General features: G+C 57.0%; 48 protein-coding genes and 1 pseudogene (2 of these 49 running past the window's edge). 10 read left to right on the forward strand and 39 right to left on the reverse strand.

The window, feature by feature from the left end; all coding sequences use genetic code 11:
- From alr to J3U87_RS12445, 9 genes and pseudogenes are all read right to left on the reverse strand, one after another.
- Positions 1-1957, reverse strand: partial view of an alanine racemase gene (gene alr / locus J3U87_RS12405; RefSeq protein ID WP_237383356.1) — the 5' portion only. Its footprint begins 551 nt before the window's first position; 1957 of the gene's 2508 nt are visible here — the first part of the coding sequence; it begins with the start codon at positions 1955-1957; the stop codon falls past the left edge of the window.
- Positions 1958-2076: 119 nt separating this feature from the next.
- Complete coding sequence (locus tag J3U87_RS12410) at positions 2077-3342, reverse strand: hypothetical protein (RefSeq protein ID WP_237383357.1); 1266 nt, start codon at positions 3340-3342, stop codon at positions 2077-2079.
- 63 nt (positions 3343-3405) lie between these two features.
- Positions 3406-3882 (reverse strand): 23S rRNA (pseudouridine(1915)-N(3))-methyltransferase RlmH, encoded by a 477-nt coding sequence (locus J3U87_RS12415; RefSeq protein WP_237383358.1) that lies wholly within the window; start codon positions 3880-3882, stop codon positions 3406-3408.
- Complete coding sequence (gene rsfS, locus J3U87_RS12420) at positions 3882-4259, reverse strand: ribosome silencing factor (RefSeq protein ID WP_237383359.1); 378 nt, start codon at positions 4257-4259, stop codon at positions 3882-3884. The genes J3U87_RS12415 and rsfS overlap by 1 nt, the downstream gene beginning before the upstream one ends.
- Positions 4260-4621: 362 nt before the next feature.
- Positions 4622-5638: pseudogene (obgE, locus tag J3U87_RS12425) on the reverse strand (GTPase ObgE); the annotation flags it as partial.
- A gap of 261 nt (positions 5639-5899) precedes the next feature.
- Positions 5900-6154: a 50S ribosomal protein L27 gene (gene rpmA / locus J3U87_RS12430; protein ID WP_237383361.1), complete on the reverse strand. Its 255-nt coding sequence runs from the start codon at positions 6152-6154 to the stop codon at positions 5900-5902.
- Between the two features lie 92 nt (positions 6155-6246).
- Positions 6247-6564 (reverse strand): 50S ribosomal protein L21, encoded by a 318-nt coding sequence (rplU, locus tag J3U87_RS12435; protein ID WP_237383362.1) that lies wholly within the window; start codon positions 6562-6564, stop codon positions 6247-6249.
- A gap of 127 nt (positions 6565-6691) precedes the next feature.
- Positions 6692-7588: a VWA domain-containing protein gene (locus tag J3U87_RS12440; RefSeq protein ID WP_237383363.1), complete on the reverse strand. Its 897-nt coding sequence runs from the start codon at positions 7586-7588 to the stop codon at positions 6692-6694.
- A gap of 265 nt (positions 7589-7853) precedes the next feature.
- A complete protein-coding gene (locus J3U87_RS12445) occupies positions 7854-8636 on the reverse strand; it encodes an enoyl-CoA hydratase-related protein (RefSeq protein ID WP_237383364.1) in 783 nt (260 codons plus the stop codon).
- 467 nt (positions 8637-9103) lie between these two features.
- On the opposite strand from J3U87_RS12445, the gene J3U87_RS12450 reads away from it, so the two are divergent.
- Complete coding sequence (locus tag J3U87_RS12450) at positions 9104-12109, forward strand: TonB-dependent receptor (RefSeq protein ID WP_237383365.1); 3006 nt, start codon at positions 9104-9106, stop codon at positions 12107-12109.
- Between the two features lie 156 nt (positions 12110-12265).
- Here J3U87_RS12450 and J3U87_RS12455 read toward each other — a convergent pair whose 3' ends face one another.
- The 3 genes from J3U87_RS12455 to J3U87_RS12465 all read right to left on the reverse strand — a co-directional run bounded on the left by J3U87_RS12455 (position 12266) and on the right by J3U87_RS12465 (position 15566).
- A complete protein-coding gene (locus J3U87_RS12455; protein ID WP_237383366.1) occupies positions 12266-13366 on the reverse strand; it encodes an AAA family ATPase in 1101 nt (366 codons plus the stop codon).
- 123 nt (positions 13367-13489) lie between these two features.
- A complete protein-coding gene (locus J3U87_RS12460) occupies positions 13490-14596 on the reverse strand; it encodes a zinc ribbon domain-containing protein (protein WP_237383367.1) in 1107 nt (368 codons plus the stop codon).
- Entirely contained in the window at positions 14580-15566 is a 987-nt protein-coding gene (locus J3U87_RS12465; RefSeq protein ID WP_237383368.1) for a hypothetical protein, read from the reverse strand. Before J3U87_RS12465 ends, J3U87_RS12460 begins: the two co-directional genes overlap by 17 nt.
- A 251-nt stretch (positions 15567-15817) precedes the next feature.
- Here J3U87_RS12465 and J3U87_RS12470 point away from each other — a divergent pair, with 251 nt between their 5' ends.
- The 8 genes from J3U87_RS12470 to J3U87_RS12505 all read left to right on the forward strand — a co-directional run bounded on the left by J3U87_RS12470 (position 15818) and on the right by J3U87_RS12505 (position 25397).
- Positions 15818-16183, forward strand: coding sequence for a hypothetical protein (locus J3U87_RS12470; protein ID WP_237383369.1), 366 nt, complete (start codon positions 15818-15820; stop codon positions 16181-16183).
- A 149-nt stretch (positions 16184-16332) separates the two neighbouring features.
- Positions 16333-17142, forward strand: coding sequence for a flagellin (locus J3U87_RS12475; RefSeq protein ID WP_237383370.1), 810 nt, complete (start codon positions 16333-16335; stop codon positions 17140-17142).
- Between the two features lie 36 nt (positions 17143-17178).
- Positions 17179-17700, forward strand: a complete 522-nt coding sequence (locus J3U87_RS12480) for a flagellar protein FlaG (RefSeq protein ID WP_237383371.1) — start codon at positions 17179-17181, stop codon at positions 17698-17700.
- A gap of 33 nt (positions 17701-17733) precedes the next feature.
- Positions 17734-19347: a flagellar filament capping protein FliD gene (gene fliD / locus J3U87_RS12485; RefSeq protein ID WP_237383372.1), complete on the forward strand. Its 1614-nt coding sequence runs from the start codon at positions 17734-17736 to the stop codon at positions 19345-19347.
- A 275-nt stretch (positions 19348-19622) separates the two neighbouring features.
- Positions 19623-21089 carry an AAA family ATPase gene (locus J3U87_RS12490; RefSeq protein ID WP_237383373.1) on the forward strand — a complete coding sequence of 489 codons (1467 nt, stop codon included), beginning with the start codon at positions 19623-19625 and terminating at the stop codon, positions 21087-21089.
- Between the two features lie 171 nt (positions 21090-21260).
- Positions 21261-23240 (forward strand): DegT/DnrJ/EryC1/StrS family aminotransferase, encoded by a 1980-nt coding sequence (locus tag J3U87_RS12495; RefSeq protein ID WP_237383374.1) that lies wholly within the window; start codon positions 21261-21263, stop codon positions 23238-23240.
- A gap of 187 nt (positions 23241-23427) precedes the next feature.
- Positions 23428-24957, forward strand: a complete 1530-nt coding sequence (locus tag J3U87_RS12500; protein WP_237383375.1) for a TolC family protein — start codon at positions 23428-23430, stop codon at positions 24955-24957.
- 122 nt (positions 24958-25079) lie between these two features.
- Positions 25080-25397 (forward strand): hypothetical protein, encoded by a 318-nt coding sequence (locus J3U87_RS12505; RefSeq protein WP_237383376.1) that lies wholly within the window; start codon positions 25080-25082, stop codon positions 25395-25397.
- A gap of 145 nt (positions 25398-25542) precedes the next feature.
- Here J3U87_RS12505 and J3U87_RS12510 read toward each other — a convergent pair whose 3' ends face one another.
- The 22 genes from J3U87_RS12510 to J3U87_RS12615 all read right to left on the reverse strand — a co-directional run bounded on the left by J3U87_RS12510 (position 25543) and on the right by J3U87_RS12615 (position 53739).
- Positions 25543-26952: a tetratricopeptide repeat protein gene (locus J3U87_RS12510; RefSeq protein ID WP_237383377.1), complete on the reverse strand. Its 1410-nt coding sequence runs from the start codon at positions 26950-26952 to the stop codon at positions 25543-25545.
- A 150-nt stretch (positions 26953-27102) separates the two neighbouring features.
- The gene (locus J3U87_RS12515) at positions 27103-27957 is read right to left on the reverse strand and encodes a DUF4388 domain-containing protein (protein ID WP_237383378.1); all 855 of its coding nucleotides are present in this window, start codon (positions 27955-27957) and stop codon (positions 27103-27105) included.
- Positions 27958-28026: 69 nt separating this feature from the next.
- Positions 28027-28755 (reverse strand): energy transducer TonB, encoded by a 729-nt coding sequence (locus J3U87_RS12520; RefSeq protein WP_237383379.1) that lies wholly within the window; start codon positions 28753-28755, stop codon positions 28027-28029.
- Positions 28756-28912: 157 nt separating this feature from the next.
- Entirely contained in the window at positions 28913-29365 is a 453-nt protein-coding gene (locus J3U87_RS12525) for an ExbD/TolR family protein (RefSeq protein WP_237383380.1), read from the reverse strand.
- Positions 29366-29376: 11 nt separating this feature from the next.
- Positions 29377-29802 (reverse strand): ExbD/TolR family protein, encoded by a 426-nt coding sequence (locus tag J3U87_RS12530; RefSeq protein ID WP_237383381.1) that lies wholly within the window; start codon positions 29800-29802, stop codon positions 29377-29379.
- 34 nt (positions 29803-29836) lie between these two features.
- Complete coding sequence (locus J3U87_RS12535) at positions 29837-30457, reverse strand: MotA/TolQ/ExbB proton channel family protein (RefSeq protein ID WP_237383382.1); 621 nt, start codon at positions 30455-30457, stop codon at positions 29837-29839.
- 509 nt (positions 30458-30966) lie between these two features.
- Positions 30967-34221, reverse strand: coding sequence for an efflux RND transporter permease subunit (locus J3U87_RS12540; RefSeq protein ID WP_237383383.1), 3255 nt, complete (start codon positions 34219-34221; stop codon positions 30967-30969).
- A complete protein-coding gene (locus J3U87_RS12545) occupies positions 34218-37727 on the reverse strand; it encodes an efflux RND transporter permease subunit (RefSeq protein WP_237383384.1) in 3510 nt (1169 codons plus the stop codon). The genes J3U87_RS12540 and J3U87_RS12545 overlap by 4 nt, the downstream gene beginning before the upstream one ends.
- A 116-nt stretch (positions 37728-37843) precedes the next feature.
- Complete coding sequence (locus tag J3U87_RS12550; RefSeq protein WP_237383385.1) at positions 37844-39133, reverse strand: efflux RND transporter periplasmic adaptor subunit; 1290 nt, start codon at positions 39131-39133, stop codon at positions 37844-37846.
- A gap of 587 nt (positions 39134-39720) precedes the next feature.
- Positions 39721-40818 carry a VWA domain-containing protein gene (locus tag J3U87_RS12555; RefSeq protein WP_237383386.1) on the reverse strand — a complete coding sequence of 366 codons (1098 nt, stop codon included), beginning with the start codon at positions 40816-40818 and terminating at the stop codon, positions 39721-39723.
- A 205-nt stretch (positions 40819-41023) separates the two neighbouring features.
- Positions 41024-42385, reverse strand: a complete 1362-nt coding sequence (locus tag J3U87_RS12560; RefSeq protein ID WP_237383387.1) for a sigma-54-dependent transcriptional regulator — start codon at positions 42383-42385, stop codon at positions 41024-41026.
- A 39-nt stretch (positions 42386-42424) separates the two neighbouring features.
- Positions 42425-44179, reverse strand: coding sequence for a GAF domain-containing SpoIIE family protein phosphatase (locus J3U87_RS12565; protein ID WP_237383388.1), 1755 nt, complete (start codon positions 44177-44179; stop codon positions 42425-42427).
- A gap of 16 nt (positions 44180-44195) precedes the next feature.
- Positions 44196-44648, reverse strand: coding sequence for an ATP-binding protein (locus tag J3U87_RS12570; RefSeq protein ID WP_237383389.1), 453 nt, complete (start codon positions 44646-44648; stop codon positions 44196-44198).
- Positions 44649-44665: 17 nt separating this feature from the next.
- The gene (locus J3U87_RS12575; protein ID WP_237383390.1) at positions 44666-45013 is read right to left on the reverse strand and encodes an STAS domain-containing protein; all 348 of its coding nucleotides are present in this window, start codon (positions 45011-45013) and stop codon (positions 44666-44668) included.
- Between the two features lie 241 nt (positions 45014-45254).
- Entirely contained in the window at positions 45255-45845 is a 591-nt protein-coding gene (gene rdgB / locus J3U87_RS12580) for an RdgB/HAM1 family non-canonical purine NTP pyrophosphatase (protein WP_237383391.1), read from the reverse strand.
- A complete protein-coding gene (rph, locus tag J3U87_RS12585) occupies positions 45833-46576 on the reverse strand; it encodes a ribonuclease PH (protein WP_237383392.1) in 744 nt (247 codons plus the stop codon). The genes rdgB and rph overlap by 13 nt, the downstream gene beginning before the upstream one ends.
- A 90-nt stretch (positions 46577-46666) precedes the next feature.
- Positions 46667-47479 (reverse strand): glutamate racemase, encoded by an 813-nt coding sequence (gene murI / locus J3U87_RS12590; protein ID WP_272932483.1) that lies wholly within the window; start codon positions 47477-47479, stop codon positions 46667-46669.
- Between the two features lie 60 nt (positions 47480-47539).
- On the reverse strand, positions 47540-47794 hold the full coding sequence (locus tag J3U87_RS12595; protein ID WP_237383394.1) for an acyl-CoA-binding protein: 255 nt from the start codon (positions 47792-47794) through the stop codon (positions 47540-47542).
- Between the two features lie 446 nt (positions 47795-48240).
- Entirely contained in the window at positions 48241-48816 is a 576-nt protein-coding gene (locus J3U87_RS12600) for a superoxide dismutase (RefSeq protein WP_237383395.1), read from the reverse strand.
- A gap of 208 nt (positions 48817-49024) precedes the next feature.
- Entirely contained in the window at positions 49025-49636 is a 612-nt protein-coding gene (locus J3U87_RS12605) for a peroxiredoxin (RefSeq protein ID WP_237383396.1), read from the reverse strand.
- Positions 49637-49820: 184 nt separating this feature from the next.
- Positions 49821-50711 (reverse strand): SWIM zinc finger family protein, encoded by an 891-nt coding sequence (locus J3U87_RS12610; protein ID WP_237383397.1) that lies wholly within the window; start codon positions 50709-50711, stop codon positions 49821-49823.
- Positions 50712-50715: 4 nt separating this feature from the next.
- Positions 50716-53739 (reverse strand): DEAD/DEAH box helicase, encoded by a 3024-nt coding sequence (locus tag J3U87_RS12615; protein ID WP_237383398.1) that lies wholly within the window; start codon positions 53737-53739, stop codon positions 50716-50718.
- 147 nt (positions 53740-53886) lie between these two features.
- Here J3U87_RS12615 and J3U87_RS12620 point away from each other — a divergent pair, with 147 nt between their 5' ends.
- Entirely contained in the window at positions 53887-54135 is a 249-nt protein-coding gene (locus tag J3U87_RS12620) for a hypothetical protein (protein ID WP_237383399.1), read from the forward strand.
- Between the two features lie 2 nt (positions 54136-54137).
- Here the strand turns inward: J3U87_RS12620 and J3U87_RS12625 are convergent, their stop codons facing one another.
- From J3U87_RS12625 to hflX, 5 genes are all read right to left on the reverse strand, one after another.
- Positions 54138-55364: a glycosyltransferase family 2 protein gene (locus tag J3U87_RS12625; protein ID WP_237383400.1), complete on the reverse strand. Its 1227-nt coding sequence runs from the start codon at positions 55362-55364 to the stop codon at positions 54138-54140.
- Positions 55365-55440: 76 nt separating this feature from the next.
- Positions 55441-56007, reverse strand: coding sequence for a tRNA-(ms[2]io[6]A)-hydroxylase (gene miaE, locus J3U87_RS12630; protein WP_237383401.1), 567 nt, complete (start codon positions 56005-56007; stop codon positions 55441-55443).
- 85 nt (positions 56008-56092) lie between these two features.
- A complete protein-coding gene (locus tag J3U87_RS12635) occupies positions 56093-57115 on the reverse strand; it encodes a branched-chain amino acid aminotransferase (RefSeq protein ID WP_237383402.1) in 1023 nt (340 codons plus the stop codon).
- Positions 57112-57510, reverse strand: a complete 399-nt coding sequence (locus J3U87_RS12640) for an NFACT RNA binding domain-containing protein (protein ID WP_237383403.1) — start codon at positions 57508-57510, stop codon at positions 57112-57114. Before J3U87_RS12640 ends, J3U87_RS12635 begins: the two co-directional genes overlap by 4 nt.
- On the reverse strand, positions 57507-57671 hold the 3' end of the coding sequence (gene hflX / locus J3U87_RS12645) for a GTPase HflX (RefSeq protein WP_237383404.1). The gene runs 1125 nt beyond the window's last position; 165 of the gene's 1290 nt are visible here — the last part of the coding sequence; the start codon falls outside the window, past its right edge; the stop codon is at positions 57507-57509. Before hflX ends, J3U87_RS12640 begins: the two co-directional genes overlap by 4 nt.

The raw sequence follows: 57671 nt of genomic DNA on the forward strand, positions 1-57671 counted from the left end.
GGGCGCCCAACTCGTCCAACGCCCGATGGAACAGGGCCAATTGGCGATGCGAGAAATCGTCGGCGGCGGGATCGTCGGCGGAGGAAAAGTGAGTCATGATGCCTTCGATCCGCAGGTGGGGCATTTCCAGAATCGCGGCGGCCAATGCTCCGATTTCGTGGGGAAACACGCCGAATCGTCCCATGCCGGTATCCACTTTCAGGTGGACCTTGACCTTCTTGTTCAGGCGGGCCGCCGCTTTTTCCAACGCCCGCGCCACGTCGAGATCGAACAGAACCGGTTGCAGCGAAAGCCTGACGACCTCCTCCACGTCGTCGATCATCACCAATTGAACCAGGATGTCGTTGCTGACGCCGCCCCGCCGCAACGCCAGCGCCTCCTTGGTGTAGGCCACCCCGAAAAAGTCCACGTGATTTTGAAGGAAGCGGGCGATATAGGTGGCATCGGTGCCGTAGGCGAAGGCTTTCAGCATGACCAACAGTTTGCCGTTCGGTGGCAACAGGTTGCGAAAGGTCAGGGCGTTGTCGCGAATTTTCGACAGGTTGATGTAGTACACGGTTTGCGTCAGCTTGCCCTTGAAGCGGGCGACGATCTGCTCCAACCGGGCTTCGCGAGGACCTTTCACCAAGATCAAATCGTTTTCTTCGGCGAAAGATTCGGTGAAATCGAGCAGTTCCCGCGTGTCATCGAACCGAAAGACTCGTCCACCAGGTCGGCTTTTTTCGAAAGCCTTCGCCGTCTCCCGGCCCAAATCGCTCAACATCAACAGGACATCGACACCCTTGCGGGCCAGTTCTTCTCCCACGATGCGGTGCTCGTAGGACGATCGCTCGCCCAGTTCCTTCATGCCACCGAAGACGAACACCTTGCGCTTCCCGGGATAGGTATCGAACAGTTCCAGACAGGAGCGGGTCGAAATCGGGTCGGCGCTGTAGGTGTCGTTGGCGAGAATGGCGCCCGAAGAGGATTTCCACATTTCCAAACGATTGAGCGGTGGGCCGAAGTGGGTGGCTGCACGGGCGATCTCAACGGGCGTCATGCCGAATAGCCAGGCGGCGCATACGCCCGCCAGCATGGTATTGAAGACCTCGCGCCAGGATACGTCGATCGCCAGGCGCAATTCGTGATAGCTGCCGTCCGGAAACCGGATCGACAGACCGCTTCGACCCTCTCCCAGAGAAACGGCGTCCACCAGGCGCGGCAATTCGGGGTTCTCGCCGAAACGGTGGATCGGGCACCGAATGTGGCTCAGCAGTTCCGGAGTCAGCAACGGCTCCTCGGGCAGGAGCAACCAACCGTTTTCGGGAAGATGGCGAAAGAGTTCGAGTTTCTCCGAGGCGATCTTGGTACGCGAACCGAATCCTTCGAAATGGGCCAGCCCGATATTGGTCAGAATGCCGTAGCGCGGGGCGATCATCGTCTCGAGGTGCTGCATCTCGCCGACCGCGGAAATGCCGGCCTCGATCAAGGCAAGATCGGCCCCAGGCCTCAATCCCAACAACGACAGAGCCACACCGACCTGACTGTTGAAACTTCCGGGGCTGGCCTGTACCAGAAAACGCTTGGTTAACAGACCCGCGAGAAAATCCTTGAGAATCGTTTTCCCATTGCTACCGGTGATCGCGACCGCATCCAATCCCAGCAGGGCTTTGTGGTGTTGGGCGAGCTTTTGCAATGCCCGTAGGGGGCTTTCCACGGCAATCGTGGGAAGTGGCGCCTCTTCGACCGAGGCAATGCGGTTTCGATCCACCACCGCGGCGACGGCACCCCGCCTGGCCGCTTCCGGCAAGAAGGTTTCACCGCGATAATTGGGACCACTCAAAGCCACGAACAGGGAGTGGTGCCGAAATGGGAGGCGCGTATCGGTCTCCACCTGCTCGATCGGTTGATCACCGCAACCACCGGAAAGGTGGCCGTCCAGCAACGCCGTGGTTTGCTGCAGCGTCAGATCGAGCATCGATTCGAACCACCTTTACATCGATTGGGCACAGGCGACGCCATCCGCCTTCCTTAAGTTACCGAGCGTCGCGGGCCCGGATTTCTGACAGTCCGAAATCTTTCGGATGCCGATCAACTTCAGGGTCCGTAGTAGATCGGCGATGAAGCCACCGTGGTTTCGGTGGTGACGGTTTCGGTTTCGAGCGTCACCGTGTTCCAGCGACCGCATGAATCGCAACGGCCTTGATAGGACTCGTAGCGAGAACCACAGTGGGTGCAAATGAAATCGGCACCGGAAAATCCCAACTCGCGCGCGAGCGATTTGAAGGCATCCAACGCCTCGTCGTGATGGGCGCGACGAGCCTTGATGTCACCGAGGATGAAGAGATAACCCGGGAGATGCCCCAATCGACCACGCAGACCTTCCAACAATTCCAGACTTTCGTCCAGCATCTGGAGCTTGTAGTAGAGTTTGGCCAATTGAAACCGAACGGTCTGTCCCCCGTGTTTGACGAGCAACTGCCGGTAGACCTGAATCGCGTCTTCGGGGTATCCCTGTTCCAGATAGTAGCGTTCCAATCGCTCCAGAAACGCGGGGTTCTCGGTCTTGGCGAATCCCTTTTCGTAAATGGCGAAGGCCTTTTCTTCGGCCTCGGTTTCGAGTAGGAAATCGCCCAGGCTCAGATAGGCCGGCACGAACAGGGGATCGTCCTTGAGAAGCTGTTGGTATTGATCGATGATCTTGCGAGGCGCACGAGAGGTCTCGGATTGACGAATCAAGCCGTAGCGGAAGGCGGTGGGATTGACACCCGGCCGCGGATCGATGCCGACCTTGCTCATGCGATCCAGGGTATCCAGGCAATCCTGCCAGGCCTGCTGGCTCTCGTAATAACCCAGCAGCAGGTGATAGGCGCGACCCGCCTCCTTGGCATGGGCACTGGTAATGGCCTGCAAGGTATCGACGGGACTCCGGTCGACGGACAAATAGGCTTCGGCCAACAGGTAACCCGCACGCAAATCGCCGGTCTCGAAAAAGGGGCGCTTCAGGAGGGTGATCGCCTCGTCACCGCGTTCGAGTGCGAGCATCGCCTGACCACGCAGCACGAGCGCCTCGAGATGATCGTGAGGTTCGAGCAGGGCCAAAGCCTTTTCGGGCATGTGGTGGGTCAGGAGTTCGGCGGCCTGCCGAATCGCTTTTTCGTCCTCGCCATGGGCCTGTCGCTCCTGCTCCAACCGACGTGCATGCTTCAAAAGCTGCATGTACTTGTAGGTGAAATAGGTGGAGGGAACCGCCGCCGCGGCGACGAGAGCGATGAAGATCCCTTTCAGGAGCGGGATCGGAAAGCTCCAGAGTTGAAAGTGGCTTTGGAAGACGGTTTGATTGTGCGGGTCCAAGAGAAACACGGAAAACACGAACAAAAATAAGAGGAGGCTTCCCCAAGTAAGGACGGTCTTCAGCTTCATCCGCTAACCTTCATGGTGGTATGGATGCCCACTTTGTATGCAAAGGGCCCGGTAAACCTGTTCCAACAGCATCACGCGCGCAAGGGCATGAGGCAACGTCATTTGGCTAAAAGATAGCACAAAATCAGCGCGTTGTCGCAGGCTGTCGGTGACCCCCATGGCCCCGCCGATACAGAACACGACGCGCCGCACGGCCTGGTTTTGGCGCTGGGTCAGAAAGTCGGCGAAACCGGGCGAGGACAGTTGTTTTCCGCGCTCGTCACACAAAACCAGATAATCGCCAGGCTGGAGCTCTGCCGCGATTCGCTCGCTTTCGCGTTGGCGTATCTCGGCATCGCTCAGCGATGCGGTTTGGATCGGCTTGAGCACTTTTTCGTCGAAACGGGTGGTGGCCGCGATCCGTTTGGCGTAGCGCGCGCAGAGATCGGCCTCGGGCTCGCGCCTGGCGGCCTTTCCCACCCAAATCAACTGTAACCGCATCAGCGCTCGGCAACCTGCTGTCCGACGGCCAGCTCTCGATCCAGATCCGGGGCCTCGATTTGCTTCCAGATCTCCTCGAGGTTGTAAAACTCGCGCTTTTCGGCGCTGAAAATATGGACCACGACGTCGCCGAAATCGATCAGGGTCCATTCACCCTTGCTCATGCCCTCGACATCGGTGGGGCGGTGACCGGCCTTCTTGCAACGAAGGGTGATTTCCTCGGCGATCGATTGGATATGGGTCGTCGAGGTACCCGTCATGATGACGAAATAATCGGTGAAACTGCACTTCTCGGTGATGTGAAGCGTCTTGAGATCGACGGCCTTGAACTCCTCGGCGATCGAAATGACGAACTGTAATAACTCTTCTGTATGCAAATGGAACTCCTCAAAGATTTCGGCTTGGAAGCCTCGATACAGTTTTCCGCCGGATGAGGGGCGGGAGGGAGAAACGGTACAGGGTTGGTGTAACAGAACATGGGGCCAAACCGCCGCAAATGCCAGTGCGGTAGATCGCCTTTTCGAATCCTAAAACCGCGAACGGGTCCCGCAACACGCCCCTTCGGGAGGGCCGATCCATCGGCAAAGCGGTCACCACCTCGGAAATCGAGTCAGAAATCCAACTCGTCCAAGGGATCGATCTCTTCATGGTCGGGCGCCGAGGTTTGGGCCTCCTCTTCGCAGGCCGATTCCCCCACCTTTTCGGGAGCGGGACCTTCCTCATCCGATACCGCGGGCATCTCCGCCGCTCTCGCCGCCTTGGCTTCCTTGACGCGATCGTTCAACTCGTAGACCATGGCCTGAATGCCTTCACCGGTCACGGAGCTGAGGGTCGCCCAATGGATCCCAGCCTGACGTAACGTCTCGGTCAGGCGTGCGATCGCCTCCTGCCGCTCGTGCGGTACGTCAGCCTTGGTGAAGGCGACCAGGTGCGGCTTCCGGCTCAACTTGGTGCTGAACGAGTTCAGCTCGTTGCGAAGCACGCGATAACAGACGTCGGGCTCGCGCTCGGGATCGGCGGGATCGATCATCACCAGCAAAATACTGGTGCGCTCGATGTGCTTCAGAAAGCGCAAACCCAGGCCGGCTCCCTCGTGGGCCCCTTCGATGATGCCCGGTATGTCCGCCACGACGAAGTTCTCGACGGGTGTCGCCCTGACGACCCCCAGATTGGGCTTCAGGGTGGTGAAGGGATAGTCGGCCACTTTGGGTTTTGCCGCGGAGATGCGGCTGATGAAGGTGGACTTGCCCGCGTTGGGAAAACCGACGAGGCCCACGTCCGCCAAGACCTTGAGCTCCAACCGTAGCCAAAGGGTTTCGCCTTCCTCGCCCGGTTGCGCGAACTTGGGCGCCTGATGGGTGCTGGAGACGAAGTGGCGGTTCCCTTTGCCGCCACGTCCACCCTTGGCCACGATGACCGAGCTGTCCGCCAGGGTCAAATCTCCCAGAATGGTGCCGCTTTCGCGATCGCGTACGATGGTCCCGGCTGGAACTTCCAGGATCAGGTTCTCGCCGGTGGCACCGGTCATGTTGTCGCCGCGCCCGTTCCTGCCGTGCCCGGCCTTGTACTTGCGCCGGTTGCGCAAAGGCAACAGCGTGTTGAATTCTGGCCGCACCTTGACGATGACACTGCCGCCGTTACCGCCGTCTCCCCCGTCGGGGCCGCCGAACTCCACATATTTCTCGCGTCGAAAGCTGAGCGCGCCGTTACCGCCGTTGCCGGCTTCCACGTGAATTTCCAACTCGTCTATGAACATAGGGGTCGTCTCAATCTCTTGTCGAAAACCCGCAAACCGCGGGAGTACTGGCTCACGGTGGGGATGAGGCAGCACCCCCGCACCGAGCCGGCAGTCCATGTTGAAACCCGTTCGGGTCGACGATCCTTCGCGATCGCTTCCCCCGGGAGACCGCTTCCGCGAAAAAATCGAATACGGGGTCTCCAAAACGAAAGAAGCCGCGGCTGGACTGCCTGGCCGCGGCTTTCTTCTCGGTAATTTGTCGGATTGTTCCGGCTGGGATTACTCGGGATGAATTTCCACGAATTTACCCATCCGTCCGCGATCACGGAACGAGACCTTGCCGTCAATTACCGCGAACAAGGTGTCGTCACCACCGCGACGAACGCCCGTACCGGGTTTGAATCGCGTACCGCGTTGGCGAACAATGATGGAGCCGGCAGAAACCAGCTGACCGCCGTAGCGTTTGACACCCAAGCGCTTGGATTCACTGTCACGTCCGTTTCTGGAACTACCGACGCCTTTCTTGTGAGCCATGGCTGATAACCTCTAATTCGTTTTTCCGGAAAATTGTCTTGAACACTAGCTACAGATTGCAGGTGCAATCTGGAAAACAAAGAACCTTGCGATTAGTTTTCCGGAATCGAGTCGATGCGAATCGCAAAATAGTTCTGACGATGGCCGCGGGTGCGGCGGTAAGTCGTGGTTTTCTTTTTCTTGAAGACGGTCACTTTGTCGCCGCGCTCCGCTCTCAGGACGGTGGCTTTGACTTTCGTGCTCAATTCGGGGGTGCCGACAGACATGTCGGTGCCGTTGCTGGCCGCGAGGGCGGTCAACTCGACGGTGTCCCCTTCGGAAATGCCGGGGATGATTTCGATGCGAAGTTCATCACCTTCCGAAACGGTGTACTGCTTGCCACCGGTTTTGATAACTGCATATGGCTGCATGGATGGAATCCTCCCATTAGAGACAGGGCTCAAACGGCCGAAGCCGCAGTCTACCCAACAACAAAAGGGATGTCAACGGCGAAAACGCCCGCCCCAGTTTTTTTTGATCGGCATTGCCGGGGCCCCTTCAATTGGTCCGCGACAGCTCGTATCCGCGGCGATACTCCAGATAACAGTCGTCACACGACTTGTGCGTCGCCATGATACTCCGCCAGGTCTGCCCGTTCGACGTATTCGGCGATGTGTAGTTGATCAGGAAACGGGTTCGCGTCTGGCGCATGGCTTGGGTAAGATCGTTTTGGAACTGGGTATTGCCGAGGAACAGGTGTCCCCCACTGTCGCGCACCAAATCACTCATGAACTGCCGCTGTTCGGCCAACAGCGGCGGCAGCTCCTTGCCCGAAGCCTTGAAACTGACCATGAAGATCGGGATTCGGTAGTTCTTGACCTTGGTGGCCAATTCCTCCTCGGTGGTACCGCTCATCAGATCGTGACCGTCACTGAACAGAAAAAGGACCCGCGAACCACTCACTTCACTCAATTGATCCAAAGCCGCGGACAATCCGTCGTACAGCGCCGTGGACCCGATCGGCGTGACGCGACTGAGCTTTTTCAACAGGAAATCTTGGTCGTCGGTATAGTCCGACAACTCTTGATAGGTGTTGGAGAAGTAACTCACTTTCGCCTTGTCGCCCTTCTTCAATTGCTTGATGAGATGACGGCTGGCGGCCTTGGTCTGGAAAATGTGTTCCGCATTGCTGGTACTGAGATCCAGCAGGAGGTGTACGGTCAATTCGGTTTGAACCTGGGTCAACTTTCTTATCTCGGCCTCGATCCCGTTTTCTTTGATGACGAGATCGCCTCGCTCCAACTCGGTGACGGGCCGTCCGAAACGCGTCACCTTCAAGGGAAGATCCACCAGGACCACCCGTTCCTCGTAGTCCACCTTGAACTCGGGTTCGACCAGGACGACGTCTTCGCCGGGCTCCTGAAATAAAGTGTGTAACAACAAAAACAATAGCATGACAGTTGCAAACTCCCAAATTTAGGGTAGTGAGAGACGACGATTCCCTGGCGAGAAAACACCGCGATCATCGAGCGAGAACACCATGCGCCCCAACGCATCCGCGGCTACCGAGGCGATCCTCGCCAAAGGTAATTCGAAGGGCGACGTGACCCATCGGTTCCTGCCGATACCCGCACCGGGAACGTCCATTCGGATGGATCCGGCGACACTGGGAAACTTAACGTCGCTGCGCGAGCGAAGCACGCCCCAGCCAAGCACTGGCTCAGCGGCCCCGATAGGAAGGCTTGCGCTTTTCCTTGAAGGCCCGCAGTCCTTCCAACCGGTCTTCGGTGGGAATGACGCCCGCATAACACAGTTGTTCGATCTGAAGGCCCTGATCCAGGCTGGTCTGAAGGCCCTGGTTGATGGCCCGTTTGGCCTGCTCCAGCGCGATCGGTCCGTTGGCCGCGATGACATCGGCGATCGCCTTGACGCGATCGTCCAATTCCTCCGCGGTGAAGACGTCGTTGACCAGACCCAACGTGACGGCTTCCTCGGCAGAAACGGGCTGAGCCTTGAAAATCAATTCTTTCGCCTTCGCCGGACCGATAACCCGCGGCAACAACTGGGTCCCCCCGGCTCCGGGAATGATGGCCAACCGGGTCTCGGTGAGGCCGAGCTTGATCCCGGACTTGGCATAACGCAGATCACAGGCCAGAGCCAATTCCAATCCGCCACCCAGAGCGGAACCCGCCATACAGGCGATGGTAATTTTGGGATGATTGAAGAGCAGATGAAAGGTGGTTCGCAGCTCCGTAACGAAGACGTTCACTTCGTCTTCGTTCATCTCGGCCCGCTCCTTGAGATCCGCGCCGGCGCAAAAGGCACGACCCCCCGAACCGCGCAGCACGAGAATCCGCGTCTGTTTGTCGAACCGGGCGGCTTCCAGTTCCTCGCGCAAAGCACGCACCAAATCGCGACCGAGCGCATTCATGCGATCGGGCCGATTCAACGTGATTTCGCGAACAAAACCATCTTGGGAAACCAACAAATCGCGATCGGCCAACCTATCCCTCCTCGATGCGCGGTGGACGGACGAGCCGCGCGTGGATTACCCCATCTCAATTAGAGCACAAGTCGCGAGGGCGCGACAGCAAGGGCAAAGGGGACAAGGACTCTTTTGTGAGCCTTGTCGCAGAGGAGAGAGATGGGGGGGACGGCGAAGCCGCGAAAGGGAAAGAGAAAGAGGAAGTAAAGGAAAGGCAAAAAATATCCTTTCAGCACGAATAAGATATCAGTAAGATATCAAAAAGGCATCTTGTGTGACCCGAACGATCATTCCTCCGCTCTACCGCGATCGTTCCGGTCCTCTGTGATGGACATCCTTTCCCGTTCCCCCTGCGATTCCACATCTCTGGTTCTTTTCTTCCTGTATCCATACCGAGACATGCGGGGGAACCGCTCGTTCCCCGAAACTTTGGTTTCCATCCATGCACGGTGCCTTCTCGCCATGGAGGAAGGATACATATGAAGATGAAGATCAGATCCGTCTTTGCACTCAGTTGGTTTCTCGCTTCGGGATTCCTCTGCTCACCGCTTCTCGCACAACAAACCGGCACCATCCACGGAACCATCACCGATCGCGATGGGCTGCCGCTACCCGGCGTCGTCGTCACCCTGGTATCGCCCTCGCTCCAGGGAACGCGCAACGCGGTCTCCTCGGAGACCGGTCAATTCCTGGTACGCCTCCTGCCACCGGGACACTACAGGCTCACCGCCTCGTTGCCGGGCTTGACCACCAAGAAACTCGAGACCCGGGTCGCGGTGGCCTCCACCAATCGGGTTCGCATTCAAATGGAGCCCGAAGGCACCGTCGAGGTCTTGACGGTGACCGCCGATCGCGTCGCCGAACTGGACTCGACCCAGGTCGCCACCAACTTCGACGATGACTTTCTCGAGAAACTGCCGCGCAATCGCAGCAATCTCGAGGGCGTGGCCAAACTCGCCCCCGGCGTCAATAGCGGGGCCTTCGGCGGCGTCTCCATCAACGGAGCCGTGGCCACGGAAAACCTGTTTCTGCTCAACGGCACGCTCATCAACAGCGACAACATCCGCGGCCGGGCGGACGACCTGTTCATCGAAGACGATATCGAAGAAACCCAGATCATTTCGGGCAACGCTTCGGCCGAGTTCGGTTTCTTCTCCGGCGGTGTCGTCAACACGATCACCAAATCCGGTAGCAACGAATTCCACGGTACCTTCCGTACCGAAGTCACCAACAACAGTTGGACCGCGCGCAACCCCATTCAGTTGCGCAACGATTTCGACCCGACGGATACGGTCAACAAGGAATACACGCTGGTCTTCAACGGACCCATCATCAAGGATCGCCTGTGGTTCGCCTTTTCCGGGCGCAATTTCGACACGGATTCGACCTTTTCCCTGTACCAACCCTCGCCCATGAGCGACGAAGCCGCGATCTCCCTGGGCTTGGAACCGGGCCAGACGGCACCCCAAGCCGAAGACTACAACTACATTCGCGAACGCGATCGTTTCCAATTGAAACTCACGGGCACCCTGGCTCCGGGGCATACCCTGATCGCTTCCTACCTCAAAGATGAAGACACCGTTTTCAACCGAGCGGTCTTCTCCTCGATCTCGCGATCGGCGCTCAGCGAGCGCGACGCCTGGCCAACGGAAATGTGGACCCTGAACTACCGCGGGATCATCACCCCGGAATTCACCATCGACGCCAACTTCGGCGATCGCTCCCTGACCAACGAATCGGGGATCATCACCGATGATCGCGTTCTGGGCACCACCGTCGTCCACCGCGACCAGGGCTGGACTCAGTCCAACGCGCCCTTCGGCAATGGCGAGGTCATCAACGAGCGCGCCAGTCGGAACTGGAACGTCAAGTTCTCCTACTTCCTCAACGGCGGCTTCGGCACGCACGACATGACCTTCGGCGTTCAGGAAGTCACCGACATGCGCAACGAAGACAACCACCAGTCGGCCACCGGTTGGTCGCTGTATCCCCGCTGGACCCGCTTCGAGGACAACGAGGTCATCGGCATCTACACCGGCACCGGCACCTCCGGTGGCTCGGCCTGGCTGGTCTACTGGCCCGTGGTCAATCCTTCCAAGGGCAGCGACTTCAACACCCGCGCCGTGTATTTCAACGACGTGTGGACCATCAATCCCCATTGGTACATGAATCTGGGTCTCCGCTACGACCGCAACGACACCAGCGCGGAGGACGGACAAGAACTGTCGAAAACCGACAACATCAGCCCGCGCTTCACGCTCAACTACGATGTCCACGGCGACGGAGTCCATCAATTCAGCGCCGGTTACAACAAATACACCGGCAAGATCAACGATGCGGCCCAATCGGGCTCCACCGCGGGTTCGCCGGCGGCGTTCTACTGGCGCTACGACGGGCCCCAGACCGAAAGCATCGCGGACGTCTTCGCGTGGATCGACGCCAACTTCCCGGGTGGGCTCGCCGGAGTCGAGTCCCTTAACCGCGACTCTCTCCAGAACGAGTACCTTTTCTACCAAAACTACTCGCCCGACACCTCCTACGAGGCACTTGCGGTGGTCCCTCAAGAAGGCGGCCTCGACGCGACGAGCGTGACGGAAATCTCGCTGGGCTACAAACACAAACTGGGCAATCGCGGCTACCTGAAGGCCGATCTGATTCGCCGCGATTACGACGACTTCCTGGTTGAATTCATCGATCGCGGAACGGGCCAGACCAGCTTCGGGGTGGATCGTTCCATCCTGTCCAACGACTCCGACCACTACGACCGCGACTACCTGGGGATTTCACTGGCAGGCCAGTACAGTTGGGCCAATCAGATCACGCTCGGCGGCAACTACACCTGGAGCGAAGCCGAAGGCAACATCAACGGTGAGACCTCCGGTGCCGGCGGCATCGCAACCTCGCGCACGACCGCCTATCCCGAGTTCAACCACCCGCGACTCAATCCGACTCGACGCCTTCCCGAATCCTCCGAACACGATTTGAACCTCTGGGCCTCCTACGATCTCAACACCGGGTTCGGAGACTTCAACTTCACCCTGCTGCACACCTGGACCACCGGATTGCCCTACGGCATCGGCATCGACCTGGATATCGAAAGCGATCCCACCGCCTTCGGATTCCCCAGCTACGACGACGTGTCCTATTACAATTCGCCGCCGACCAGTGTCTGGTACTGGGCGACCGCCCCGGACGCCTTCAAGTGGGAGGACACCCACGCCACCGATATCGCGGTGAACTACGCTTTGAAGCTACGCTCCCGGCTCGAGTTCTTCCTGCAAATGGAAGTATTGAACGTCATGAACAACGACGCTCAAATCGATGGCAACAGCAGCGCCTATGCAGATGGGTTCGAGGCGTTCGACGTGTTCTCGGATACGCCCCAGGAAGGGGTTCACTACCAAACCGCCACCAACTTCGGCGAAGCCCAGTACAGCAGCGACTACCAATATCCGCGAACCTTCCGATTCGATATCGGGATCAAGTTCTAAACGCCGATTCGAGAACCTGAATCGCGAAACCAACGGGGCGAGTCGCTCACGCGAGCGACTCGCCTTTTCTTTTCGGTTCCTGACCGCGGAAGAAAAGGTCCACATGGTGTACGGATAGGACGATTTTTCCGATCGCCCAACGAGTTTCCCACCGGATCAGGAGTAGCGCTGAACCATTTCGCGGGTGATGGTCAGAACCTTCTTGGCGCCCTGATCCTTGACGAGGTAATTGGTGTGAGGGTCGAACTCGATGCCGCGCATGACGCGTTTGAACACCATGCGCAGTGCGCGAGCGCCCAGGCGATGGTTGTCGTAGGCGGTCTCCGCGATTTCACGCACGCCCTCCTTGGATACCTGCAACTCGATACCCAAACTGCGGAAGTACCGACGCGCCTCTCGAAACAAAGAATTGTGCGGCTCGATAAAGATGCGCATGAGGCCTTTGATCGTCAGGTCGTTGAGAACGATGACCTCGTCGAAACGTCCCAGGAATTGAGGGGTCATGCCGTAATCGAACATATCCTCGTAGCGCACGTAATCGTGCAGACTGAAATGTTCCTTTTGCTCCATGTCCTCCTGAGTTTCGGCCACGACGTATTCCTGGATGAGCTTGTCTTTGGTCTCTCCGCTGGCCACCCGCCGATACACCATGTCGTAGAGCCCCTCGAAGGCGCCACCACAGATGAAGAGAATGCGCCCGGTATCGATGTGGACCTTGTGCTGGACCAGGGTGCCGTCGGCATTTTTCACGGTCAGGGGCCGGCTGATGCCCTCCCCTTCGATGAGGGTCAAAAGTGCTTCCTGAGCCAGGATCCCGCGAGGGTTGGCCTTGTCGCCGACGTAAGCCCGAATCTTATCCACCTCGTCCAAAAAAACGACCGAATGCTCCATCAATTGCCTGAACCGTTCAGGATCCGGATGATCGCCCATGATTTTCAACGCGTTTTGGTGAAGACGCTCCACGATCACACTGCTTTCCGTTTCCGTGGATTCGTCATTCGAGACGATGTTCGCGTTGAGGCGAATGGTGTTGAGAAAGCTGCCCAACCCGATGTTGCTCTCGAACATTCGTTCGATGGCCCGCATGATGGTCGTTTTCCCCGTGCCACTGTTCCCGATGAGCATGATGTTGCCGACTTTGATGTCGCTGAGATGCTTGTACAGGGCAACGGAAATCTGCTCGAGGGCAACGCGCTGATCGACGACATCCGCTTCGAGCCGTTGGAAGATCTCTTTTGGGGCTTGAATCTCTGACATCACATTCTCCCATGGGTCGATGAAGTAGGGTCGTATTCGATAGTTTCCGCCAAACCGGGGAATAAAACACTTCGAGCCGCTGACGGTCAGTGACCCATATATTAAATGGTATTTCTCGATGCGTTACTTCAGGGATCGATAGACACTGGGCACCTTCTCGCGGAGCTCCCTGAGGGAGAGCACCACGTCTTCGCCGCCCACCTGCAGGTAAATGCCCGTCAAATCACCGTAACGATTGAAAACCGGGGCTCCCAGGTTCGATGAATCAACGCCCTCGTTGAGGGTCCAAAAGGTGATTCCCTTGTCGTTTTTGACGGTGTTGCGAATGCGCAGGGCCTCCAGGGCGACATCGCCGCCGCGCTCCTCCGAAACCGCAATCCAAACCGGTTCACCGAGATCCAGATTGCGATCGAACTCCCGGGAAAATGCCGGATCCCCGACGGAGTTGGCCTGGAGAAGGGTCAGGTGAATGCCTTCGACCTGCTGGATGAGCTGCGCATCTTCGCTCCCCCCGGAATTCAACTCGACCTCGGGAGCGATATAGCGGAACTCCTGAACGTAACGACCTTCGGTAGTGACATTCTGCTTTTCCGTCTGAAACGCGCCGGTGAGGAAATCGGAAACCACGAAGAATCGGCCTTCCGATCCAATCAGGGTCCCCTTTTGGTAGGCATCCCGGACCTTGACGCTGAGCACGGCTTGTCGGGCAACCGCGAGTACCTGGTCTTCGGTCGCATCGGCGCGTTCCACCGTGTTGACCGATTCGTTCTTCCAGGCTTCGGTCAGACGCCGTTGCTCTTCCGTGGTCCGAAAGGCGCTGAGTAACGCTTCGGCTTCCTCGGAGATGTTCTCGGAATTGGTGCCCCCATCGGCGAGTTCCCCGTTCTTTCGATTCAGATCGACCATCACCGGGGTGATTTGGGGCCGCTCCCAAATCATATCGACCCAGTGGCTTCCAAAAGCCAGGCTCAAAATGAAAACGAGCAGGCCCACGAAGGGCAGGGACCACCAGAGCTGCCGCACCGTTTCCGAATCGGTCTGATCGACACTGACGTTGATCCCGTTGCGCCGCAACAGGTTGGAGATACGACTCCAATTCCCCGCCTGCTGGGAGGTGATGCGAAAACCCCTCCCTTCGGCCAGGATTTGAAGCTGAAGGGGAAAGCGACAATCGGGACACGAAGTCGCATCCGGTCCCACATCGGCCCCACACTCAGGGCAAAACCGCATCCTCAACCCCCTCGATGGCGGTCGTTTTTTCGACCTGCTGGTTCCAAAGCTGGTTGCGATGATAGCAAAGCGTCAGATAGGAAAGCGTCAAGAAAAAAATAAAGATGAACAACATCACCGGGCGAAAGAAGACGCGCTGATCCAGGCTGGGCAAAGGCGGAGCCACCGTTTTCCGTGCGACAGGGGCGACCGATCCGGACACCTCTCGCTCCTGTTCGGCCTGGAACAGTGCCTCCTTCATGGGTGAGCGCTCTGAAGGTTTGTACGCATCCGCCCCATCACTTTCCGCGACGGATTCCCGAACCGCGTCGGGCTGGACGATGGGCATCGGTTTCGTGTCCCATTCGTCATCGGATTTGGCGGGCTCTTCATCGACGATCATTCGCTCCGAATCATCGCGATCACCGGTTGCTCGATGCGCGATCCGCAAATCCCCGGTCCGAAGGGATTCGCGCGAGTCGGGTTCCGCCGTCTTGCCGTCGACCGGATCGTCGTCGTCCGAATCGTAGAGACTGTCCTCGTCGACGAAATAGACCCCACTGCGATCGCCCGGCTGTTGATCTGTCGCGTGATCGGCCGGTTGTCGATTTGCGGTGTGATCGGCCTCGGACACGACGGCATCGGTCAGGGACTGTTCCGATTCGTCGGTTTTAACGGCGCCGTTCGAAACCACGTGTTGATGGGGTTCGATACTGGCGATCCAATCGTAAGGCCGCAGCAGGGCCCCCTCCGGATCGGTTCGCCAAAACTGGTCCGGCAGCCAAATGTGACCTCCGTGGGTCAAAAACTCGGGAGACACATCGTGTCCCACGGCACGCAGGAGAGCGATGACGAACTGGGCCTCTTCCGATTTCGAGGGCTTGCGCTTGGGAACGACCCGCCAAAAAAAATGTTCGCCGCAGGCGGGACAGGCATCGACAGGATCGAATATCGCGGATCCACAACCTTTGCAGTCAAAAGAACTTATCATGATTGCTTCCTCGTGATACCCATGGTACCCCTTTTTTGTTGGCCTTTCCACCGACCAAGCCGCCAAAAAGCCACCTAGGATCAATGATATGGGATAGGATGATGTTCGATTCACGCATTCAAGGTGTTTGTGAGCGATCGCAAAGCACCCCGTGATTCGGGCCATCCCGTATCGGTGCGCAGTTGTCCCCTCTCATGGCAGGGCCGATCATCCCAACGCCCCATCCCCATCTCCGTGGAGAGACCATTCCCGTGAAATCGCTACCGGAACAAATCACCGACTTCGAAACCAGATACATTCCTCTGTTAAAACAATGGACCCTGTCGATTCTTCCCCAAGACCTGGAGCGTGTGGCCACGACTCTGGAGGACATTCGCAAGAGTTCCGAAGCGATTACGGCCCAATTCACGCCCGATCAGGCCACCCTCTACCGGCAACGATGGCAACCCCTCCTGAAGCAAGCGCTCACCTTGACCGAGCCGATCATGACGCAGTTGAGAAGGGTCTTGCAGGAGAGTCAAGTTTCCAAGACCTTACTGCAACGCGGCCAAATGGGATTGCGAGGCTACCGCCGCAATCTACCGCGTCACGAAGGGAATTTCGATTCCGAAGCCTGAGCATAAGCCCCTGAATTCCAACCTTCTTTATCTTTTCTGCGACATCGCTCATGTTTTTCGACAAAGCAGTCGTTAAGTGAAATGCCGGTCAAGGATGGCCGACATACAAGCCACGAAGGATTGTGGCTTTACATATCAGGGAGGATATCATGGCTTCTATTTTGAACAATGTTTCTGCGCTTTCAGCACAGAGAAATCTGGCGAATTCCCAATCGGGTCTGAACAGCACGATCAACCGGCTGTCTACGGGTTTGCGCATCAACCAAGCATCGGACGATGCAGCGGGCCTCCAGATTTCCAACAACTTGCGAGCTGACATTCGCATCCTGGCACAAGCAGAGCGCAACGCAAACGACGCAATCGGGCGGTTGCGCGTCATAGACGCGACGTCCGAGGAAGCGACGAACCTGTTAACCCGTGCTGCCGAACTGGCAGAACAAGCGGCTTCCGGCACCACGAGTTCCGCCGGTCGTGCCGCACTGAACGCAGAATTCACCGAAATCAAGAGCGCCCTGGACGCCCTGGATTCCGACACCCGTTTCGACGGTACTTCGGTCTTCGGCACCGCCTTCACGGCGCGCGTCGGTGAACTCTCCACCCAAACCGTCACCCTCAGCAGTATCGATGTTGATTCGGCGAACTTGGGTCTGGCTACGACGTCAAACCTCTTGACCTCGGCAGCGGCCAGTACGGCACTCGCCTCCATCACCACCGCCATCGAAACAGTGTCCGCAGATCGCGGTACGGTTGGTGCCAAGTCCCAACGTCTGAATACCATCATCAACAGCCTCGGCATCTCTCGTGAAAACATCACTGCTGCAGAAAGTCAGATCCGTGACGCTGATGTAGCCTCGGAAGTGGTCAACCTCACGAAGTTCCAAATCTTGAGTCAGTCCGGTGTGTCTGCTTTGGCACAGGCTAACCAGTCTGCTCAGTCCGTCTTGTCACTGCTCGGCTAAGCCGTTTAGTTAAAGACAGTCTGAGAAAGGGAGGTGATGACTTTGTTAACCGGAGCAACTGGTACGCTGGACCAAATTCAAGTGCCTGGCGCCAACACCGCTCGGAAGCCGGGTTCATCACCTTCCTCCTTGACGTCATCCAACCTCAACCCCGAAGGAGGTGGCTCCTTTAAGGAGGAAGGCATCGCACCCACGGCTTCTCAGCCTGGTGAGGTTACTGCCATTCAAGACACGACCGACAACCAAGCCCCCTCAACGACCATCCAAGAAGAGCCCCAACAACTCGCCGCCAATGCGGAACTCATCGAGTCCCTGCAGGAAGAACTTCGCACGAAGGATTTGGAACGGCGCCAGGAAATCTCGCAAGATATTTCCAATCAACTCAACCGCAATATCAAACTCAAATTCAGTGTGGATGAAGAGACCGGCACCAACGTCTTTCAGGTGATCGACCGCGAGACCGGTGATATCATCAAACGCTATCCGCCCGAAGAGTTCCTCAATTTCGTCAAAAATTTCAAGGCAGTGTCCGGAATACTTTTCAGCGAACAGGTCTAGGACCGGTTCGTACCGTGAATTAAAAGGTGTGACATGGCTGGGACAATCGCATTTCAAGGCTTGGCAACCGGATTGGACTATGAAGCGCTGAAAGACGCGCTTCTGGTTCGGCATGAAAATCGTGTGGCACGGATCAGCCAGTCCATTTCCGATCAAGACAGAACCAAAGCCGGACTGTCCGATCTCAAGCGCACCTTGGACGCATTCGGAAGTATCGCATCTGATTTGGAAAGCAAGGTATTCGAAAAACGCAAGACCGAATCATCCGATACGAGTGTCTTTACGGCTACCTCCACCAACAGCGAAGCGGCCACCGGCAATTACGAGATCTTTGTCAACCAGTTGGCTTCCAACAGTGTGGCAACTTTCGGTAGCAAGGTCGGTTCCCTGACCGAGGTCATCGGTGCCGGAACCTTGAACGTGGAACTGTCCGGAGGCGAAACCTTTTCGGTAAACCTCACGGATGCAAATTCCACGATTACGGACCTACGTCAAGCAATCAACGATCAACACGGTGACAAGCTTAACGCCAACATCGTCGAGGTTGAGTCCGGTCAATTCCAACTTGTCGTATCCACCATTGAAACGGGCTCAGCCTCGAATATCGTGGTGGGCGCGGGACAGTCCGAAATTTCGGGATTCAACGCATCCTTCCTGACCGACGGCGTCTCCCAGACACGCGCCGGTCTCGATGCCATCATCGAAGTCGACGGTCTCCAGAACATCACGCGGTCCAGCAACACCATCAGCGATGTGATCGAAGGCATCACGCTCACCCTGAAAAACGAATCGGAAGTGGGCTCTCGCCAAACCTTGTCGGTCGAGACCGATTTCGACGAAATGATTTCGGGGCTGAACGAATTCGTATCGGGTTACAACGACTTGCTGAGCCAGGTCGATCGATTGACCGATTCGGAGGAGAATGGTGTCCTGGCCGGAGATTCGAGCACCTTGGCCCTTGCACGAGAGGTCCGCAGCCTCATCACCCGCGCCGTACCCAATATCGACCAAATCAACGTACGGGACGACGGATCGACCGGCTTTACCGCCCTCTCCCAGATCGGTTTCAAGAGCGACCGCACTACCGGTGAGTTGAGTATCGACAGCGATACGCTCAAAGAAGCCCTCACCGATCATTTCGACGAAGTGAAGAATCTTTTTCTCGGCGCGACCACTTCCTCGAACAACAATGTGTCCGTCAGTTCCAACCTGACCGACCCGCCGTTTTCGGGTTCCATTACGCTCGATTCCCAAAACGACACCGCCACCATCGACGGTCAGGTCTACAACCTGGAACGCAGCGGAAGCATTTTGAGCTTCGCCTCCGGCAGTTCCTTCAGCGGCTTGACCTTTGTCGCCGGAGCCAGTGCCACCAACATCAGTATCGAAGTTGCGGCCGGACTCGGAAGTCTCGTCGAAAGCATCGCCGACCAATACGCTGGATTCAGCGGCATCATCGACGACCGGAGCGCTTCAATCGACGAACGAACCCGGCAACTGAACCGCGACCTGGACGCCGCGAGAAACCGCGTCGAAGACGAACGGTCTCGCCTCGATTTCATCTTCGCCAGAGCGGAGCAGGCGGTCAGCCAATTACAAGGTCTCCAGTCCAGTTTGGGCACCCAGGCCAATCTGAATTTCGGTTAGGAACAGGCGCCAATTGCCGGCCTCGATTCGGCCCTGAAAGGGCCACAGTATTTTTGAGATTTCCTTTTTTGGGGCCGAGCTTTCTGTTGTATACTTGCCGGAATGGTTGTGGTATCCCCATCGGAACGCTTGCACCCAAACCTCAATTTCCACAGCACGGCGGGTTCCTCTTTCGTTTTTTCGAACTTCTGCTCATCACACCGAGAAGTCTTGAGGTTTCCAGGGTTTTGGGATAAAAGATACGCATCCAAATTCTTTGTTTTGTTTCACGGTGAATGAATATTAACAGGCTAGTCTCCATCCATGTCGGCATTGGTCAGGCCATGTTGTCAGGTCGCCCTCTCATAGCGGTTCGTTCGTTTGAAGAGGATCGACTCGAGGACATTTTCACTCGCATCGCTGACCATCTTCAGAAACAACTTTGGGTCTGGCAGACCAACAGAGGTTTGATTTCACCGCAGGGAAATGTGCCGAACACCCAAACTGCCGATCAAGCTTTGGGGCACCTATTACAGCTCTCGGAGCCGCCACTGGTTTGGATGAAGGACATCGACCAGTGTTTCTCGGCTTCGGTGATTCGCGGCCTACGCGATATCTACTATCGCTGGCAGGGAACCGGCAGCGCTCTTTTCCTGAGTTCTCCCAACCTCATCGTTCGTCCTGAACTGGAACGGGAGATGGCGCTCATCAACCTCTCGATGCCCAATCAAGCGGAAATTCTCGACATCCTCGCGGCTTGGCAAGAAGACCATCCGGAAGCCAAAAAGCTTCCCGCGAAGTTGATTGCCGCGACCCTCAAAGGCCTCACGAGATCCGAGATCCGCCACGCTCTCACGCGCATGGCTCATCACCCGGATGAAGAAAACCCGATTCGCCAATTGCAGGAAGAGAAACGTTACCTAATCGCCAAATCGGGAACCCTGGAATACATTCCCAAAGTGCCGGAACTGCACGAATTGGGCGGCCTTGAAAACCTCAAAGATTGGCTCAAGAAACGTCGAGAACTTCTTCTCATGGGGGAAGAGGCCAAGGAAATCACCCCCAAGGGTATTCTCTTGATGGGGGTTTCCGGATGCGGTAAATCCCTGTGTATCAAGGCCATTTCTTCAGCTTGGCAATTGCCGCTCTATCGCATGGAAATGGTCAAGATTTTCTCCGGAGCACATGGCAGTCCGGAACAAGCATTTGCCGACGCCTGTCGCTTGATGGAAGAAATGGCTCCCGCAATTCTGTGGATCGATGAAATCGAGATGGGCCTCTCCGCTGGCGGAAGCACGGCGGTCGATCCGGTCATGTCGCGTATATTCGCCTTTTTCCTGACGTGGATGCAGGAAAAGCCATCGGGCTTGTTTGTCGCGGCCACCGCCAACAGGATCGATCTGCTCCCGGCCGAAATGATTCGCAAAGGTCGTTTCGACCAGGTCTTCTTCGTCGACCTGCCTGGTGTGGGAGAACGACGACACATTTTTGACATTCACCTCAAAAAACGGGGTTACGACTCCGACCGCTTCAATCTGGACGTCTTCGCGGACGGTACCGAGGGTTGGAACGGCGCTGAAATCGAACAATGCGTCATTGCCGCCATAACGAGTGCGGCAATGGAACAACGAGATCTTGAACTCAAAGACATGTACGCCGCGCGGAAACAAATTGTGCCCATTTCCACGACTATGGAAGAGCAAGTTCGCCATATCCGAAATTGGGCCTACGAACGCGCGGTAAAAGCCTCAGCAGATGAGTGAAAAATTTAGGACAAGGGTTCATCGATGAATACATATCGAAAAAAGAATTATCGCGGAAAACGGAGCTACAGTGGTCGGCCACACAGACGACCGGTCGACAACTACCACCAGCCTCTTCCGCCAGATGCCGAGTCAATTCCCTACGCGCGTCACACGTTGACGAAGCCGGACGTGGAAGCCGTCGTGGAAGCGCTTCTCTCCGGAACGCTGACACAAGGCAAGGAGTTGGAGCGCTTCGAGGCACTCCTCTCCAAGTTGACGCACAGCGATCACGCCATCGCCTTGAACTCGGGGACCGCGGCAGTCCACGCCGCCTTGGCATGTCTCAAACTCGAACCGGAAGACGAAGTCATCACCTCCACGATGAATTTCTCCAGCATTACCAACATGGTTCGCCTGGTTGGTGCGAAGCCGGTTCTGGTGGACTGCGATCCCAACACCCTGACGATGAACGTGGAAGCGGCGAAAGCGGCCATCACGGATCACACCAAGGCGATCTTCACCAACAACTTCGGTGGGCACCCTTCGGATCTTCAAGCGCTGCGGGAAATATGTGACGAACACAACCTGGTGCTCATCGAAGATGCCTGTCACGGTCTTGGCGGGAAATACCGCGGCCATTACGTAGGCAATCAGGCGGACATCACCTGCTTTTCGTTTCATCCCTCAAAGGCGATCACGACGTGCGAGGGTGGCGCCATCACCACCAACAACCGCGCAATCGCGGATTGGATTCGCCTGTTTCGCCAGCAGGGCATTCAAAAGGACCGCCGTTTCTTCACTTCAAACGAACAGTACCCTGGTTTCTACCAGGAACTCCAGTTCCTCGGCATGAACTACCGCATGAGCGAAGTGCACGCAGCCCTGGGACGAAGTCAATTGACCCGGTTGGATCGCCACATCGAACGACGGCGCTCGATCGCCCAGGTCTACTACCAGAAGTTGGGCACCATCGAGGAATTGAAGCTGCCGTTCGTGGCGGATTGGGCAGACAACGCATTCCACCTGTTTCCAATTCAATTCGTCGGCGTTCTCGAAAACAGCCGAAACGATTTCTACAACGAACTTCAAAGCAACAACATCAATTGCCAGGTTCACTACGTTCCCGTGCACCGGATGCCCCTGTATGCGGGAAGCCTCGGTTCACCCACCGATTTCCCGAATGCGGAAACCTATTTTTCACGCTGCCTGAGCATGCCCCTGTTCCCCGACCTCTCCTATAAAGAGATCGAACGGATCACCGATCTGCTGATCAAGCAAATCAACGGCAAGCTCCAGGACATGAAGGTCCGGGTCCCCGGCGAGAGCGAGGACATCGAACCCGTCGAGAATCTACCCGTGGCCGCCGAGGATGGATCGGACGATCAGTCCTCCGCCAGCGACATCGATATGGAAGATAGCTTCGAGGGCATGTCCGACGACGAGGCCGAAGATTCCCTGTTCCAGGAGACGTTTGACGACGAGGACGAGGACTTCGACCAGGGGGACGAAATGGAGGACAGCTTGACCGGAGAGGACGAAGGTCTCGACGGTGAAGAAGGCGAGGATGTGGCCGGTTTGGATTCGAGCGGAACCGACACGGCCGCCCAAGGTTCTCCAGAAGTCGCCGAGGCCCCCGTGGGATCTCCCAAGGAAGCGCCCGTAACTCCGGAAAGCACTCTTGATCGGGTGGAACCGACGGAAGAGGCTCAACCCGAACCGACGAAAACGGACAACAAAAACGAGAGTTTCTCCCAGAAAGCTGTGGAGGAAACCAAGGCGAACCGTGATGCGGTCGCGGGAGCCCAGAAAGCGGAAGAGAAATCCGAAGGCGATTCTTCGGACGATTCGGAATCGGCACCGCCGGCAAAGAAAAGCCGGAGCGCCGGCCGATTGCGCAAAGTCCCCAAGAAATCGGACGAGGAAGAAGGTGAAGAAGCACCTCCTCCGAAGCCGAAGCGGGCAACACGTAGTCGCACGCGAAAAGCGCCCGCCAAGGATGCGGAAAAGGGCTCGGAAGCCTCCGAATCGGAAGGCAAGCCAGTAGCCAAGAAGACGCGCAGCACACGAGCTCGCAAGCCGGCCAAACCCAAGGAATCGTCCTCCGGCGATGCTGCCAAGGCAGAGAAGCCCAGCCGCAAGTCAAAAAAGGAAGATTCTTCCGAATCCTGATCAATCGGAAGGCCGGGACCCTCCCGGCCTTTTTCATTTCTGGGTCTTGATGGTCAATCTTTCACCAATGAAGCGGCTGCAGTCACGCGTCAGGTGGCGAATGTGTAAACCCATGCAGCGCAAAGATCGTAACAACCAAGGTATTGCAGGCGGCATATATCGAGTTAGGAAGAATGGAGGGAACCAGATGCACCAGAGATGGTTGCTAGGACTATTAATTCTAATTTCGGCCCAAGCCTTGGCTCAGGATGCCAAGCCCCTGAGCCTCACCGAAGCGCTGAAGACGGCGGTAGAACGAAACCTGGATATTGAGCTCCAACGTGTCACGATCGAGTCACAGCGCATCTCTCTGGACCTCACCAGGGCCAAATACGAGCCGACCGTCACTGCAGATTCCTCGATCGCCAGTCAAGACAACCGAGTCGAAAACACGAACCAAGGTCAAGTAGGCGCCAACTTCAACCGGGAAACCAAAAGACTGAACTCCGCCTACAGCAAGACACACGATTTCGGTCTGACGTACCGAGTTGATTTCAACAACTCGGTGAGAAAAAGTGGTGCCGCCAACGAAGCCCTATTCGGCACCACCTATACGTCGTCCATCAATTTCTCCATCGAGCAGCAGCTCTTGAGAGGGTTTGGATTCGACGAAAGCGTGTATCGCAAAGACCAGTTCGTGGCCAAAGGGAACTATCAATCGAGTCTCGAGGATCTAAAGATCCAAGTCGAAACCGTCCTCCTGAACACGGAAGACGCCTATTGGAACCTGGTCGCCTCCATCGAGGAACTCAAAGTCGCCCAGCAAAGCCTCGACCTCGCCAAGCAGCTCTACGAACAAAACAAGGTGAAAATCGAGGTGGGAACCCTGGCTCCCATCGAATTGGTCAACACCGAAGCAACGGTGGCGAGCCGTGAAAACGACATCGTCACCAAGGAAAACAGCGTTCGCGCGGCGGAAGACGCCCTGAAAAAGGTGATGAACCTGCCGGTCGAGCAATGGCGACACTCACTCAAGCCCAGTGACGAGTTGAAGATCATCGAAACGACCCCCAACCTCGAAGCGGACTATCAGAAAGCGCTGGATGCCCGTCCCGAGTCCATCAAGAATCGAATCGCCATGGACAACGCCAAGGCCGAACTGAAGTTCCAAAAGAACCAGCTCCTGCCCGAACTGAAGCTGACGGGCGGCTACGGTTCGAGCGCCAACAGCTCGAACGACGTGGAATTCCCCGAAGACGCACCTCCCCAAATCATCGGCACCGGTTCCTTCACCGACGCGCTCTCGGATACGGCAGCTTTCGACCTTCCCGGTTGGAGTGTCGGTCTCGAACTCAGTTGGACCCCGTTCAACCGACAGGCCAAGCTCAACCAAACCCAGGCCGAGGTCACCCTGCGCCAACGCGAGTTGGAAACGGAACAGAGCCAAATCGTAATTCTCGAAGAGGTTCGTGCGGCAATTCGCGACCTGGAAACGAACCAAAAATCGATCAAAGCCAATGAAAAGACGCTCAAGTTTCGCGAGGAGAACCTGAAAGCCGAAGAGCAGAAGTTCCAAAACGGTCTCTCGACCAACTACCGCGTTTCGGAAGTTCAGGAAGAGCTGGCCCAAGCGCGCAACTCGCTGATTCAAAGCAGGGTCAACTACAAGAAAGCGGTCACCAAATACCACAAGGCGCTGGGGCAGCTCAACCAGATGCACAACATCTCCGTCCAGTAGTTTTCCCCGCAAGGTTCTCGATTAAAAAAGCCTCCCTACCGATGGGGAGGCTTTTTTTATGCTGTCCCGACCGCCTCGATCGCGATAAAGTGAAAGAGACAGCAAACGAGGAAAGGCAGAAGATGGAACCCAACGATTTTGTCATCCTACACCTATTGGAACCCAAGGAACTGTTTTGGGGCCGGCTCATCCGGCTCGACGCCGCCGGCGCCGTCATCCGCGGTATCGATTTGAAACAGGTAGACAGTTACAAATACGAACTGAAGGCGACGTCACGCAGCATTTTCCCCCAAACCGTGTTCTACCCCATGCGGCGCATCATGCAAATCGCAAAGGACGAGTGGGTCGACGACATCCCCTCGATCGCGGACGGCATGCTCCAATACGCGGAAATCTCCCGCGACGAACTGTTGTGCGAAGACGAGGCCCACTTCGCCTGACCCCCCTCCTTTTGACACCTTGCACGGGCGCCCACATTCCGGCATCAGCGAAGGCAATCCCAGAATGGCCGGTTGCCTTTGTCCAAATAAAAAAGCGGAGCCGGTTGGCTCCGCTTTTTTATTTGTTCCTTGTGAAATCGGTTGACTAGCTGCCGGATCCGTGGCGCTTGATCACCTCACGCATTTTGTCGTAGTTGTCGAAGGTGCCCTGACCACCGCACTTGCCGGACTCGCGAACGTAACGACGCAGCACTTCCAGTTCGTTCTGCATGCTGCCCTCGTCTTCACGAATGGCCTTTTTGCCCTCTTCGATCGCCAAACGCAATTCTTCAGTCGGCTGACGAATGTAGAGCTCCTGGTTGCGCTGCAGCTTGTCGCGGTTGGCGTCAATGGATCGCTCCAATTTGGTCACGTTGGTGATCGCGGCCATGTGGTTGGAGTTGTCGGTGGACTTGTTTTCCTCGAGGATGTTCAGGTTGTCCTTCTTGCGCTGGAGGTCGCCTTGGATCTTGCCCTTACCTTGGCCACTGACGTTCTTCACACCCTGTTCCAAGATCTTGACGGCATTGGTGTAGAGCGGAATGTCGGTGTTGTAGCAGCCCTGCTTCTGCTCCTGGTAGCAGTAGGCGATGAAGGAGTAGATGTTGTGGTTGCCCTTTTCGCCATTGGCGATCGCCTTCTGGAAACTGCCGATGGCTTCGGCGAACTGCTTGGCGGCCATTTGGCAACTTCCCAGGGAGAAGTACACCGTACCGTCTTTGGGCAGCAGTTTGGTGACCAGCTTGAACACTTCGACCGCTTCGCGATACTTCTTGGCGCCCTGGAGCGCGGCACCCTTTTTGTTCATCATCTCGGGCTTGTTGGGCCAAATGCTCAGGTAACGGTCGATGTAGCTGACCGTTTCCTGGTAGCGCGTCGGCTGACGACTCTTGGCAGAACTCTGGGCGACGCGGAAGGAAAGATCGATCAGGAACTTGTGGGCGCGCTCTTCACGCTTGTTGCGCTCGATGACGTCTTCGAAAGCCTTGATGCTCTTTTCGAGAGACTGGATACCGCCCTTGGCGTTGCCGATCTTGTATTGCGCGTAAGCCTTCTGGAAGGCAGCTTCGATCTCGTGGTTCTTTTTGCCGACGGGCGCCTTCAGCGCTTCGGTGAAGCTCACGATCGCCTTGCTGTAGAATGTTTGCGCCTTCTTGTTGTTGCCGGAACCCTCGGAGCTCTTGGCGATCTGCATTTCGCTCTGGCCGCGGTTCAAGAGCAGGTCGAACTTGCGACTGGCGGGAACCAGGGGCATCAGGTCGTCGATGGCGTGAATGGCCTTGTTGTAGTCCTTGAGGGACATGTAACACTGAACGATGCTGTACTTGACCCCGGGAATGTCCTTGGTTGGAATTTCCAAAGTCAGCGCATCGTTGAAGTTGCGAAGTGCCACATCGAACTTCTTCAACTTCATGTTCGCTTGACCCTTCAGCAGAATGGGGAAATACCAGTCGGGGTAGCTGGCGATGGATTCGTCCAGCAAAACGATGGCTTCCTGAAACTTACCTTGTTTCATCAGGCCCATCGCCTTTTTGTATTCATCCTGTGCGGTTGCCGAAAAGGAGGCAAGGACAAGCGCACCGATAACTATGAGTCTAGAGCTTCTCATTATCACTTCTCCTCGAGATATTTACCCAGCTCGAACATGGAGGACCAATAAGGGACATCAGGGCTCTTTGATAATTTTCTTGAGGCCTACGGTCAGCTCTTTCGTTTTCTCGGGTCCTTCGAGTATTTGAGCTGCCTTGACGATTTGCGTGGCAGTATCGATAACCGCGGCCAAACCCTTGCCCTGATTGACATTTTTAACGCCATTGGCGCAATGGCGCTGAATCACTGGATGCGCGATCTCTCCCAACATGCTTTTACTGTATTGATAGACTTTTTCAATCTTCCCGGAAAGCCATTCTTTCTCTTCTTCCGGGGAGCGTTGGGAGCTTGCACTTTTTTTAGCATTGTTTTCAAGTGGGTTGGTGTCGGGCTGGGCTTTCGGAGAATCCCGTAATTTGACCAATCCACTTGCCACAAGGCCATAAATGAGTTTCGCTACGTCGATAGCGGCCATTTGGGTAATGTTGGCAATTTGGTTGATGGAGTTCACGCCATTGATACGGGAGAGAACGTGCCATTCCTGCGTATTGAAACTGACCTTTTTGTGACCCAGAGACTCCAGCTCGGGGATCAGGTCCAAAGAAGGGATTTTCTTTTTGAGTACCCGCCATTCGTCCAGCTTGCGCGCCACTTCCATCAAAATGTTGGTGTTGCGTTTGGTAACAGTCTTGACGGGGGGTTCGTCCCCCAAAAGAAATCGGAAATTACCCTTGTCCCAAATCGCGAGGGAGTAGATGGCGTCCTCACCAACCACTTCCCCGCAAAAAGCGTGGACGATCTGCCCGCTTTCCAGATAGATACGTCCAGTAGCCTTATCGTTTTGGATGACAAAACACCCGGTTTTCGATGAGACACTCATCAACTGGATGATGTCGGGTAATTTGACTTCTTCTAGGGAACCTTGAAACATGGATTACGACACCTGAGTGAGGATGTAAGCGAATTGCTGAACGGTCGTAGTATCCCAAAAACGGCCCTATTACTGAAGAACAAAATCGATTTTGAGTGTCATGCGCACGTCGGCGGCCTTGCCGTTCACTTTACCGGGAAGGAATTCCCAGCGCTCGAGCGCCTTCTTGGCTTCTTCCTCAAATCCGAACTTGCCCTTACCCAAGCCGCGCAGGACCTTGATGTCTTCGACAGAGCCATCGCGTCTCAGGATAGCTTCCAGGATTACGTAACCCTGCAGTTTGATCTTAACGGCCCGCTCCGGGTACTTGGGAGGAACCTTACGGGTGAATACGGGCGGTTCAACACCGACCTGACCCACGCGCGCGATCGTGTCGCCCTGAGGCTCCGGTGGACCGTCGGGAATACCGATCTCCCAGTCGTCGGTGGGCAACACCTCGGGCTCGGGCGGCGGATCGGGTTCGACGATCGGTTCCGGCTCATCCGGCGTCATGTCCGGCATGGGCATTTTTTTCGCTTTTTTCTCTTGGGTTTTGACCCGCTCCAAGGGTTTCTCGGGGGGGGGCTTCAAAACTTTGCGTTTCTGAGGTTTGACTTCTTCCTGATTGACGTGAGGAATGCTGGCGGAGAGGCTCCAGCCAGGCATCCAGATCACGCCGAGCACCAAATACAGCGCGATACAGATCGACAACCTCATGTATTTACCACTGTTGGCATCGTTGAAGGCCATGTCCATCATGGCCGAGTGGTCTTTACCGTCTCCAAAATCCAGTTGAAGGCCGGGATTTTCGCTAGCCATTTGCAATGCTCCTATGAGGTCCTTGCCAAACTCCGACGCCCGCTAAGCGTCGGAGCCAATCCCAAACAAGCCCAGCCTCACGATGATGTCGGGGACAACACGCCAGACCGGACTCCTCCGTGGACACAACCCGCTCGCGAAGAGCGAGTGTGCCGCATTACTGCCGCATCTGCTGATACAGCTCGCGTTCTTCGGGTGTCGGAATCGTGATTGCCAAGTCTTGCTTCAGTTCTGCAGATAGGAGTTTCAGTTGATCGAGGATCGCAACCATATCCCCATAGCGAGCTTCGGGGTTTGCGTCGACAATGATGGGTTTCTTCGCGTTAACTTGAACCTTGGAGTTCACGTATTCGTAGACTTTTTCCACATCGTCGATGTAGTAACTGGTTTGATCCATGGTGAATTGGCCGCTGGGAAAGATCTGAATGTAGACCGCCTCTTGGGGATCTACCACATCGTCGTTTTCCTCTTTCGGCGGCAAGATATGCTCCATCCCTTTGTTCGCAGAGAAGACAGTGGTCAACATGAAAAACACGATAAGAAGGAATGCAATATCCGCCATGGATGCGGTGGGAATTTCAGGTTCTTCCTTTTTTTGCTGTAGACTCATGTTGCCCCCGCCTAATCGGACTTCGCTTGCTCGGTCAGGAACTTCAGGTTCACTACCCCCGCATCGCGAAGATGCTTGAGCACCTTGTCCACATGACTAAAGCGTGCATCGCCATCGGCCTTGATCACAACGGGCTGACTGGGACGCTTTTGCATCCAGGAAGCAGCCAGGATCTGAATATCCTCGATATTGACCAACTGGGAATCCTCAACACCGTCAGAGGCCTTGATCGTGCCGTCTTTGGTAATGATGACGAAAGCCGATTCCTTGACGACCTCGTGCCGGGTATCCGCGTGACTGGTCGGCAAGGCGACGCTGGTCTTGTCGACCTGGAAAACCGTGGAGATCATGAAGAAAACGATGAGCAAGAACGCAATGTCCGCCATAGACGCGGTAGGTATGTTTGCCTCAAGTGATTTGGTTTTTTTGACTTTCATGGGAAATGCCTCTCTTAAAACTCAAGAGCCGGGCTTAAAATTCCCGGTCCATTTGTGAGAAGGCTTCCATCAAAACGGCAGAGGCGGACTCGATTTCACGAATGAAGCTGTTCACGCGAGTGGTGAAGTAGCTGTAAGCCAGCAATGCGGGGACGGATACGATCAAACCACCGGCGGTGGTGATCAAAGCCTGTGAAATACCCTGGGCAACCGCACCCGGATCGTTCAACTGGGCCAAAGCGTCGAAGGACGCGATCATCCCGGTAACGGTTCCGAGGAAGCCGAGGATCGGTGCAAGGTTGGAAATGGTGGAGAGAACCGGAAGTCCGCGCTCGAGGCGAGCAATTTCGTGCATCGCGGCGTTCTCCATGGTTTTCTCGATTTCTTCTTGGGGGCTTCCGTATTTCATCAAGCCCGTTTTCAGAATAGAGGCGATGGGACCTTTGAAGGTCTCACAAATTTTCACGGCCTCTTTCACATTTTTATTTCTCAGAGCATGGCGGACCTTCGTCAAAAATTCCGCCGTATTAATCTTCGCCTTTGTCAAATGAAAAAAACGTTCAAACGTATAGGCAATCGCGATGAGAAATAGAAGCAGCAGTGGAACCATGATCTCCACGCCACCTTTTATGATGTACTCCAGTATCGCTCCCACGGATCATTACCTCCCTAAAACGGTCTCTTAAAAATGGAAATACTGAGGTGTGCATGTTACCTAAGCGATTTGGCAATCGTCAAGCCACTTTGTAAATACAGAGGGAGCTAGTCTCCCCAGCCCAACGGGCAGAAAACACGAAAAATCAGAAAGAATCTTGGTCCCGGTAAGGCCTAGCCTATTTATATTTCGACAACCGTAAACAAAGCAAGAGATTTATCCGAAATTCTCACTTGTTTTACAGAAAACTTACAGACCCTATCTCTCGAAAACCGTTGTGCCCCAACGGTTTCAAGATTTTGCTCGATTCGAGAGAGGCAGCCCGAACGGCCTTCTCCAGGGCCCGGAGCACAAAAGCAAAACCAACAAATACAGATATTTACAACTTGGCCACAAGACAGAACGAGCGACATGGCCTCCACTCCTAAATCGGAGGGCCATTTTCCTCACTTTTCGGGCCTCCGCCCCCCAGCCGGGGCCATCTCGGCGAGGCATCCGCCCTGCCGGGCTCAGGCTTCCTCACCATCGGCCCGCAAAACCCGAAACACTTCATTAATTCTCACGTGAAGCCATTGTTTCCCTCTAAAGAAAATCGCATAGACCACAGGAATCACGAACAAGGTGGAAAGAGTTGCGCTGATCATACCGCCCACGGTGGAACGCGACAGGCTGGAGAACATCTTCAGGGTGGCCTGCAGCCCGGCGTTTTCCGCCCCCTCGTTGGCGGCCACGCTCCCTCCGCCCATCTCGATCAGCCAGACGATCAACGGGAAATCCATCAGCCAGACGACAAATTCATCCAGCAGCGGCAACAGGCCGACGATGGTGGTGATGGCGGTCAGCAAAATGGGTCTGAGGCGGTCCTGACAGGCCTTGGTGATCGCCTGATTGAAGGTCAGCCCGGTTTCATCCATGCGGCGCACTTCCAACCCCAATTGCGACACCAACAGGATGGAGTTGTTCACCACGATGCCGGCCAGGATGACCAGGCCGATGTAGGCGGTACTGTCGAAACTGTTTCCGGTATACCAATAGATCCAGCTCACCCCGATGAACGACAGCGGGATGGTCGAAAAGATGATGAGCGGATCGATGAAGGATTCATAGAGGGTCGCGATGATCATGAATACGATGGCCGCGGCGACGATGAGCACCCACTTCAGGTTTTCGGTCTCCTCTTGGGAGAGATCGCGATCGTAATCCAGCTCCGCACTGAAGCCCGAGGGCAGCTCGAGGCTCGAAAAGACACTTTCGTTGTAACGCCGTGCCTTTTTGTAGGAAGCCTTGTAATCCCATTGGATCGTGACCGCGTATTGCTGATCCTTGCGGTCGATGCCACCGGGAACCTTGCGCTCGCGAAGCACCACCAGATCCTGCAATCGGATCCGCTCGCCCTCCTCGGTGGTGATCACCAGGTTTTCGAGGGCCTTGATATCGAAGACGTCGGCATCCTCGAATTTCAATTCCAGAATGATTTCCTCGCCCTGGTACTTGGTTCGGGTCAATGACTCGAGGCGAAGGTTTCTGCTGATGAAGCCCATCAGATAACTGACATCGATTGCATGATGTTTCAGGGCCTTTCGATCGACTTCAATCACCGACTCGGTCTGGTCGCGCCGCCCAAAAGACCGTCTCGATGTCTGAATGTTTGTATTTTTCACTCTTCGATTGCGCCGCACGGTTCGGAGCACTTTCTCCGAGTAGTCCATCAGACGCTTGTAGTTGTAACCGAGCAGGCGAATACTGCTGTTGTAGGTCTCGTACCCCGTCGACCCGGAGTAATAATTGTCATCCGCATTGATGCCGCCCACGAACACGTTGATTCCTGCGAACCCCTGGGCGATGCCGATCAGCCGTGACTTCAAGGCCAAGGGATAGGGAGAGGCCAACATTTCGGACGAAAATCTCACTTCCATGACCGCCCGGACCCCGTCGACGCGTACCGAAAGGTCCTTGTAACCGCCGACCTCCAACTCCAACAGCGGCTCCTCGAATTGGCGGATGACGTCATCGGCCGTTTCCAGTTCGGCACCTTCAGGCATCCGAATACTGACGATCACACTGTCGTCGCGGAGGAAACCGAAGGAGAATCCACCGCGATCGATCTCGGTGAAGAAGATGCGCGTGAAAAGGAACATCAGGCAGCCAGTCACGACGAGTACGGTCAATTTGTGGTGAAGGACCAGATCGACGACCTTCCCGTAGGAGGAAAGCAGCCAGAGCAGGGGCTTGGACAGCATCGCCTGCAAACGGCCACCGCCTTCGGACCGCTTTTCCCTTCGAAGGTTGCTGCCGCGAATCAGCAGGCTCAACAACGGGGTGAAGGAAAAGGAAACCAACAGGGAGGCCGAAAGCGAGAAAATGACCGCCAGGGCCAAGGGGAGATAGGTCACGGCCAGGCGATCCTTGAGCCCTAGCATACAGCCGAAAGCCGCCACGGTGGTAAGGGTGGCCGCCAGCAGCGCCCAACCCACTTCCTTGACGCCCTCGACGGCCGCATCGAGTTTGTTCTTGCCCAACTCGCGATGCCGGAAAATATTTTCGAGGACCACGATGGCGTTGTCCACCAACATGCCGAACCCGATGGCGAGCCCGCTCAAGGTGACGACATTGAAGGATACCTGGAAGTAGTACATGAAGTTGATGGTGATCAGCACGCTGAACAGGATGTTGAAGGTGATGACCATGGCCGCGCTGACGCTGCGAAGGAAAATCAACAGCAGGATCACGATCAGCCCGATACACCAGAGCGCCCGTTGATACACGGAGTCGAGCTGCTCTTTCATCATCTGGCCTTCATCGACGACCCAGTCGAGCCGGAATCCTTCCGGCAAGGTCGGCAACACCTCGGCGACCTTTTGCTTCACCCGATCGGATGTTTCGATCACGTTGGCCCCGGTCTCCTTGAAGATCGTGACCGCCAGCGTCGGGTTCCCGTTGAGCCGGGATAGGCTGCGCGGACGGGCCTGGCCGATGGACAGTTTGGCCACATCCGAGAGCAACACTTTTCGCTCTTCGCTTTGGGCCACCACCAAGTTGTTCAGCTCGTCGAGGCTTCGAATCGAGTTCTCGATGGTGATCGAGTACTCCTGATTGCCGAGATGGGAACGGGAGGTTTCGTAGTTGTCGGTCAGCGCCGCGATTTTCTGGTTGATGATCGACGGCACCAGGTTGTACAGGTCCATCGCCTCGCGATCCAAACTGACGCGAATATTCTTTTCCCGGTCTCCCCAGACGAGGAGCTCCGCGACCCCTTCGACACTGGACAACTCGGGCCGCAACTGGTCCTTCAGAATTTCCGAAAGTCGTTGGAAATCATAGGGACCCGAAATGCTGCACAGCATGAACATGCGGCCGCTGCCGCGGTCCTCGGTATCCACCATGCTGATGACCGGCTGCTGGGCTCCTGGCGGCAGGTTGCCCCGCAATTGGGAGAGCCGCTCGTTGAGGTCCAGGCGCGCGAACTCCATGTCGGTATCCCGGTTGAATTTCAGGGTGACCGTCGACTCTCCGCGGGTGGAGCTGCTGTAGAGTTCCTCCAGGCCTTCCACCTGGGCGGCCGCTTCCTCGATGGGCGACGTGAGAAAGACCTGAACGACTTCCGGCGAGCTGGCGCCCCAAACGGTCGAAACCACCAACTGCGGCATTTCGGTGTCGGGTTGGCCCTCGACGGACAGGTTGCGAAACGAGAGAAAACCCAGAATGACGACGGCCAGATAGAACATGGAGACCGCGACGGGTCGCCGAAGCAGGAAATCGATCAAGCCACCACCTCCGCTTCGGGGGCTTCCGCGACCGGTTCGGTCTTGGATGCGGCCAGACTCTCATACAGAACGGGAATCAAGACCAAGGTCAACAAGGTCGCCAACGACAATCCGCCGATCACGACCAGCGCCAGAGGTCTCTGGATCTCGGCCCCCCTGGGACTGAACAGTTCGGAAGCCAACGGGGCGCCCATGGAAACCGCCACTTGATCGAGAAACAGCACGATCGGCTGGATCGGCTCCAGGTTCATCAGCCAGGGAATGAAGCCGAACGCCATCGGTGTCAGGCCCAGTACGGTGGTCGCGGTGGTCATCAAAATCGGGCGCAGCCGGACGCGCGAGGCTTCCAGAATGGCACCGCGCACCGAAGCGCCCTCCTTTCGAGCCTGATTGATGAAATCGACCTTGACGATCGCGTCGTTGACCACGATGCCGGTGAGCACGACCAACCCGATCAGCGACATGATGTTGATGGACTGATCGAAGGTGAACAACATGAAGACGGTGCCCACGAGCCCCATGGGAATGGTGAAGATCACGACAAACGGAAAGCGGAGAGATTCGAACTGACCGGCCATGATCATGTAGACCAGGGCCCCCGACAGCAGAAAGGCCAAAAAGAGTTGGCTGAAGGAGTTCTGGATCCCTTCCTGTTCCCCGACGATCTGGTAGTGCACACCAGAGGGCAAAGACAGCTTTTCGAGTTCCGCTTCCACGGTCGGCAACACCTCGGAGATCTTGCGACCACCCAAGTTGGCGGTCACCAGGGCCACGCGCCGTTGGTTCACCCTGCGAACCTCTTTGAGGCCCTTGATGACTTCGGCATGAATCAACTCGGAAAGCGGCACCCCGATTCCATTGGGCGAGGTGAGTTTGGCCTGCATGACGCGTTCGAAATTTTCGCGATCCTCTTCCGAAAAACGCACGCGGACGTCGATATTGCGGTCGAACTCTTTGTATTGCGTCGCCTCGCTGCCGCGCATCCCTCCCGAGAGGTACTGACCGATATCGGCGAGCGAAAACCCGTAGAAGCCGATCTGATCGCGGTCCAGGGTAACCTTCATTTGCGGGTAGTCCCGCGTCAAGGTCGACTTGACGTCCTGCAACACGTCGACCTCGCCCAGCGCCTGCACGGCTTTGTCGTTGGCTTCGAACAGGTCGTCGAACGATTCCGATTGGATTTGCACCACCAATCCGGTGCCGCCCTCGCTGGCCAGGAGGTCTTCGAAGGACGATTCACTTTCGGTGAAGGCCACTTCCAGGCCGGGCACCGATTCGGCGAATTGGCGGGTCACCCCGGACAGCCGGTAGACCTCGTCCAGCGAGACGTGGGCCTCGTTCATCTTCACCGACAATTGGGCGGTATTGGTGCCGCTGTCCTTCAGGAGTTGGCTGAGGTTCGCATCGGAGGCCCCGATTTGGGAAAAAATGAGCGCGACCGACGGTTCCTCGAGCAACGTCGTTTCGAGCTTCTCGATCACCTCGGCGGTAATTTCCAGCGACGTTCCCGGCGGTAGCTTGGCCTCGATCGTGAACTGCCCGGTCGCAGATTTGGGCATCAACTCGCGCTTCAACTCGATTCCGGTCATGTAGGTCAGCGTCATCAAGATCAACCCAAGCGAAACCACCACCCACTTGCGATCGAGACACCAGACCAGGGATCGGTGATAGAAGTGTTCGAAGGCACCGTACAGCGCGTTGAAGCCCGGCAGAATCATACGCTCCAACAGGAACTCCAGGGAGTTCTTGCCCGCCACCAGCAGGAACACCATCGCCTGAAACAACCATGACAGGAGAAAGGTCGCGATCCACTTGATGAGGAACAGGCCCACGGGCAGGAAAAACAGGGCCAACCCCAAATAGGCCAGGCGCGTCCACGTCTGCTTGAAGTATGCGGCCACCAAGGCGACCATCAAAAAGCAGACCAAGAATTCCCACCAGCGCCAGAACACCAGGCCGCGCGGATAGGTCGATGCCTCCAGCTTCCATATCGGCGTCAATTTGGCGGGAAGACTGTCGCGGCCCTCCAGGATCGAGGAAAGCGCGGTCAGCAGCGGTAGCACCGTCAGGGAAACCACCAGCGAGGACACCAGGGAAAAGGTGACCGCCCAGGCCTGCTCACTGAACAGCGCCCCGGCCACCCCTTTCAAGTAGATGATGGGGAAGAAAACGGCGATGGTGGTCAAGGTCGAGGCGAAAACCGGCAGGGCCACTTCGCGCGCGCCGCGGAAGGCCGCCTCCAAGGGGGATTGCCCTTGCTCGCGGTAGCGGTAGATGTTCTCCAAAACCACGATCGAGTTGTCCACCAGCATGCCGACACCCAGAGCCAGTCCACCCAAGGACATGATGTTGAGGGTGATGTCGGCGAAGTACATGCACACCAGTGTGGTGATGATGGCGATGGGTATCGACACGAAAATGAAAAAGGGCGACTTGAGGTCGGCGAGAAAGAGGACCAACACCAGAAAGGCGAAAAAGCCGCCGAACAACAGCGAGACCCATACATTATTAAGTGCCTGCTTGATGAACTTGGCTTCTTCGAACGCCAGAACCAGGCGAACCTGTTGCTCGTCGTTGGCATAGGCCTGATTCAACTCGCCGAGCAACGCCTTGATGCGGTCGGTGGATTCGATGGTATTGGCGCCCGATTCCTTGTAGATCAGCAGGCCCATCGCCTCCGCACCGTCGAGCATGGACATCGCATCGCGGTCCTTGGCCGTATCGTGCACGATCGCCACGTCGGAAACCAAAATGTCCGCGCCGTTCTTGCGTGCCACGACCACGCTGTTGATCTCCGCGACCGACTGAAATTCTCCCAGGGTTCGCAGCGAGTACCGGTACCGACCCTTCTTGATCGTACCGCCCGGTACGTTGGCGTTGGCACGCCCGATCGCATTGGCGATATCCTGCAGCTTGATTTCGTAGAGCGCCAGCTTCTCGCGATCCACTTCCACGTCGATCACGCGCTCGATGTCACCGGAAAGCTGGGCGAACGCCACCCCATCCAACTGCTCCAGGCGTGGCTTGATGACTTCCCGCACCATTTCCCGCAATTCCAGCAAGGGCATCTTGCCGGTGATCGCCAATCCGACGATCGGTTTGGCCGAGGGATCCCAGCGCAGGATGTTGGGTCGTTCGGCATCCTGGGGAAACGTGGGCTGATATCTCGCGTTGTCGAGCTTCTCGCGAACGTGCAGGGTGGCGAACTGCATGTCGTGGCCCCATTCGAACTCAATCGTGATCAGGGAGATCCCTTCGCGAGAAATACTGGAAATGCGCCGCTTTCCCTTGACGGTCGCCAACGCCGATTCCAGCGGCTTGGTGATGAACTCCTCGACTTCCGGCGGCGCGGAACCTTCGTAGCGGGTCACGACCGTCAGAGAGGGATAGGCGATGTCCGGCAAAAGATCGCGGCCCAGTTGGGTGTAACTCAATACCCCGAACACCAACAAACCCAAAACACACATGGCCACGGTGACCGGTCGTTTGAGAGAGATCGAAATCATGAATCTATGTCCTTCTTGTCAACACTGGAAACCGATTCGGCGGGTCGAGGCTCGTCGACAGGCATGCGCCGGTTGGCGACCCACGATCATGGAGAACGACGCCAGTGGAATCGCCGCTACTTTTTGGTTTTGGTCACCTTGACCAGGGTGTCGTGGCCCATGGTAAAGTGGTTGTCCGTCAGGACCAGGTCGTTCTCCGACAATTCACCCTGCAGTATTTCGATCGACTCCTCGTTCTCGACACCGGTTTCGACGTAGAGCCACTGCGCCCTGCTGTCGGTGCCGACCCGGAAGACGACCTTACGCTTGTTACGCGGCAGAATCGCGGTTTTGGGAACCATCAACCGATCTTGGAAAATCTTGGAATCGATGAGTACCTCCGCGAACATGCCTGGCCGTACGCGGTTGTCGACGTTCTTGAAGCGAATGATGGTTTCGACCGTTTTCTCCTCCGCATTGACCAGCGGGCTGATCGCTTCGACCACGCCGTCGATGTCGCCCAGATCCGGCAACGCCGCGAAACTGACCTTGGTCGGTCGATCTTCGAAAACGTGGCCGATTTCCGATTCGAGGACCTGGGCCTTGACCACCAGGTCCTCCATGTTCACCAGGCGCGCGATTTTGGTGGCCGCTCCCAGATACTGACCCTGCGCGACCGAAACCTCGAAAATTCGTCCCGAGAAGGGTGCCCGTACTTCGCAACGCTCCAAATTGAGCTGGGCCCGCTCGAACGCGACCCGCGCAGCCGCCATGGTGCGCGCCTGAACCACTTCTTCCCGCGAGGAACCCAACCGAACCTGAGCCAGCTCGAGAACCAGGCGTTCATGGCGGTAATCCGATTCCGTGATCTTGCCCGCCTCGAAATCGGCGACCAGGGCCGCCAGCTTCCGCTCCAATTCGACTCGTTCTCCCTTCTGATCCGCCGTAGCCTGCTCGGGATCGTCCATGCCGATCCGTTCCACGACATATTCGGCGCGGCCCTTCAGCAGATTGGCCCGCGCCTCCTCCACCGCCAACACGTACTCCCGCGTATCTACCCGCGCAATGACCTGGCCCGCTTCCACATAATCCCCGTCCTTGACCGACAGGACCACCAGGGGGCCGGCGATTTCGTTCACGATCTCTATATTCTGATAGGCGAAAACACGCCCCTGGGCCGTTACCTTCTGAATCAGGTCGCCGCGCGTGACGGGCTCGGCCTGAACCAGAATCGGCGTTTCCTTGCCGCCGAACCGTTTGTTGAGACTGCTCAGAGATTTGGAAACCTTTTCCTGGGTTTCCTCGGCACCGGCATTGGATTCGCCGTCGTCCGCCGCCTTTTCACGGTTCAGAAGATTGGCCCCGATCGCTCCCATCGCCAAGACAAACAGAAGTGAGAAGCCAAGAAATTTTTTGCTGAATTGCATGTGTCGTCCTCGAAGTACTGCTGACCATCATGTTCGTTATGGAAAACAAAGTTCAAAAATCAAATATCTAGTCAAATGGTTGATTCACGATCAAAGTCCGATCCGATCTTGCGAACCAACACCAGTTTTTCCTACCTCGGCTTATATTCTCTGGAAATCCAATTGCCGTCAACCAAACCCATAGCGATCCGCACCATGAAGATCGACTCCAGCGGTAGAAACCCTCGGACGAGAGACCCTCAAATCCCAACGCGGAAATTTTGGATGCAGCGGCTCGTTCATGGGAACTGACTCCTCCAATTGCTCGGATCCATCTGTAAAGTCACCGGGTATCCGGCATCCTTACAGTCCTGAATGGCGAGAATGAGTTGTGGGCGAGAAACGACCCGACAAATCAAAAGGATTATCGTCGAAGGCGTTCCGAAGAATCCCGGGCGGTTCGTCGGCTCTCGCCACACAGCACCCATTTGCCAGTCGCTTTTCAAGAAAGGCGAAATCGGAGAAAAAAGCGTGACCTCCGCCCGCCATTTCTTCTGAATTTTCAAACACCATCGCGCGATCCGAGGAACACCGCGATGGTCAAACATCTACTGCTGAAAGTAGAGTCGCTGCGGATAGCGCAAAAGTCCTGCGTCGGCCTGTATTTTTACTTCGATATCATGCCATCCAGAGAATGTGGAGCGCGTGTGGTAACACAACAGGTATTGGTGCCGCAATTCGTGGCCCACGACGGCAAAGGCCTTGCGAATTTGTTGCGATGATTTCAAAACAAATGATTTGCCGCCACTCAACATCGAAAGCTCTTGGAGCACGTCGGGATCCACGCTGGATCCGACGCCCATCGTGTAGATCGGGACGCCCGCGCGCGAGGCCAAATCCACACAATCCTTCAAACCCTTTCCATAGACGTCTTCTTCGCCGTCCAAATCGTGCTTACCGTCGGTGAACACCACCAAAGCGCGACGCAAGTTCGATTGGCTCAGCAGTTTGACACCCGACCACACGCCGCCGTAGAGATTGGTGGCGCCATCGGCCCTGATCCGGAGCAGGCGGGTGCGCAGGGCTTCCTTGTCGGTATCCGTTTCGAACACTTCGAATACCCGATGGTTGAAACCGATCATCTGGACGCGATCGTGCTCTTTCAGTTGATCCAGCAACTGCCAGATACCGCGCACCAAAACCGGCAGCCGCGATTCCATCGAGCCGCTGTAATCGACAGCCAGCACCAGATGCAGGGGATGTTCCTCGCTGAGCAGGTAGGTCAGCTTTTGGGGCACCCCATTTTCCCTGAGCTGAAAATCCTCGGCCTTCAGTTCACGGACCTCGCCGGAGAACGCGACCTTGACCGGAACCTGGATCAAGCGAACGTCTTCCTCGAAAAAATGGGGATGATTCTGGCCCTTCCGCTCCGCTACCAGGTCTTTGCCGCTGAATCGACTCAACACGGCGCGAATGTGAAGCTCGCCTTCCGGGAAACGGGAGAGATCGAGCTCGGTTTCAAAGGGTGGAGATTCGAAATAATGAACCGATTGACCGTTGACGAAAACCTCCAGCCCGAGGATCTCGTCGTCGGGGACATCACAAGTCAGGTGAAATCGCGTCATGCCGGCAAACCGCTCCCCCACCGGTTCGATGAACTGCAGTTTGCCCGCGGCCAAGCACGCCGAAAGCAACATCACCAGCATAATTCCCCCGAAGTCGTGCAGCGACCGATCGGGTGGCGCCGTTTGGGCCGACCCAAAACTTCGCTGGAAACCCATACTCAATGAATCCAATTATCTGGATATCAGTGACATCATTATAACCGAACGAGGGGATTGGGAAACGCAGATTGCCCGGCGGCGGGGGACGCGAACCGGGCATCTTCGAAAAAACACGCGACCAATCGCCTCAGGAAAGCAATTCCTCCACGTTTAATTTGTACAATTCCAACTTCTTGTACAAATTGCTTCGCGGCGTATCGATGGCCTCGGCGGTTTTGGAAATATTGCCGTTGTTCTGACGTAACTTGGCGATGAGGAATTCGCGTTCCATTTCCTCTTTGAACTTTTTCAGGGTGGTGAAGCCCTCGAAGGAAATGCGATCGGTGGGCTTTGCCACCCCGGAGGACGGGGTCTGAAGCACTTCTTCCTCACCCAGGATCAGGAGCCGTTCCACCAGGTTCTTCAACTCGCGGATGTTCCCGCGATAGTGGTGGGTCTGGAAAAAGGCCTGGGCCTCCTTGCTCATCCCCCGTGGTTTGAGCCCGTTGTCCGATTCGAACTGCTTTTTGAAATGGTCCACGAGTAACGGGATGTCATCGCGCCGTTCGTTCAACGAAAGACTGCGAACCGGCACCACGTTCAATCGGAAAAAGAGATCTTCGCGAAAGTTGTTCTCTTCGATCTGCTTTTCCAAATCCTTGTTGGTCGCAGCGACAACCCGCACATCGACCGTCAACACCTTGTTCGAACCCACCGCCTGTACTTCGCCCTCCTGCAAAACCCGCAGGACCTTGGCCTGGGTGTTGAGGCTCATATCGGCGACCTCGTCGAGGAAGATGGTGCCGCCGTCGGCGAGTTGGAACTTGCCGAGCTGGTTGTCGGTTGCGCCCGTAAATGCGCCCTTGACGTGTCCGAACAATTCGGATTCGATCAGTTCTTCCGGGATGGCGGCACAGTTGACCTGCACGAAGGGCCCCTTGCGCCCCGAACTCTCGTGGATACGCCGCGCGATCAATTCCTTGCCGGTACCGGACTCGCCGGTCACCAGCACCGTTGCATTGGTTGCCGCGACGCGGTCGATGCGATCTTTGAGCTTGCCCATCTGCGGGTGCTCGCCGACCATCCGATAGCGTCCCACCTCGCGTTTCTGGAGGACCTTGTTCGCTTCCTGAAGAGTCTTTTTCTCGAGGGCGTTTCGCGCCACGATCAAGATGCGCTCGCGATCCAGGGGCTTTTCGAGGAAATCGAACGCCCCGAGCTGGGTAGCCTCGACCGCGGTGGAAATGGTGCCGTGCCCGGAAATCATGACCACCGGCGAGGTCGTGCCCTGCTTGATCAGGGTTTGAAGCACCTCGATCCCGTCCATACGCGGCATCTTGATGTCCAACAGGATGAGATCGGGCTCCTCCTGCAGGGCCAGATTCACACCCTGCGAGCCATTCTCGGCCAACACCGTCTCGTAACCCTCGTATTTGAGAATCTTGTCGAGACTGCGGCGTATCGCCGCGTCATCGTCGACCACCAGGATTTTTCCTTTGTTGGGCTTCATGGTCACCTCTTTTCCCTATCCCTTGGTGTCGCAATTCGATCAGGACTCTTGGGAGGACCGGCGAATGAGCAACAGGGTCAAATCGTCCACCATCTGCCCGTCACTGAAGTTCATCACCGACGTGACGATTTCCGACATTTCCTCGGACACGGTCCCATGGCCCTGAACGCTCTTGAGCAGGTCGATCAAACGATCGTCCCCGAATTCCTCGCCCTCCGTGTCGGTGACTTCCGACAAACCGTCGGTGTAGATCAGCAACTCCGATCCCTCTTCGAAATCAATCGTGCCGACCTGGTACTGAACGTTGGGGAACATGCCCACCATCATCCCGCCCAGGGAAAGCAGTGAGGTCGTTTTTTCGGGGCAAACCAGGATCGGCCGATTGTGGCCCGCATTGATGTACTGCAGGCGGTGCGTCTCGGGATCGAGCTCCGCATAGAACATCGTGACAAACTTATTGCTTTGCGTGGATTGGAACAGGTGGAGATTCAGCTTTTCGATCACTTCGCGCGGCGAAATTCCCGGGAAGGAGTTCAGCGCACGCAGGGAGGCCTGGGCCGTGGACATGATCATGGAGGCCGGCAGGCTTTTGCCCGACACGTCGGCAAGGCACAAACTCAGGCGCCCGTTCGCATGCACGATAAAGTCGTAGAAGTCGCCACCCACCTGGTTGAACGGCCGCATTTCGGCGGCGATCTGGTAACCGCACAAGGAGGGCACCACCTTGGGCAACAGGCGTTGCTGGATCTCGCGAGCCAATTGGAGTTCGCGTTCCATGCGCTTCTTTTCGAGCACCTCGGCCTGCAGCCGCACATTTTCCAACGCCACCGCGGCCTGTCTGGCCAGGGACACCATGAACTCGCGGTCGTGCTCGCCCAATTTGCGACGGTCCAGTCGGGGACCCAACAGCAGCAGAGCGAACACATCCCCTTCACTGGCAATGGGCACCGCATAGCGCAGCTTCTGTTCTTTCATGAACGCGATCGGCGCTTCGAAACCCAGCGCATCGACGCTGGTCACGGAAGCGGGCCACTCGGTCAGGGGCGGCCAGCCATCCAATACCGGCTCGGCCTTGATCTTGAGACCCTTCTGAAACGAGATCTGCGGCCGATCCTCCATGGTCACCACGCCGCAACGGCTGATGAAAAAGTGACCCATCAGGTTGTTGGCCAGGATCTGGTACACGTCTTCCGGCTCGTAACAGCGGGCAAAGGCACCGGTGATCTCGAACAGGGTGTTCAACTGGAACAGGCGCCGCTGGAGCTGGCGGTTCATTTTCTCCAAATCGACGCGGTAGAGGTGGTTGCCCATGATCACGCCGCCGAAATCGGCGATCAGTGCCAGCAACAGTTCCTTGTCTTCGCTGATATCGCCGAGGAGGCACTTGCCGAGGCAGATCACCCCCACCAACTTGCCCTCGTTCTTGGCGGGAATGACCAGATCGAACAAGCCATCCTCGCACAGAGGGCTCAGCTCGTCCCAGTCACCGTGACCGGGACGGATCAGCGCAGGCATACCGTCGAGGCGATCGTCGGTGGGCAGGTTTTCCAGGTGAAAGGTGTGGTCCCGCAGGCCCTTACCCATCCCCAACCGCCAACTGTTCGTCTCCTTGAGGAACACGGCGGCCTTGACGCAGGGGTGCTGACCCATGATCGTCAGCAAAATCACGTCGAGGGTCTGCTCCAGAGTCCGTGCGGTGTTGAGGGTGGCCAAAAGCTCGTTGAGGGAGATCAGCTCGTTGAGGCGACGCGATAGGGAACTGTCGGCGGGACGAAAATCCTTGAGCTGGGCCATCAACTCCGAAAAGAGTCTATTTTTTCTCGGCACCGGACTGGTCCATGTTGCGATATTTTGTCATCAGGCAGCAATGCTCTTCCCCCGCCAAATAGTCCACCTCATCCATAAACTTGTCGATGATGAACAGGCCCAACCCGCCGGGCTGCTTCTTCTTGATGTATTCTTCCATGACTGGAAGCCGGATCTCGTTTTTCTTGAGGGCCTTGCCGGTGTGGCTAACTTTGAGGATCAGGGATTTGGGGGTTATCTCCACGGTAAAGTTGATGATCTTGTCGGAACGTCCACCGTACGCATGCCGAATGACATTGGTCACGGCTTCATCCGTCGCGATGGCTACCTTTCCAGCCTGCTTCTTGTCAAACCCGGCCACGGTCGCGGCGTTGCTGGCCAACACCGTAATCATGTGGACAAATTCGGTTTGACTGGGAAAGGTCACCTCAACTTTGCCTGTTTGGAGATCATTCATGAGATCCGTCTCCGCCTCTACTGTGTTATCGCCCCGATTGCCTCTTCCTCCGTCTGATAGACATTGAAAAGGTGTGTAAATCCAAGGGTATCGAAGATATTGAAAACCGTCTCGTTCATATTCGAGAGCCAAAGAAAACCTTCGTTTTCCTGTATCTCTTCGATGACGCCCATAAGGACGCCAAGACCGGAGCTATTAATGTATTGGAGATCACGGCAATTGATGATAATTCTGAAGTTCTTTTCTTCTAATATAGATTGCAGTGATTTCTCAAATTCTTGAACGGTATGGGCGTTAATGTAACCATCAGGGTAAAGAATCTTCGCGCTGTCCTTTTGCACCGCGTGAATGGTTAATTCCGCCATGAAAAACTCCTTAAGCTGCTTCAAAACGCATTTGAAGCTAGTGTCTTATCTACGGGCTTAGAGGTGAAAGGTTGCAAAACCCGCATACCAACCGCGACGCAATGACCTCAGTGGAGTAGCTTGCTAGGTTTTAACAGGATTTGGGTAGCGAATCAACTTCATTCCGCGCTCGTCGCCCGCCTCCCACGGTCTCGAGAGCCACTGCGAGATCGCCGAAAAGGGGGGTTGTGGGAACCGTCGCTCAACCGAGAAGTTGGTCGAGGAGATCGGTGAACGCCCTAGCCCGATGCGAGATTCGGTTTTTTTCTTCGGGGGAGATCTGGGCCAGTGTAGGCCCCTCCGGCCGGAGGAGGAAGATCGGATCGTATCCGAATCCGCCTTCGCCCCGAGGTGCGAAATCGATCCAACCTTCCAGGGTCCCCTGGGCGTGAAGGCTGCGATCACCGTCGAAGTACACCGCGGCACACCGGAAGCGGGCCGTGCGCTCGGACGGGGGAACTTCACGAACGAGTTGCAGCAGGTGGCTGTTTTTTTCGGCATGGGTTTCGAACCCGCCGAACCGAGCCGAATAGATACCTGGCGCGCCGTCGAGGGCATCCACCTCGAGTCCCGAGTCGTCCGCCAAGACGGGAATCGAAGCCCGCTGCCAGTACCATTCGGCCTTTTGGCGAGCGTTCTCGAGAAAGGTATCGCCCGTCTCCGGAGCTTCCGCTTTCAGGTTCATATCCGCCAGGCCGACCGCCTTCACGGGGTAACCCGTCAACAGCCGCCGCAGCTCGCGGACCTTGCCTTCGTTCCCGGTTGCCAATAACCAACGCTTCATGGAATCCATGATTCATCCACTCCGTAATCCAAGAGGGCCTGACGCTGGGCCTTTTGGGTCAGGTCCAGGGCGTCGCCGCCCATGGCAAGCACCCGATCCATCTCCGCCCGCGTGAACGGCTTGTTCTCGGCGGTGCCCTGGATTTCCACGAATCGTCCGTCCTGGGTCATCACCAGGTTGAGGTCCACGTCCACCGAGGAATCTTCGGCGTAATCCAGGTCGACCAGGACCTCACCGTCCTTGATTCCCAACGACACGGCGACCACCCTTCCGACGACGGGCGGCACGAAGTATTTTTTGCGATGCTTCCAAAGGCAAAGGTAGAGCGCCAGACAACCGCCGGTGATGGCCGCCGTCCGCGTACCGCCATCGGCCTGGATGACGTCGCAGTCGACCGTGATGGTGCGTTCGCCGAGGTCTTCACAGTTGACACAGGCGCGCAGGCTGCGACCGATCAAGCGCTGGATTTCCACGGTGCGCCCCTGTTGACGTCCCTTGGCCGCCTCGCGATTGGAACGGGAATGGGTCGCGCCCGGCAACATGCCGTACTCGGCGGTCACCCAACCCTGGTTTTTGTTCTTGAGAAATCCGGGTACCTTTTCTTCCAGAAAGGCCGTGCAGATGACTTTGGTGTTACCGGTGGACACCAACACCGATCCATCGGCGTTGGCCGTGAAATCGGGAATGATTTCCAGAGGACGCGCCTCGTGGTTTTTCCGGTCGAAAGATCTAGCAGTCATGTTCAAGCCTCTCTTCTCTACAGTTGATCTCGTATGGGGAGATGCCGTGATCCAGCCGGGCGGCACATCCGTCGGATCCGAATGACGCGGTCAATCGCCGCGAATGTCAGCCAGCTCCCATGAATCGATGGCGTGCGGCGCCAAGATGTGGCTGCCCAATTGCTGGAATGACGGCGAAATATCGGTGGTGAACACCTGGATCCCGCCGCCGTCGCCGTTTGCCGGGATGCGCCCGGCCTCGATATCGGCGGCCACCTCGTAGGCGAGCGCGTGCGCCGAATCGATGACGCGGATGGTTGGGCCCGCCATTTTTTGGACGACGTCCTTGAGCACCGGATAATGGGTGCACCCCAGGATCAGGGTATCGACGTGAGCTTCCAAGGGGGCGGTCAAATAGCGATGCAGCACGGTTTCGGTGACCGGATCGTGGGCCCAGCCTTCTTCCACCAAAGGTACCAGCAACGGACAGGCCTGCTGCACCACGTGCACGTCGGAGCGTATGGCGAGTAGGGCCTGCTCGTAGGCGCCGCTGTGAACCGTGGCTCGGGTGGCCAGGACACCGATCACACCGGCGTGGGTGCCGGCCAGGGCCGCCCGGGCACCGGGTTCGATGACCCCGTAGACGGGCAGTCCGTTCAGGTGGGCTTCCTTCAACACCGTCGAGGCCGTATTGCAGGCCACCACCACCGCTTTGACGCCCACGGACTTGAGAAAGGAGACGTTCTGTTGCAGGTAGCGCGTGATCGTCCGCGGCGACTTGGTACCATACGGCAATCGCGCCGTATCGCCGAGGTACAGGAACGATTCTCCTGGCAGTACCTCGCGCAAGGCTTTCAAAACCGTCAAGCCACCGATTCCCGAGTCAAATACGCCGATTGCCGTCAAAGACGCGCCTCCTCTCACAAATGTCCGGTTGAGTGATCGCCGGCCGGTCAGCTTACAAGACTTCCGACCCGGTTCGATCTAGCCTTGGGCCAGATCGTCGATCAATTGGATGTATTGTTCCTTGGCATCGTCCTGAGAAGTGCCTTTCAAATCGGCCCAGGCGCCATACTTGGCTTTACCTTTGAAATCGAAGGCGCTGGGTTCGGGGCCGGATACATCGCCCTTGGTGCCCTGCTTGAACAAGGCGTAGAGCTTCAAAAGGTTTTCGTTGCTCTGGCTGGGAAGACTCTTGGCACGCGCGGCGGCGTCCTGAAAGCGTTCGTCCAAACTCATGTGATTCTCCTCATGCGGGGTATTTTGTTGCGGCGAGTTCCGCAAAAGCGGCCTGGCGTGCTCGATCTCGCCGCCGTGCGACCACGAACGTCGTGATCGCCTCCTGATCCAACCGCCCTCCCCTTTGCGACGAAAGGTGGAAAAGCGATCGCGACGTTTCATCGCCCATCTCGAATGCAGGAAGCGCGAGAATGGAAAGGCAACCCGCTGGCGAGCGTGAGCCCGCGCGAGCCGCGAATCCCGGTCCTGGTCTCCATGATCCGGAGACAGCGTTCACCGTCTACATAGGTTGCCCACATCAAAGCGGATCACGGCCAAAGTTTCAACCATTCAGTTGAACGGTCAATCAGAAATCGAAAAAACCGATGCTCCCCGAAAGACCCACACAGAAACAAAAGGCGGCCCCGACAGGCCGCCTTCGCTTTTTTTGAACCGTCCCGGCGAACTTACAGGTTGCTCGCGGCAAAATCCCAATTCACCAGGCTCCAGAAGGCGTCGACGTATTTGGGGCGCGCGTTGCGATAGTCGATGTAATAGGCGTGTTCCCACACGTCGCAGGTCAGCAACGGCACCAGCCCGTCGGTCAGGGGGCAACCGGCGTTGGTGGTCTGCACGATCTCCAACTTGCCTTCCCTGTTCTTGACCAACCAAGCCCAACCGCTGCCGAACAGGGTGCCGGCCTTGGCGGTGAACTCTTTTTTGAAAGCTTCGAAGGACCCGAAACTGGCGTTGATGGCATCGGCCAGGGCGCCGCTGGGCTCGCCGCCGCCATTGGGGCTCAGCGAGTTCCAATAAAAGGTGTGGTTCCAGATCTGTGCGGCGTTGTTGAAGATGCCGCCCTCGGATTTCATGATGATGTCTTCCAGGGAAGCGTGTTCGAAATCGGTACCCTCGATCGCGGCATTGAGCTTGGTGACATACCCGGCGTGGTGTTTTCCATAATGGAAATCCAGCGTTTCTGCAGAAATGTGCGGCGCGAGCGCATCTTTGGCATAGGGCAATTCGGGCAAAGTAACAGCCATGACCATCTCCTTTGTTGGTTCGGAAATCCAGATTATCAGCGAAATGCCCGCAGGGAATGTGGGGCCCCGGGGGCATGGTTGAATGCACGTAGAAATCGATGGGTCGCCGCTGGAGGCGAAGGGCGAGACGCGGCGGAAGCCCTCACCCGGCACTCGATGGACAAACGAGCCGCAACGGCGGGGCCGTCCGGCTCGTTCGGGGAAAAACTTACAGCTTTTCCGCGTTTTCGCTCAGGTATGCGGCAACGCCTTCGGGAGACGCGTTCATACCGGCATCGCCTTCCTGCCAGCCCGCGGGGCACACTTCACCGTGCTTCTGGTGATAGTTGAGGGTGTCCACCATGCGCAGCATCTCGTCGATGTTGCGGCCAAGCGGCAGGTTGTTGATCACGGCATGCTGAACCACGCCTTCTTCATCGATCAGGAAGGAACCGCGCAGGGCCACGGCACCGCCGTTGCCCTCGTCGTCGCGACCGATCAGGACGTCGTAGGCACGCGCGATGTTCTTGTCGAGGTCGGCGACCAAGGGGTACTTCACCTGACCGATGCCACCCTGGTCGGTAGCGGTGTTCTTCCAAGCGAGGTGAGAAAACTGAGAATCGATGGAGCAACCGAGGACCTGAACGCCGCGCTTCTCGAACTCGGCGATACGATGGTCGAAGGCCAACAGCTCGGTGGGACAAACAAACGTAAAATCAAGCGGATAGAAGAAAAGCACAACTTTTTGGCCCTGGTAGTCGGCCAAGCTGATTTCCTTGATTTCATTGTCCGGCATAACCGCAGTCGCCGTAAATTCGGGGGCTTTCTTGGAAACTAGCATGGAAAAGCTCCTTTGTGAGGATGTGGTCGTTACAGTGATTCACATTGAACAACGAAGGTCTCGGGCCGTCCGCGAAAAAAGACGAACGGGAAGGGAGAACATCTCATCGTCGTGTGTTGCTGACAACCTTTTAAAAACGCCACAGTATGCACGTGAACGGCGCAAACATCAACCCAAGACCGTATCAACCCAACACAATTTTGGTTTTGGCGGATTTGTCCAAAGCCCAGGATCTGACGAGGTCACTGGTGGTGGTATAGGCATCGGCCAGGATCTCTGCGATGTCCTGGCCATCCAACTGGACCGGCGAGGGGCCCAGCTTGCGAACCGACGAATCGGGTACCGCGTCGCTGAACGGATTGAGCGGCGTGGATTCGCTGACGTCCAAATTGCCGAACCAATAGCGCTCGTAATCCTCCTCGTCCACCTTCTTCAAATTGGATCCAAAACCGTTGGATTTGGGTTTGCCCGTGCGCCAGTAATTGCGCAAAAACTCGATGATTTGCGTTTTCAGGCGGCCGCGCCAAACGAAGATGAGAAACGGGTCCAGATCGAAATGCTGGGCGAGGATGTAGTAGGTCGCCGCAATGTGCTTGCAGGGGTTCGACCAATCGGGGCAGTCGCAACTGCTTTCCAATTCTTCCAGGCGGGCCGGAAACAAACTGACGTGGGCAGCGGCGAAAACTTCCTCGATATCCTGCGGCATCTGATCTTGCAGCAATTCTACCGCGTAAATCGCCTTGCGCGTCAAATTGTGCGTCACTTGTTTCCAAGCGGAGTCGGAGAGCGGCTCCAGCCGGATCGAGACTCGATAACTGGCCTTGCGACTGCCCTGGACAGTTGCCGTGACGATGCCGCGCGACATCGCCAACTTGAGAACCTTGGACTCTTCCGCGTAGGCCTTGCCGCGCGCCAGACGGCTACCCATCTTGAACGATTCGAGCACCTCGATGAAGCGCTGCGACCACCAGGTCTGCTTGGCTTGCGGCGGCGTCCCCGTCAAGGCGATGACAGGCGTATTCTTGGGACGAGGTTTCTGCAGGGGCTTCTTGGAACTCGACCTCTTCACGACCATGGAACTATCCTTCGTTTAAAGAGAGCGTCAAAATATCGCGCAAGGCATCGGTGGACAATTGGGTCAACCAGGCTTCATCCGATCCGACGATGTTTTCGGCCAACTCTTTCTTCTTTTCGATCATCATGTCGATGCGGTCCTCGAGGGTGCCGGTGGTGATCAGCTTGTGCACCTGAACGTTGCGCTTCTGGCCGATGCGGAAAGCACGGTCGGTGGCTTGGTTCTCCACGGCGGGGTTCCACCATCGATCGAAGTGGAACACGTGGGTAGCTGCGGTGAGGTTGAGGCCGGTACCGCCGGTCTTGACGGTCAGAATGAACACCTTGGGCCCCTTGGGATCCTGGAATCGATCCACCAACACCTGGCGCTGTTGCTGGGAAATGCCGCCGTGCATGAAGAGGATCTCTTCCTCGAACTTCTCACCGAGAAAGCTCTTGAGAATTTCGCCCATCTGAGTGAACTGAGTGAAAATCAACGACTTGTCGCCCTCGGCCAGGGCCTCTTCCAACATCTCCGTCAAACGCATCAGCTTGCCGGAGCGCTCGTCCACCTCGGAACCGTCCCCCAGGAAATGGGACGGGTGGTTGCAGATCTGTTTCAACTTCATCAACGTCGTCAATACGAGCTGATTGCGGTGAATGCCCTCCGCGTTCTCGATCTGGTTGAGCTGCTGCTGGACGTAACCCTGGTACATGGCCGCCTGCTCGTCGGTTAGACTGCAGTACACCTTCATTTCGTTCTTTTCCGGCAGATCCTGAATGATGTTCTTGTCCGTCTTGAGGCGCCGCAGAATGAACGGCTGTGTCAGGCGGCGCAACAATTGCGCCTTCTTGCGGTCGCCCTGGCGCTCGATGGGCACCGCGAACCGCGATTGGAAGTTCTTGAGCGAACCCAGGTACCCGGGGTTGAGAAATTCCATGATCGACCACAGCTCGGACAGCTTGTTCTCCACCGGTGTACCCGTCAGAGCGATCCGCCGGTCGCTGTCCGTCTTCAAGATGGCCTGGGTCTGCTGCGCGCTGGGGTTCTTGATGTTTTGCGCCTCGTCGAGCGCGATGCGATGCCACTTGATCTCGCCGAACATTTCCGAATCGCGATTGACCAGGTGGTAGGTGGTGATGATCAGGTCGTAGGCGTTGTACACCTTGAAAAACGTCTCGGATCCGTGGCGGTTGGCGCCATGGTGGATCAGCACCCGCAGCGACGGCGTGAACTTGGCGGCCTCGCGGTACCAGTTGGTGACGACCGACATCGGGCAGACCAACAGGGTTGGGGTCGAATTCAGCCGCACGGAGCCCTCTTCGCGTTCCTTCAGGATCAGCGAAAGAAGCTGGATGGTTTTCCCGAGACCCATGTCGTCGGCCAAACAGGCACCGAACCCCAGGTGATCGTTGAAGATCAACCAGGACAGGCCGCGCACCTGGTAGGGGCGCAACTGCCCCACGAGGGTCGCGGGCTGCTCGATGGCCGGCAGCTTTTCCTCTTCGTTTTCGAACAATTGGGCCAGCGAGCCCTCGTAATCGAAAGAAACGTCCTGAAACACCGACTTGAGATCTTCGCTCTTCAAACCCATCTGCACGGCTTCACGCAAGGTCATCTCCCCGCGCGTGTCGCGATCCTTGAAGAAATTGACCGCGGTGATGAGATCCTCGGATCGGATCTCGACCCACTGGCCGTCGATGGGCAGCAACGCCATCTTGTGCTTCACCATCTTCTGGAAGGCTTCGTCGGAGATCGGCTTACCGCCCACCGCCGCTTTCCAGGAGAAATTCACCATGGAATCGAAGCCCAGCATGCCGTTGCTCTCGAACGCGCTGCTGTCGATGGAGATCTTGGTGGTCAGCGGCTTGGATTCCTTCTTCCACCAGTTGGGCAGGACCACGCCGAAATCGGCGGATTGCAGGTGCGGCGCCTGATCGGCCAAAAAGGCGTACACCTCTTCGGTGGACAGGTCCACGTGGGTCGGGTACTGCTCGTCCAAGACTTCGCGCAACTCGGGCATGTGCGGCAGGGCCCGCCCCAGGTCGCGCAGGAACTTTTCCGGCAGGGACTCGCCGCCCGTCTGGGTGGGCACCAGGTTTTCCCAGATTTCCTGGGCGTAGATGTGCTGGCTGGGATCCTTGATGTTTTGCAGGGAAAAGACCACGCGCCACACGCGGGCGCGGGGATCGAGATCCTCGATCTTGGCGTTCCCGATTTCGGGTGGCAAGACGGTGAAACAGGTCTGCCACAGGCGATTGCTGCCTTGGGTCGAACTGCCCAGCCAGTTGGAAACCAGGGCCACGAACGCGGTCTGCACGTCGCGAGCGGCACTGAAACTGTTCTGCTTGCTGTAGAGCGCCTTGAGCAGCGGCAACGTGAGCGAATCGAGTGGATTCTGCTTTTTGCGTTTGCGCTGGGAACGTCCGCCGGCGAAAGCCTCCATCGCGCCCGGGCCGGCCACGTGGCGTACGAGGTGATCGATCGAGGTGTCGAAAAAATCGCGAATGATCGATTCCTTGGTGCGCCGCGCCCCGTCGGAGTTCCATTCGGCCGAACAGCAGGTGGGCAGGCGCTTCTGCATGTTTTCCAACTGGTTGGAAAGAATCTTGGAGTTCAGCAACCAATGGGCGCGAATCTGGTGGTCGACCTTCTCCAGCACCGGCTGGTAGGTTCCGTGAATCAAACTGTAGAACACCAGATTGGCGGCCTCTTTCCAGAACTGGATCGACTCGCCGTAGGCAAATCGTTGAGTGGCGCGGGGTATCTTGACGCTGACCAACCATTTGAGCGCGATGGGCGGCGGCAGATGGACCGCGTTCACACGCCAGGAGCCCATCACCATGTCTTTGACCTGGTGTGATTTACCGAAAAGGCTCTTTTTCAGCCAGGGTGAAGGAAGCGGGGCATCTTCACTACTGGGGACCACCAGATCGATCGTGGTGGTGTTCAGCGACGGGGCGGCGCCCCCGAAACTGGTTTTGACCAAATCTCTGACGACATAGGACAACTGCCCCGGTTCCAGGGAGTAGGGGTGCATTTCGGGCATGTTCGCCACACGTCCGCGCACTTTCCCCTTACCACCGGGGGTAAAATCCGAAATGGGCTCGAAAAGCTGGTTTTTCAAACGCATGGTGGCGTCTTCAAGCCAAACGAATAAACCCGGACCCTCTCTTTTCGTGGTGGTCCACAAACCATGTACGACTTGCATGATGCTCCGAGCGGAAGCGGCAGTTTTCAACCGGCCCACGGCAACAGGAACCGCCGCACTTTGTTAGTGAGTCAACTAAAATTCACGTTCACTTGGCCAAGGCAGGTGTATCCATTTGAAAAACGCTTCCAAACCTGTCCAAAACGCGCAGTGGCCATCATTGAGCATATTCTAATAAAAATCACCTGGAAACAACAACTAAAAAAGGGTTGGCTTTATGAGAGATTTACCTGATATCACCACCGCGCGTCGGCCTTCCAATCCGCCATGAAGCGGCGCTGAAAGCGGGCTTCCCAGCGGCACAGCCGATCGCGCAGCACGTCCAATTCGGCGAGGTTCCGTTCTGAAAAGGCATCCTGACGCAGCGCGTCATCAGCCCCTTCGAACAAGGCTCCGAGGCGCTCGGCGTCCAAGGCCGCCGACGGTTCCCGCTGGGGTTCGAAGAAACGCAACATCTGCAGGATCCGCAAACCGTCGACCCGTTCGTGCCATGCTTTGACAAACCGCCGTTCGTCCTTGAAATTCCCGCGCATGCGGTCGAAGGCCCCATATCCTTTCAATTCGCGTTCGAGAAAGTCGCCGATCGGCAATTCGCGGTGTACGCGAAAAAAATCGGGCAGCATGGCGTAGGTCCGGCCAAGCAGCTCGAAACTGGACGGCGCGAAAAACGGAAAGCGCCGTCGCTGGAGACCCAAATCCTCCTCGGCCACCAGGATCCCGGTTCCGAAGGGCACCCGTTCCGAGGGCCGCGAAGCCGGATAGACGCGACTGTCGATCCAGCGAATCAGCGGGCCGATCTTTCGCAGGGCCTGTAACAAGTAAAAATCCTCGCCGGCCGCCCGCACGGGAAAGCCGCGCGCCGCCGCGTAGGCCCATCCGCAAAACGCCATGGCCGAACCCAAGGCCACGAATGCGTAGGGGCTGCCGATGCGCCACAGATTGATCTGATAGTAACGAATGTAGAGTTCGTAACGCAGCAGGTTGAGTTGCTGTTGTGGATCTTGCGGCAGGCGGTGGTAGAAGGGCGCAGCCAATCCGACGGCGTTGGGATGGCGGGCGAAGGCCCGTACGACCTCACCCAGGTAGTTGGGCTCCAAGTGCGTGTCCGCATCCAGCGAAACGCCGATAAAATCGGTCCCCACGCGGGCCACCACCTGACGGAAGAGATGGCGACGGGCCCATCCGACGCCGGCCTCTCGCGCATCGGGTGCCGCCGGGGGGCTGGTGGCATCCAGGACATGCAGCCGAAAGGGCCAGTGTCCGCGCGTCCGCTCGAGCCAGTGAAGCGTCTCTCGATTGGCGTCGCGAATGCGCTCCGGCGTTTGGGGCCCCTGATTGACGCAGACCCACACTTCGAAGGGTTCCTCGCTGCGGTCCCACTCCTGCGACGCCAGTCCGGCCAGCGTATCCGGCAACCATTCGCGCTCGTCATAAACCGGTATGCACAGATGCACGGCTGTCATCGCCTCTCCCAAACTTGCACGACGAAGCGAGTTGTCGCGTACGCACCGGCCGCGGACGCATCGAGGGGAGGATCGCTCAATGCAGTGCCGGACGAATCGGCACCGCGCGCATCGCCTCCGCCTCCCAAAGGCGCCACTGGGCCAAACGATCGGCCACCTCGTCGTCGGAAAAATAGTGGCGTGCCAACCGAGGAAACAGATCGGCGTGATTGGCCTCGGACTTGGCGAGGCGCTGATAGAAGCCGGCCAATTGGGGATCTTCCTGGTGTCGGCCCACGAGTGCGAAGCGCTCGACACCCCGGGCTTCGATGACGCTGCCCATCAACAGGCGATCGAGGAGACGCGCCTCGCGTTGCGTGCTCTGACGCCGCAGGAGCATGCCCACGTAGGGATCCTTTTCGTCGCGCTCCCAAATCAGGTTGCGCTCGTGCACCAGCTTCATCACCTGCTGATAATGCAGCAATTCTTCCCGAGCCAATCGTATCAACGGGGTGTGCAGCGCAAAGCGATCGGGATACTGGACCACGAACGAAACCGCCATGGCCGAGGCCTTGCGTTCCGCCGAAGCGTGATCGAGCAAAAAGGCCGAAAAATCGCCCATCACACATTCGATCCAGCCATCCGGAGAGGGTTCGAGCAACATCGAGCATCCTTGGTTCGGGGGGGAGGACAGAAACGGTGAGCCCCCACGAGTGCGGGCTCACCGTTCGATACGTGATTTACTTTATTTAAGAGATACGCTTCAACCAGCCGAAGGTGTCTTCGGCCTTGCCGCGCTGAATGTCGACCAGTGCCGAACGCATCTTGGCGGTTTCGTCGCCGTAATCGCCGGTGCCGACAGTGTAGGTCTCCTCGCGATAGACAAGCGAACCCACACCACCCAGGACCGCAGCCGTACCGGAAAGGGCGCATTCACCGGTCTTGGCCCAGGTCAGCAGTTCGTCGACGGAAATCTCACGTTCCTCGATTTCCTTACCCATGCGCGCACCTATCTTCAGCAGCGAATCGCGGGTCACGCCGTGCAGGAAGCTGGGATCCAAGGCCTTGGTGACGATGCGGTCTTCACTGATCATCAGGAAGTTGGCGGCACCGGTTTCCTGAATGAAACCATCGGGGGCGAACAGCACCTGGTCGGTGCCGTACTTTTCGCGCGCCTTGCGGGTCGCATAGAGGGCGGCGGCGTAATTGCCACCAGTCTTCACCATGCCGAGCGTCGGGGCGGTGCGCATCTTTTCTTCGACCAGCAATTTGAGCGGACGCAGGCCGCCGCTGAAGTAATCACCCACCGGCGAGAGAATCACGAACAACAGCGCCTCGGTGGAGGGACCGGCGGCGGCACCGATGCTGGGCAGGGTCCCGATCAGGGTCGGCCGTACGTAGAGCGAGCCGGGGAAGACCGGTGCCCAATCGGCGCATTCGGCGACCAGTTCGCACACCATGGCATCGACCTGATCGGCATCGGGAATGGGCAGGCACAGCCGCTCGGCGCTGTTGCGGAACCGTTCGATGTGGCGATCGAGCCGGAAGACATGGACACTGCCGTCAACCTGACGATGACACTTGAGCCCCTCGAAACAGGTGCTGGAATAGTGGAACACGTGTGCCGCGGGATGCATCTCGAACGGCTTGACTTCCTGAATGTCGAACGGCGTCCAGACACCGTCCTTGTAACGCGCCACTGCCATCTTGTCGGCGTAAACGGTACCGAAGGGTTTCTTTAAGGCATCTTCCACCGTTTGGGTCATGCTCATGGGCTTCCTCCAAAATATTCTTCGGGATCGATCGGTTCGATTTTCAAGGTTTCGTATTTCTTCAGGGTTACCTTTCCCGGCGGTAAACCCCGCGGTTTCGATACGTGCTTGCAGGTGGTCCAGTGAACGGGCACCTGTCCGCCGGCGCGGGCCTTACTGAAAAAGGCCGCCAAGCCCGCCGCGACGCGCTTCACTTCCCGCGGACACTGCGTCGGCCGTTTCGGATGGCGAGCCACCACGTGCGAGCCCGGCATTCCCGCCACGTGGAACCAGAAGTCGCCGGCCTTGCCGACCTTGATGCTCAAGCGGTCGTTGTCGCGAGCGGTGCGGCCGACCAGCAGTTCCCAGTCATCCGTCATCAGGTATTGGCGAAATCCGTCCAAATCGTCACTCATTGGGATTCTCCAACCGGCTGAAGTCGGCCCTTTTCGACGATTTCGAGTTCGGGAACCTCGCGCAGCAGCGCGTCGATGCGCTCGCGGAACCCGCGGAACCCGAGGCGAATGCCCTCGTCCAGGTGGTGACTGGTGGTGATTTGGCCGTAGTCGTTGAGCCG

Source organism: Sulfidibacter corallicola (assembly GCF_017498545.1).
In the GTDB taxonomy this organism is placed as follows: domain Bacteria; phylum Acidobacteriota; class Holophagae; order Acanthopleuribacterales; family Acanthopleuribacteraceae; genus Sulfidibacter; species Sulfidibacter corallicola.

Bases quoted from the DNA above. Each gene is read 5' to 3' on its own strand.
- J3U87_RS12415 (WP_237383358.1), bottom strand. From the start codon at position 3,882: ATGCGGTTACAGTTGATTTGGGTGGGAAAGGCCGCCAGGCGCGAGCCC.
- rpmA (WP_237383361.1), bottom strand. From the start codon at position 6,154: ATGGCTCACAAGAAAGGCGTCGGTAGTTCCAGAAACGGACGTGACAGT.
- rplU (WP_237383362.1), bottom strand. From the start codon at position 6,564: ATGCAGCCATATGCAGTTATCAAAACCGGTGGCAAGCAGTACACCGTT.
- J3U87_RS12440 (WP_237383363.1), bottom strand. From the start codon at position 7,588: ATGCTATTGTTTTTGTTGTTACACACTTTATTTCAGGAGCCCGGCGAA.
- J3U87_RS12450 (WP_237383365.1), top strand. From the start codon at position 9,104: ATGAAGATCAGATCCGTCTTTGCACTCAGTTGGTTTCTCGCTTCGGGA.
- J3U87_RS12455 (WP_237383366.1), bottom strand. From the start codon at position 13,366: ATGTCAGAGATTCAAGCCCCAAAAGAGATCTTCCAACGGCTCGAAGCG.
- J3U87_RS12460 (WP_237383367.1), bottom strand. From the start codon at position 14,596: ATGCGGTTTTGCCCTGAGTGTGGGGCCGATGTGGGACCGGATGCGACT.
- J3U87_RS12465 (WP_237383368.1), bottom strand. From the start codon at position 15,566: ATGATAAGTTCTTTTGACTGCAAAGGTTGTGGATCCGCGATATTCGAT.
- J3U87_RS12475 (WP_237383370.1), top strand. From the start codon at position 16,333: ATGGCTTCTATTTTGAACAATGTTTCTGCGCTTTCAGCACAGAGAAAT.
- J3U87_RS12480 (WP_237383371.1), top strand. From the start codon at position 17,179: ATGACTTTGTTAACCGGAGCAACTGGTACGCTGGACCAAATTCAAGTG.
- fliD (WP_237383372.1), top strand. From the start codon at position 17,734: ATGGCTGGGACAATCGCATTTCAAGGCTTGGCAACCGGATTGGACTAT.
- J3U87_RS12490 (WP_237383373.1), top strand. From the start codon at position 19,623: ATGAATATTAACAGGCTAGTCTCCATCCATGTCGGCATTGGTCAGGCC.
- J3U87_RS12500 (WP_237383375.1), top strand. From the start codon at position 23,428: ATGCACCAGAGATGGTTGCTAGGACTATTAATTCTAATTTCGGCCCAA.
- J3U87_RS12505 (WP_237383376.1), top strand. From the start codon at position 25,080: ATGGAACCCAACGATTTTGTCATCCTACACCTATTGGAACCCAAGGAA.
- J3U87_RS12510 (WP_237383377.1), bottom strand. From the start codon at position 26,952: ATGAAACAAGGTAAGTTTCAGGAAGCCATCGTTTTGCTGGACGAATCC.
- J3U87_RS12515 (WP_237383378.1), bottom strand. From the start codon at position 27,957: ATGTTTCAAGGTTCCCTAGAAGAAGTCAAATTACCCGACATCATCCAG.
- J3U87_RS12520 (WP_237383379.1), bottom strand. From the start codon at position 28,755: ATGGCTAGCGAAAATCCCGGCCTTCAACTGGATTTTGGAGACGGTAAA.
- J3U87_RS12525 (WP_237383380.1), bottom strand. From the start codon at position 29,365: ATGAGTCTACAGCAAAAAAAGGAAGAACCTGAAATTCCCACCGCATCC.
- J3U87_RS12530 (WP_237383381.1), bottom strand. From the start codon at position 29,802: ATGAAAGTCAAAAAAACCAAATCACTTGAGGCAAACATACCTACCGCG.
- J3U87_RS12545 (WP_237383384.1), bottom strand. From the start codon at position 37,727: ATGATTTCGATCTCTCTCAAACGACCGGTCACCGTGGCCATGTGTGTT.
- J3U87_RS12550 (WP_237383385.1), bottom strand. From the start codon at position 39,133: ATGCAATTCAGCAAAAAATTTCTTGGCTTCTCACTTCTGTTTGTCTTG.
- J3U87_RS12555 (WP_237383386.1), bottom strand. From the start codon at position 40,818: ATGCTGGTGATGTTGCTTTCGGCGTGCTTGGCCGCGGGCAAACTGCAG.
- J3U87_RS12560 (WP_237383387.1), bottom strand. From the start codon at position 42,385: ATGAAGCCCAACAAAGGAAAAATCCTGGTGGTCGACGATGACGCGGCG.
- J3U87_RS12565 (WP_237383388.1), bottom strand. From the start codon at position 44,179: ATGGCCCAGCTCAAGGATTTTCGTCCCGCCGACAGTTCCCTATCGCGT.
- J3U87_RS12570 (WP_237383389.1), bottom strand. From the start codon at position 44,648: ATGAATGATCTCCAAACAGGCAAAGTTGAGGTGACCTTTCCCAGTCAA.
- J3U87_RS12575 (WP_237383390.1), bottom strand. From the start codon at position 45,013: ATGGCGGAATTAACCATTCACGCGGTGCAAAAGGACAGCGCGAAGATT.
- rdgB (WP_237383391.1), bottom strand. From the start codon at position 45,845: ATGGATTCCATGAAGCGTTGGTTATTGGCAACCGGGAACGAAGGCAAG.
- rph (WP_237383392.1), bottom strand. From the start codon at position 46,576: ATGACTGCTAGATCTTTCGACCGGAAAAACCACGAGGCGCGTCCTCTG.
- J3U87_RS12595 (WP_237383394.1), bottom strand. From the start codon at position 47,794: ATGAGTTTGGACGAACGCTTTCAGGACGCCGCCGCGCGTGCCAAGAGT.
- J3U87_RS12600 (WP_237383395.1), bottom strand. From the start codon at position 48,816: ATGGCTGTTACTTTGCCCGAATTGCCCTATGCCAAAGATGCGCTCGCG.
- J3U87_RS12605 (WP_237383396.1), bottom strand. From the start codon at position 49,636: ATGCTAGTTTCCAAGAAAGCCCCCGAATTTACGGCGACTGCGGTTATG.
- J3U87_RS12610 (WP_237383397.1), bottom strand. From the start codon at position 50,711: ATGGTCGTGAAGAGGTCGAGTTCCAAGAAGCCCCTGCAGAAACCTCGT.
- J3U87_RS12615 (WP_237383398.1), bottom strand. From the start codon at position 53,739: ATGCCCGAAATGCACCCCTACTCCCTGGAACCGGGGCAGTTGTCCTAT.
- J3U87_RS12620 (WP_237383399.1), top strand. From the start codon at position 53,887: ATGTACGACTTGCATGATGCTCCGAGCGGAAGCGGCAGTTTTCAACCG.
- J3U87_RS12625 (WP_237383400.1), bottom strand. From the start codon at position 55,364: ATGACAGCCGTGCATCTGTGCATACCGGTTTATGACGAGCGCGAATGG.
- miaE (WP_237383401.1), bottom strand. From the start codon at position 56,007: ATGTTGCTCGAACCCTCTCCGGATGGCTGGATCGAATGTGTGATGGGC.
- J3U87_RS12635 (WP_237383402.1), bottom strand. From the start codon at position 57,115: ATGAGCATGACCCAAACGGTGGAAGATGCCTTAAAGAAACCCTTCGGT.
- J3U87_RS12640 (WP_237383403.1), bottom strand. From the start codon at position 57,510: ATGAGTGACGATTTGGACGGATTTCGCCAATACCTGATGACGGATGAC.